Raw genomic sequence first — 57,671 nt, forward strand, 5'->3', positions numbered from 1 at the left:
ATTTTGTGCATTTCTGGAAAAATCCGTCGGACAAAGTATTCTTCGTGTCATAATTGAACCTTTTTGCCCTAAAATATTTTATTAACAACTGGAAAGCAATGATATATATCAGTAGGGCAATACCTCTTGGACAGGCCAACTTAAGAACGGTCCTATAGTTAAATCGAAACTCTGATACGTTAATCTTAAATACAACCAAGTGTATCAACATGATTAAACCCTAAAACATTCTATAAAGGGTAGTAACTATTACCCCTTTGCCATCATTTACCAAATGGGACAACAATTGTTTTTCTTCCAATACCTTAAAATTAAATGGTGGGGCCAACAGGTTTATGCCACTTTGCTTTTTCAACCTAATTCCCTGCCCGGAAATAATATCTTTATTGGGTATAAAGTCCCCAACAGGCAAATGTTCCGTTAAAACAACATATTTATAATTATACAACTTACCCACTACACTTTGTACTTCCGCATTGGACAAATGTTGAAGCACTTGTCTCAAAATTGCACAATCCCCAGAAGGCAAATCATCATGGGCTATATCCAAACATTGGAACTCCAAATTTTCAGCTTTAAATTTTTCTTTATTACGGGCTATTAGCCCCATCACTATATCTATGGCCATATACCTCTTTGTATGCCCAACCAAATCCTTTCCTACATTAAAATCCCCACAACCTAAATCGCAAACGGTCAAGGGTTCTTTAAAGGATTTTAGGAATGATGTTAGCACAGCTATATAGGGATTTACAATTTCAGGAAGATGTGACCCTTCACCGGAATATAAATCGGATTCCTTTCCACCCCAAAGATTCATTTCATAAACCTGTTCCATAGCCGCTTTTGTAGGCCACGGCTTCTTTCTAATTTTATGTGCTGTCTCCCCTTTCTTCACAAACAGTAATATTTATAATACTCACTTAAAGCAAACGTACAACAATAACGAAGACAATAATAATTGGGACTAATAAATTGAAACGTGCTGGCCTGTGGAAAATTAAACCATTTTCTTTATTTTATTTAAAATAAAAAGGGTTGCAACATATAACGTTACAATAGCTAAGGGATAGCCAGAAGTCCTAAATATGGCCCATGAACCAATTAAGATCAAAATGGATATAAACTTTATTGTTCACTACCCCATGCCCGGTAATATTCGAGGTTGCATCTATTTACTTTGATTGATAAAAACAGACCTTACCTTGTGCCTAACAGGATTTTTTTCGAATTTTAATCAGAAAATTATATAAGAATAATCCAATCCCAAAATAATGTACGACCTCCTCATTGGAAATATCAAAGAATTGGTTCCTATTACCGAAGATGAATCCAAGCTGATTCAAAAATCCTTTGAACCAGTATATCTCAAAAAGAAACAATTTCTACTTCAAAGTGGGGAATATTCCAACCATATGCGCTTTATTTCCCAAGGGTGCGTAAAACTTTATAGTATAGATGAATTGGGTGCTGAACATATATTGCAGTTTGGGATAGGTGGATGGTGGATCAACGACCTATATGCCTATCTCACCCAAAAACCCGCCACCTTCTTCATACAGGCCATAACACCTAGTACCGTACTGCAAATACATAGAGATAGATTAAATGAGCTCTTTGACAAAATCCATAGGTTGGATAGATTTTTCCGTATCAAAACACAAAATGGCTATGTTGCCCTTCAGGAAAGAACGATCAACAGTATGAGCCAGTCTGCCGAGCAGCGTTACCTTGATTTTCTTGGACGTTACCGGGACATAGAACAACAGATTCCACAATATATGCTTGCCTCCTATTTAGGGGTAACCCCAGAACATTTGAGCGCAATCCGAAAAAATATAAGGGATTATTAGCGTTCTTAAGATACCTTAATGGAATAATTCCACATGGTTTTAATATTTGCTCCATCAAAATATTAAAACCATGAAAAAGACAAAAGTTTTTATTGCAATCCTGCTCTTTTCCCATTTTCTGACAAAAGGGCAACAACAGGAAGTAGTGGGCCAAAGCCCATGGGGGCCACAAGATCAAATTGGCACACTCAACATGATGACGGAAGCTTCAATGCTTCAGGTACTCTCTAAAATAACCTCTGGAAGGACCTACGACCTTAGTGTAGATTACTTTGTTGGGATGCCCAGTTTTCATTCTTTGGGAGATCCGGGTTATCAGTATTGGCTTACGCATACGCCCCATGGCACCATAGTGGACAATCCCAATGGCCTAGGAGAGGGAATGAATAAAAAAGTAAGCTATACCGGGGATGCCATCTCCATGTACACCCATATGGGTACACATATAGATGCCTTGAACCATTTTGGCCTGGATGGTAAAATATGGAACGGCTTTACCCCAGAAGAATACCTTGGTGACAAGGGCTGGAAGAGGACCGGCGCAGAAACCATTCCTCCAATTATTGCCAGAGGGGTACTCTTGGACGTGGCCGCTGCCAAAGGATCACTTCCAAAAAACTACCGAATTACTTCCCAAGACCTACAGCTCACCCTGAAGAAACAGGGTATAAAGCTAAATAACGGAGATGTTGTTTTAATCAGAACCGGCCAAGCCCAATTCTACGAAGATGCCCCACACTACTTAGATAATTATCCTGGTATTGGCCTTGAGGCCGTTAAGTGGTTGATAGAAGAGCAAGGCATTATGCTCTTGGGTGCAGACAACCTTAGTTTTGAGGCATTCCCTCCAGAGCGGGAAGACAATTGGGTACCGGTCCACACCTATCTACTCGCCGAAAAGGGGGTTATGCTTATAGAACAGCTTTTCTTGGAACAGTTATCCAAGGATGAGGTGTATGAATTTGCATTTATTGCCGCATCCCTGAAATTAAGGGGTGCAAGCGGGTCCCCATTGCGGCCTATTGCCATCCCTTTGAATACAAAAAAGTAAGGTCATGAACAATTCATCACTATTACTGCTCTCGTTTACGGTAGGTATTTTAGTCGTAATCCAAGGGGGAATAAATGCGAGGCTCGGGATATTGCTAAACAACACCTTGTTAGCTACCTCCGCAGCTTTGGTAATGAGTGCCAGTTTTACACTAATCGCAGTTTTTATGACCGTTCGCGAACTTCCAAACATAGACCAATTACAGTCCATTCCCACTTATATGTGGTTTACAGGAGGAGCCCTAAGTTTCTTGGCAGTAACGATCTTTTACTACATCATTCCACGTATTGGGATTTCTACGGCGGTAATTTTTGGACTTAGCGGTCAAATAATTTTTGCAGCGATAGCCGGCCATTTTGGTTGGTTTGGTATGCCCTTGGAACCCATGACCATTAAAAAAGTTATGGGAATGATAGTGATGACCTTAGGCATACTACTTATAAAATATTAAAAATTATGGATTTGATTACAGCAAACATTAACAATCTTACAAGCTTATGGAGCATGGCTGGCATTATGGACGGTCAATTTTTGGATGATGAAAATTTCGCCATCAGCACCGTATCTGAATCGGATTGGCCAAATAAAATATGGTTTCATAGGCCTCCGACCCTAGAACTATTAGAGGAAATCCTTAACAGATATGAAAGGAAGGGTATCACTATTCCCATATGGCAGAACATTGCGCCGGAAGAAGTATTAATATCCCATGGTTTCTCCATAAAAAATGAACTGACCGGCATGTCCATTCAACTAAAGGATAACCACTACCACACTGGTAAGTTATCCTTCCAAAAGGTAAGCGATGCCAACTCAGCCATGCTTTGGTCCAAGCTTTTCCGTAAAGCCTTTGGATACTTTATCAGCCCGAAAACAGTTGAACTCACCATGGATCGTGTAGACTATCTCATTGGGAACCATGGACCATATTCCATTGGAACAGCGGTTATTTATATGGATACCCCTAAGGTTGCCGGTATCCATTCCATTGGGGTGGTCCCCAATCATAGACGAAAGGGATATGCCGCAGACCTACTGAATCATGTGTTGGACCTGGCCAAACAGCAAGGTGCCATCCATGCCACCCTGCAAGCGTCTTCCATGGCCAAAGAACTATATCTAAAAACAGGATTTCAAGAAGATTTCCTTATTCAAAATTTTGTAAAACATTAAAACCGTATAGAATGAATTTAATTGATCACCTTAATTGGCGATATGCCACCAAAATGTTCGACCCAAAAAGAAAGGTAAGCAAGCAGGACAAGGAATTGCTAAAAGAAGCCATTAGGCTTTCCGTATCTTCCTATGGTCTACAACTATATAAAGTATTGATTATTGAAAACAATGAAGTAAAGGCAGCACTGCGAAAAGCTTCTTGGGATCAATCGCAGATTACAGACGCATCCCAGTTGTTCGTTTTTTGTAATTACACCCTTGACTATGATAGGCATGTAGACGATTTTGTAGAGCGAATTATCGCAGCACAGGGCAGTTCTTCAGATGGGATAAAACAATATGGGGAATCCATTAAGGCGAACATTGCCAAGATGTCGGCAGAGGAACGGAAAAGTTGGTCGGAAAAACAGACCTATCTAGCCTTGAACAACCTTCTTATTGCCTGTGCGGAGCTAAAAATAGATGCCTGCCCCATGGAAGGGTTCAACAACCAAGCCTATAACAGCATCCTAGGGCTGGATGAACTAGGACTTAATGCAGCCGTGATAGCCCCAGTAGGTTATAGATCTGCTTTAGACAAAACCCAGAATAGAAAAAAAGTAAGGAAAACCAAGGAAGAATTATTCCAAACTGCCTAACTAAATAGAATTGATAAAAGTATGGCAAGTTCAACATCCATATAACGCATGTTGGACTTGCTTAAAATAATCCAAAGAATAATAGTATGCCACATTTTGTAATTGATTGCTCGCAAAACATATTAAACAAAAAGACTCCAAACGAAATCATTCAGCGAGTTTATGATACCGCTGAAGCAACCGGTCTTTTTGAAGTCGGGGATATTAAGGTAAGGATCAATCCCTTCGCTTATTATACGATAGGCAATACCAAGGACGACTTTATGCACATTTTCGCCAATATTATGGAAGGAAGAAGCATTCACGAAAAAAGTGATTTATCAAAAAGAATAGTTTCTGAATTGACTTCAATGTTTCCCGAAGTTCCCATTATTTCCATAAACATACGGGATTTTGAGAAGGCCACCTACTGCAATAAATCAATGGTTGGGTGAAATTGTACAATATATCCAGGGTATTACCAAAAATATTAACCGCCATCACGCAACTTTACCCATCATTTTCATCTTCGGAAATAGAAGGTACAGGTTAATGAATAAATTATGTGCAAATGTGCGCTTATGAGTAGCAGAAGTCTCCTAAAAATATATTTCTGCCAACTAGGTTTATTTTGAACACGGATTCAAACGTATAATATTGGGATAATAATCTGTAACATTTAGGCAGCATTTAACACCAATACGGGCATTAACTGTAATACTGCCTATACTTAAAAATGAATGCTATAAATGAAAAAATTGGTATCCAGTTATTTTAATACTTTTAATGGCCTTTCCAAGGAAGTATGGTGGCTGGCTTTGATTACATTAATCAATAGGGCCGGTACCATGGTTATACCATTTCTTTCCCTATACCTTACCCAAAGTTTAAACTTTAGTCTTACGGAAGTGGGCTGGGTCATGGCACTCTTTGGCTTGGGATCGGTGATCGGCTCTTGGTTGGGAGGAAAATTAACGGACAGAATAGGCTATTATAAGGTTATGGTAATTAGCCTAATGGCTTCAGGCATTTCTTTTATCTTCTTACAGTACATAACATCATTTGTTGGTTTTTGCATCGGAGTCTTAATCCTAATGGCCATTGCCGATATGTTCCGTCCGGCCATGTTTGTGGCATTAAGTTCCTATAGCAAACCAGAAAACAGAACTCGCTCCATAACGCTGATCAGATTGGCGATTAATTTAGGGTTTTCTGCAGGACCAGCCCTAGGAGGCCTTATAATTTTTACCCTAGGTTACGGGGGATTGTTTTGGATAGATGGCATTACCTGTTTTGTAGCCGGAATTTTATTATTGCAAATTCTTAATCCTAGAAAAGCTAAAGCAATTGAACAATTGAAGGTTATAAATCCCACCAGAGGCTATACCGATAAGGCCTATATGATTCTCTTGGTGGCAATGACATTATTTGGCCTAGCATTTTTTCAATTATTATCTACCCTTCCCATATTTTATAAAGATGTTCACCATTTAACGGAGGCCGAGATTGGTCTACTTCTCGGTTTAAACGGCTTTCTTATATTTATTTTCGAGATGCCTCTGATCAAATGGTTGGAAGGCAGTAAAAATAACATGTCCAAACTCATCCTCATTGGGGTATTATTAACGGCATTGAGCTTCATTGTTATCAATCTTTCCGGATGGATCGGTGCCCTAATTATAGGAATGGTTTTTATGACCTTTGGAGAAATGATCGTATTTCCATTCTCGAATTCCTTGGCCCTAAATAGATCCATAAAAGGAAATCAAGGACAATACATGGCCTATTACTCCATATCCTTTTCCATAGCCCATATTTTTGGACACAGCATAGGTATGAACTTAGTGGCTAATTTGGGATATAAGTACACCTGGTATATTGTTTCCCTTTTGGCCCTATTAAGTGCGGCATTTATGCTATACCTAATGCATTTTTTAAAGAGGGAAAAAGTAGCTGCAACCGGTTCCATGAGAAGTATTGGATAGACTGTCTAACGTCCGTGTGCAATTAATACCTAATTGCTAGCAAATTTTGAACAAATTGGCTGCGGGACAGCTTCCTTCACCACCTGTAAATCTCCGCACTATATCACCACTATACCTTTGGGACAATGCTTTTGAACAAAATCATTGAAAATGCCGATTTTGACTTTACCCTAAAGTATTTCAAACAAAATATTGTTATAATTAATTTCTATTTAAGATTTGGATGGAAGTCGATATCAGAAGATATTTCAATTAAAAGGAAGTATATTCTATCTAAGTACCTCATTTCCAAATAACGATTTTAAAAGGCGCCAATAATTAGGTGCTTCTCCCAAAAGCCTGAAGTCCGTAATCGTTACAAAAAACTATGGTCTTTTACTTGGAACACCTAAACGGTCTAAAAAATAAATCCATTAAAAACCATAGCATATAAGATTTTCCGAAATTATGATAATTAGTATATTTATCAAGTAATCAGTCATATAATCCAGACCTTACGTCTATAAACAATAAAAATATCACATGTGTAAAGATAATTACCTTATGCGGATTTTATTCCTTGGTGCCCTTCTTGTTATTTTTTCTTCCTTTAACCACTCAATAGACCCTTCTGAAAAGGAAGGCAGCCAACCGCAATCATTGGTATTCAATACCGATGGGATGTACAATGCCGAGTTCTTCGATTATATATTTAGAGGCCATTTTGAAAATATTGAATTAAAACGTGAGGACATGCGATTCCTTATGATTTTTGAACAATACCTCAGAGCCTTTGGAAGGCAATGTCCAAGTTACCTGCCAGATAACAAGGTAGAGATTATGGAACAGGTCTGTGCTGTAGAAGAGGTTTCCAAAAATATATATGGAGATGTGCTTAGCAGGGTTTGTGTTGAATATGAATGGGTAGGTACCGGCATTTACGCACGTCCCGATCTTTATAATGCAAAAATTGAGGTTGAAAATATCCAAAGAGCCGACGCTGTACGTACCACAATGGAGATGATCTTGGACCCAAATGCTATGGGCAATTCCGTTGATTTAATGCATCAGGCCAAGGGTCTTCAAAATGATATGCTACAAATTTTTGAGATCAACAACTGTAATAGTCCAGGAGTTCGAAGGTTTGAAGAGAACCTTAAATTGTTTGCCCTGAACAAACCTTCCATTCGTATGGACGGTAGCAGCAAATACGCTGCCATGAAAAAAACTGGAGGACCTGCGGGAGCCCAAAATTACAATAAGTTGATAGATGACCTGGTAGCCAATCAATCGAAAACCTGGTCGTTCAATCGCTATACTCCAGGAAGTATTTCGGCTGTTTCCATACTGTCCAAGGACAGTGAAGGAAGACCTAAGTCGATCAAGGCCAATTATAGTTATTCAGGTTTTGGTAGTGGTAGTCAAGGCTGGGTGCAAATCGACTTTGAGAAAGGGCTACCCAAATGTATTTATTTCTTTGACTTTCCCACTAACTGCAAAACTCCGAACAGTAGTATTGTGGCCTCGTATGCTCAGGGAGGTTACGGAAAATAGTTTTAATCCTAAGCTGTCCAAGATATCCTTACAATGATGAAAATGCGTTATTTTTATTCCACCTTAAGAAGGAGTTCACCGTCGCTTATAGCCAATGGCCCTTAAAACTTTGTCCATTCATGATAAAAAAGAAATTAACCACAAAAGAACAGACCACTTTCCTGGAAGTTTTAAAAGTCCGTTTTCACAAAAACCTGCATCGGCATAAAAGCCTTGATTGGAAGGCCATAGAAAATAAACTCATTGACAACCCAGCTAAACTTTGGGCACTTAACGAAATGGAAAAAACCGGTGGTGAACCAGATGTAGTGGATTTTGATGAAGCAAGTGGTGATTACGTTTTTTTTGATTGCTCAGCTGAAAGTCCAGTAGGAAGAAGAAGTGCCTGCTATGATCAAGAGGCGCAAGAATCCAGAAAAAAATTCAAGCCCGAAGAAAATGCCTGTGACATGGCTTTAGCTATGGGAGTCCAAATAATGACCGAGGAAGACTATAGAAAGCTACAAAAACTTGGGAAATTTGATACAAAAACCTCTAGCTGGATACATACGCCTGCCGATATTAGACAACTTGGAGGAGCACTCTTTGCCGATTATAGGTATGGCCATGTATTTGTTTATCACAATGGAGCCGATTCCTATTATGCTGCCAGGGGATTCCGAGGAAAATTAAGAATCTAGTTGCAAATATTATCGTAAGCATTTTATGAAGAAGACAGCTTCCTAAAACAATGGGTTTAACTATTATAAATAATCTCCTATATATTAAAAAGAGGACATTTTAGTAGATTTTAGAACTCCCGCTTACTCGGATTAACTAAAGATTATTGCTATCTTACTCAACACTAAAACCATAACAGATGCCATCCAACAGACGTAAATTTCTTGGTCAATCCCTTGCTTCGGTAGCGGGAATAGCTGCCACTGCCATGATCCCGAACCACATATTTGGCCACAACTTACATAACACCTCGAGACCGGAAGAAATCATATTGCCAACCAATAATCCTTCCAGCATTAAAGAATCCATTAAATTTTCTGTAATTGGATTAAACCATGGCCATATTTATGGCATGGTAGACGCCTTACTTACTGGTGGCGGAAGTTTGGTGGCCGTTTATGCCAGAGAGCCCGAACTGTTGCAGCAGTTCACCAAACGCTACCCTAAGGTGAAAATCGCAAAAAGCGAAAATGAAATTATTGAGGACAATTCCATTCAGCTAGTGGCCAGCGCCGCCATTCCTGTAGAAAGGGCGCCAATTGGAATTCGTGTTATGAAGTCCGGAAAAGATTTTATGGCAGACAAGCCCGGCATACTTACTTTGGAACAATTTAACGAGGTAAAAAAAGTACAAAAGGAAACGAAACGCATTTATTCCATAATGTATAGTGAACGTTTAGGTAATCCGGCCTCCGTAAAAGCTGGAGAATTGGTGAGCGCCGGAGCCATTGGTAAAGTGGTGCAAACTATAGGACTGGGACCGCACCGAATGCGTCCTGAATCCCGTCCCGACTGGTTTTTCGACCCCAACATGGCAGGCGGCATTCTGTGCGACATAGGCTCGCACCAGTGTGACCAATTTCTATTTTATACCAACTCTAAACAGGCAGATGTAAATTTTTCCCAAATAGGGAATTTTAATAATACCCACAATCCCGAATATCAGGATTTCGGGGATATGAGCGTAAGAAGTCCCCATGCTACCGGCTACATTAGAATCGACTGGTTTACACCAGAGGGACTAGGTACTTGGGGAGACGGGCGTACCTTCATCCTGGGAACTGAAGGCTATATTGAAATGAGAAAATATATAGACATTGCAGGTCGCCAGGGAGGTAATCACCTATTTTTAGTGAATCAAAAGGAAACAAAATATTACGACTGTTCCAATATCTATATGCCCTATGGCGAACAGTTGGTAAACGATGTGGTACATCGTACGGAAACCGCCATGTCCCAAAACCATTGTTTCCTTGCTACGGAATTGGCGCTGACCGGACAAAAAATGGCACATAAGATCAATGTATAAACTACATCAATTATCACATTCAATTGGATTATATGAGTGGAGAAACCAACTTATACAAACTAATAAATGAAATGTCCCCTGTGTTGAATCAAGGGGAATACGTATTTTCTACGGTACAAAACTTGGATTTTATTGAAAGAAAGGATTCCATCTGTGAATTCAAGGAAAATGAAGGGACTACAATAGTAATCGAAAAGAACAAAGCAGACCAATTAAAGCTTCCCTATGAATATGTAGCCGCATGGATTACCTTAAAAATTCATTCCTCATTGGAGGCCGTAGGCCTTACCGCCGTGTTTTCAAATGCCTTGGCAAAAAACAATATAAGCTGTAATGTTATAGCCGGATATTATCACGACCATATTTTTGTAGATACAAAAGATTCGGAAAAGGCTATGCTCGTTTTAACCAACTTATCCAAGACCTTCAAATAACGTGCCCCCTTCCCCACTATTCCACATGTGAATGTCCGGATTCTATTTTTATCAATATTGCATTATTGTCACAATAATGCAATAATATTCATGTAATTAAAAAAATTTAACCGAATATTTATTATTATTGATAACTGTAACCATGGGCAATAGGTTTTCCGAATTATCAAAAGCATTTGGAAATGATAAATCGGAGACCTTTTATTGTTTTAACAATTAATCAACTTTATAAATTTATCCAAATAATGAAAAGAACAGCCATTTTTACATCACTTTTAATATTTGTATTTTCCTCCCTTACACGAGCCCAGGATATAAAGCCGACCGAAGTTAAAAAAGTCATGGAGAAAGTGGCCAATTGGCAGATAGACAATTACCAAGGGCTTTACAGCGGACATGATAAGCCACATCATCCATTGGACTGGACCAATGGTGCCTTGTATGTAGGAATGATAAAATGGGCCGCCATGGCGGAAACCGACAAATATTATGAGTGGCTTAAAGATATTGGACAAAAACATGAATGGCAATTGCACCGTAGAAAATACCATGCCGATGATCATACTGTTGGCCAGCTATATATTGATCTTTACAGGAAGTATCAGGACAAGGAAATGATAGAACCTACCAAGGAGCAGTTTAATTTTATCATGTACCATCCTTCATTAAGCTCTCTACATTGGAAGACTCCCTATCATCAGGATCGTTGGAATTGGTGCGATGCCCTTTTTATGTCTCCTCCGGTCTGGGCAAAGCTGTACAATGTTACCGGTGAAAAAAAATACCTCGATTTCATGATGACCGAATTTAAGGCCACTACCGATTTCCTGTTCGATAAAAAGGAAAACCTATACTATAGGGACGAGAGTTATATGGGCAAATTGGACAACGGTACCAAAATATTTTGGGCAAGGGGCAACGGCTGGGTATTTGCCGGACTCGTTAATGTCATGAACGAATTGGATCCAAAAAGCAAGGAGTACAAATATTTCCTGAATATATACAAAAAAATGGCTGCCAAATTACTAAATATCCAAACTCCCGAAGGGCACTGGGCCATGAGTCTATTGGGGCAGAAATATTATCCCACTCCAGAAACCAGTGGAACCGCTTTTTATGTTTACGGTTTGGCTTGGGGCTTAAACCAAGGAATATTGGATAAGACCACCTATACCCCTGCTGTACAAAAAGGATGGAACACTTTGTTGGGCCATGTTACCAGTGAAGGAATGTTGGGATATGTTCAGCCTATTGGAGCTGCACCTGGAAAGGCCTGGGCGGACAAAACGGAAGTATATGGCACAGGAGCCTTTCTTAGCGCCGGTTCTGAAGTTTATAAGTTGTACGGTGGAAAATAAGGCACCCGTAATTAAATCTTAAAAATTATTTTACCTTAATATTTCAAGTAGTAGAAGCAAAAACTTGTTGATACGGGTCATTGCAATGGCTTTTAATGCTATAAATTTATGTGCTTTACAATGCGATGAAAAGAAGTTTGGTCCAGTTCAGGAATAGCCGGTTACGGGGATTTATAAGAAAACATGAGAAATATGTTCCCATCCTATTTTTCATCGGCGGGTTTATTTTTGACACCCTTACCTTAGGACGCATAGATAGGCTATATGACCTTAGCGTACTGTGCCTGCACATGACCTCCTTAACCATTACACTTTACCTTTATAACCTAGCGGATGATGGCAAATGGAACAACACGTTACTAGAAAGGTTTAGGGAATATTATCCATTGGCCATACAATTTTTCTTCGGCGGACTTTCCAGTGCCTACGTGATCTATTACTCACGTAGCGTATCCATGTCCAAAACTGTTTTCTTCCTGATCATTCTTCTCGTCTTATTATTTGCCAATGAAATTTTAAAAAAAAGAATATCCAATAAGTACTTACAGTTCAGCGTATATTTCTTTATCAGTTTTACCTTTTTCACCTTTATGATTCCCGTGTTGATCAAGGAAATGAGCCCCGATATTTTTATACTCTCGGGTCTAATTAGTTTAATTAGCACCTTGGCACTAATTGCTATTATTTATCGTGCAAGTCCCAGCACAAGGTCCGAAATACATTTGGGCAAACTCATGGGAATAGTGATTTCCATTTACCTAATTATCAACTTATTCTATTTTTTCAGGCTTATCCCACCCGTACCCCTTGCCTTGAGCAACGGTATTGTTGCGCACCAGGTCAAGGTAGAAAACAACAACTACCTTGTTACCTATGAAACCGATGAATGGTACGTATTTTGGAGAAAGCACAGACTAAAATTTATTCAGAAGCCCAATGAAGATGTATATGTTTTTTCGTCCATATTTGCCCCGACCAGTTTAAAGAAATCGGTATTCCATCGCTGGAAATGGTATAATGATGCAACTCAGGAATGGGAAATTATTGAGGATATTGGCTATGACATTACTGGTGGCAGGGATGGCGGTTACCGCGGTTATACCTATAAGAACAATTTAGTTGAAGGCTTGTGGAAAGTGGAGGTACTTACCCAGGAAGAATTGGTTTTGGGCATAATAGATTTTGAGGTAATCACCAGTGTTACCTTGCAACCAAAGAGATTGATACAGAAAATATTCTGACTCTTGTTGTTACTATTTATGGCCGTATTACCAAAGAAAGTGCCCCACAGATAGAATAAATTTCTAGAGAACATTCCTGTAAAGAATATATTTTTTAAGCTTTATAAACCAGCATTTTTTCCACATATTGAAATAATGTGCAAAAAACATACATTTTTTTGTATCCTTTTGGGCAAGATTTGGTCTACTTAATAAACATAAAATCTTTTAACAATGAATAATTGTAAATGTACCCAATGCGAATGTACCAAATGTACGTGTGTAAACTGTTTGGAAAAAAACTGTCCATGCAGCAAATGCGATTGCACTAAATGTGAATGTTGTTAAAAAAAGGTTGGTCTTTTAAGGCCAACCTTGTATATTATATGTATGAAGATTGAAACGGCATACATTTGGAAAAAGCACCATACTGAAATCTACTTTTTTATTTTAAAAAAAGTGAAGGATGAAGAAGCTACAAGGGAAATAATCCAGAATGTCTTCCTAAAGATCCATCAAAATATTGCCTCCCTTAAAGATATTGCCAAAGTTAGGGCTTGGGTGTTTGCTATTGTTAGGAATGAAATAGCCAATCACTATAACTTAGCTTCTACTACTATACCCCTGGCTAATCATGAATTTTCACCCAATAACGATAGCTATCAGGGTTTCTGTTGTTTTGATCGTTTTGTAACCAATTTGCCCGAGCCGTATAAGGAAGTGGTGGAATTGGTGTACTTACAGGGCATGACCCAAATCCAAGTGGCAGAGGTGCTGAACATTAGCCTGGCCAACGTTAAAGCAAGAATTAGACGGGCCAAATCACTTCTTATCCATAATTTTAATACTTGCTGTAAATTTGAAATAAACAAAGATGGCAAGCTCGTTGGGGATTCCAATTGCAGTGTTTGTAATTAGAGCTCCCTATTTTCTATGGTCTCTATTACTGGATGAATGTTCAAGATTTGCTATCTTAGACAAAGCACAGATTTGATTTATAAGCAAATTATTTTGCTGGCTAAGATTACTAAATAATGAAGATCCAAGAACTTACCTTATATACTTCCAACATAGAAGGCCAATCCGAGTTTTACTCTCAAGTTTTGGGATTGAAAATAGTGAAGAAATCTCCGAAAAGTATTTCTGTTCAGGTTGGCAATACCTTACTCCATTTTGAATTTAAAAAAACAGCCACCCCATACCATTTCGCTATCAATATCCCAGCCAACAAAGCGGTAGAAGCATTGAATTGGCTTAAGTCCAGATGTTCTATATTGAAGGACGGCCAAGATGAGATTATCGATTTTAGGTCTTGGAATGCCAAAGCCATCTACTTCTATGATCTGGATCTAAATATTGTAGAATTCATAGCTCGTATAAACCTAAAAAATGATTCCGATAAAAAATTTGGACCGGAGCAATTTCTGGAAATATCCGAAATTGGAGTGCCTACAAGGGATATTGAAAATGTATTTAGTATCTTAAGTGATGTTATGGAAATTGAGATCTATGACGGAGGGTTTGAAAATTTTTGTGCCATTGGCGATGAAACCGGTTTGTTCATCTGCATTGACAGGGACCATAAAAAATGGTACCCTACCAACGATAAAGCCTTTGCATCCAACTTTCAACTAGCATTGCAGGAGAAAGGTAAACAGTACCATGTGGAGTTCAACAATGAAGGTATAAAGGTCGTTGGCCTTAATAATCCAAAAACCCAGAAAATATGATAAGCCAATGCGAAAAATAAACTATCCCCTGCTTTTAATTGTTGCCAGTACCACACTGATCATTGTGAATTTCATCAACTCTTGGGGCAAAATGGACTTTGGCTTTTGGAGCCGAATTATATCATTGATACTGCTGATTCTTGCCATGGTAATTACAATTTGCGAAACCAAAAAGAATCAGAAAAAAAATGGATATAAGAAGTCGGACAAATAAAAAAAGGTCCTAGTATATCATCTTTTTTGAATTCCAAAAAACAACCTGACACCTATTAAACCCTTTGAAAAAAATAATAAATATCCCTAAAGACATATTAAAACAAATTTATGATCATAGACGTACACACTCATATCAACAACTACCATGAAGACAGGGTAGTCTCCTTGGAAGAATGCCTAAACCTACTAACCGAAACCATGCAGGAAAATAAGGTAGATTATTCTTTGGTGCTTTCTTCCTATAAGGTAAACGAACATAGACCCAGTACCAAGAAGGTAGTGGAAGCTATTAGTGGACGGGACAATCTTGGTGTGGTTGCGGGCATCAGCTATTTAAATTACACGCACAGGGACTTAAGGGAAATAAGTGAATTTCTGGATGAGGGCCTAATTAAAGGCCTAAAACTTTACCCAGGCTATGAGCCCTTTTACCCCAATGACAAAAGGCTACAGGTGGTCTATGATATGGCGGTGGAATACGACATTCCCGTGATGTTTCATTCCGGGGACACCTATTCGCCTACGGGAAGGATCAAATACTCCCATCCTATCCACATAGATGATGTAGCCGTAGATTTTCCCGATCTTAAAATCGTCATCTGCCATGTAGGCAATCCTTGGATCAAGGACTGCATGGAAGTAGTGTACAAAAACAAAAATGTCTACAGCGATGTATCTGGCCTGGTACTGGGCAATTTCTCCTATAAGTTTGAAAGATTTATGAAAAATGAATTGGAGGAAATGATTACCTATGCCGGAAATCCGCAGTACCTATTATATGGGACCGACTGGCCCATTTCCAATATGCACTCCTATCTCAACTTTATGGAACAATTGGAACTTCCCGAAGAAAAAAAGGAGCTAATCCTATGGAAGAATGCTGCCGATCTCTTTAAAATCGATGTGTCCAAACTTTAAAGAAGACCCACAGGCATACTGTTCTAAGGTTATCTTAAAATCCAACCTTAACATTTGTAGATAACAAACCAGCACTTTATGGCATACCCATAAAAAATTACAGCGCATCACAAATGTTAAAACCAGACGACCGAATTTGTGCTAAATCAAAAATAAATGAATATCTTATAGGTAGGTAATCGCTTTAAGAGATCGCGCAATCATAAACTGCCAATAATTTTATTCATTTCCCTAAAGTGCAAATGGCATGTTCTAAATTGCTCTGATCTTTAAGGTGTTAAGTCCGTTCATTTCAGCCCTTTTAATAGAAAATAGGTATGGCCAAGAAAACGTTTGGGACCTTTGCTGGAGTCTTTACACCTACCACCCTAACCATATTGGGTGTTATTATGTATATACGTCAACCTTGGGTAGTTGGCAATGCAGGGGTTTTGGGAGCCTTGGGCATAGTTCTATTATCCGTCGCCATCACCTTAACGACGGCTCTTAGTCTATCTTCCATTACCACCAACATTAGAATAGGCAGTGGTGGTGCCTTTAGTTTAATTTCACAGTCCTTGGGACTGGAAATTGGAGGAGCTATAGGAATTCCCTTTTATTTTGCCCAATCCATAGCTGTTGCCATGTATATTTTTGGTTTCAGGGAAGGTTTACAAACATTAACCCCGGACATTAATCCATTAATACTGGATTTGGCCATTTTTGCCGTGGTAATGGGTATTGCCTTTATCAGTACCAGTTTCGCCTTTAAAATTCAATTCGTAATATTGGGCATCATTGTTTTATCCCTAGCTTCGATATACGGTGCCCTATTTGTAAATGAATTGAACTTTAATATTGAATGGATAGGACAATATCCTGGGTCTGTAGAAAATGATTTTAGCGGTTCTTCCTTTTGGATGGTATTTGCTGTCTTTTTCCCTGCGGTTACCGGGGTTATGGCGGGGGCAAACATGTCTGGCGATCTTACCAATCCAAGAAAAAGTATTACTGTAGGAACCATATCCTCCGTAATAATTACCACTTTAATATATATCAGCTTAATTTTTGTTGCAGCTGTAATCGCTTCCCCAGATGAATTGGCCAAAAATTATAATGTTTTTATAGACAAGGCCCTTTTTGGTCCCATTGTCCTAGCAGGACTTTTGGGTGCTACCCTGTCCTCTGCCTTGGGCTCGTTTGTAGGCGCTCCAAGGATATTATTGGCCTTGGGAGAAAAAAACATACTTCCAAAAAGCAAGGAACTCGCCAAAAAGTCGAAAAAAGGAGAGCCTGTAAATGCCATGTTGATTACTGCAGGTTTGGTACTATTTGGTATCTCGCTTCGAAATTTAAATACCATTGCCCCATTGCTTACCATGTTCTTCATGATTACCTATGCCATGGTAAACATAGTGGCACTGGTAGAACAGACTTTGGGATTGCCCAGTTACAGGCCTACCCTAAAAATTCCGATAATTATTCCAGCAATCGGGGCCTTCGGATCTATTGCCATTATGTTTGTATTAAACGTCATAGTAGCCTTATTTTCCTTGATTTTTATAGTGATATTCTATCTCTATCTGGTTAAAATGAACATTAAATCTGCAGCAGGGGACTCCAGGAGCGGTCTGTTTACAGCCTTGGCAGAATGGGCTACCAAAAAGACAAATAACCTAAGGCAGGAACGGGAAGTAAGATCATGGCGGCCCGATTTGTTGATTCCGGTCACCATGCCCAAAGAACTAAGAAGTTCCTTTAAGCTAATCCATTCCATTATTTACCCCAAAGGCTCCGTAAAGATATTGGCCCTTAGAAATGAAAATGAGACAGAACAGAAAAACATGGAAAATTTTCTTATAAACGCTGTAAAGAAATTTAAGGAGAGTGATCTGTCCGTTTCCTATTCCGTAATAGATAACACAGATTTCAATACTACGGTAAATGTAAGTATGCAATCCTTAAATGCTGCATTCTTTAAACCCAACATCATTTTCATAAGTATAGATACCGCCAATTCCAATTTGTCCTATTACAACAAACTAATAGCCGATACAAAAAAGAATAATTTTGGGATGATGATTTACATTCCTTTTGCCACGGCGAGTCTGGCCATTGAAAAAAGTATCAATTTGTGGATGACCAATATTCCGGCGGACTGGAAGGAAACCTTTAATGTAAATAACAACAACCTATCTGCCTTAACCTCCCTTCTCATATGCCGTAACTGGAAAGGCAATATTGATGTGCATATATTAAATAATAATCCTAATTTGATATTTGGTGAGAATGATATTGAAGACTTAAAGACAATGGTACGCTTCCCAAAACGAACCACTATCAAAATACACGAGGGAAATCTACTCGAAAACGTAGCCAAGGAAAAAAATGCGGATGTCAATATTTTTAATATAGAGCCTGGGGTGACCATTGATGACATGGTCAAAATTGTAAATGATTCCAGAATATCGGCCATTTTTTGTTCCGATTCCGATTTTGAAAATGTATTGGTATAGAAAAACCGACCACACTTTTTACAATAAGTCATACAGACATCACGCTCCAAAATGGAACCAAAATTGTTTGCCCTAACGCTGCCAATAGCTGTCACAGTGCTTAAATTGAAACCTTGAATTCTTTCTCATTTCACTAAAAATGAGTATCTTAGAATAGGTAACATTTAATACAACAATTATGGCAACAATTAAATCTTTAAACAAATGGGCCAATGCACATACTTATTATCCCTTGGATTTGTTAAGAGTTGCATTGGGAGTATTTCTTTTTTTGAAAGGAGTGGATTTTATGTCCAATCATCAACAAATGGCAGAAATCATTAAGCCCTTCCAAGATATTCCGGGAGGTATGTTGATTATGCACTATGTTGCGCCGGCACATTTTGTAGGTGGCTTTTTATTGGTAATAGGCTTATTGACCCGCTGGGCAGTAATAGCACAATTACCAATCCTTATTGGCGCAGTAATGGTGAATTTTTTGGGGGAAATGAATAGCAGAAATCTAGTTCTAGCTTCCATTATCTTATTGGCGTGTATATTCTTTATGTTCTATGGGTCTGGAAAACATTCCGCGGATTACTATTTAAAAATGCAGAAATAGGGAATTTAACACCGTATTTAATTTATATTTAATATATAATTGTTTACGGTTAAACCATATTATGCCTTACATCTATACCTCTTTAACAACTTTAAAGTCCGAAGTATATTATTGGATTTTAATACTAACTGTTTTATTATTTTTTTCCTGCCGGGATAGCAACGGTGCGGACTCCCATATGGATGATGTACCATCGGAAGAATTTACTTCTATCTCATTTACGGCTATTGGGGACGTACCTTACAACAACGAACAGCGCGATGGCTTGATCAATATTATATCAAGGCACAATGCCATTGATCCTTCAGAATTTGTTATCCATGTCGGGGACATAAAGCCAGGTGCCGCTGAATGTGATGAAACGGTCTACCAAGATGTTTCGGGCATATTAAAGACCTTCGAAGCGCCGACCTTTGTCGTTTTGGGAGACAATGAATATAATGACTGCACTGATCCTCAGCAAGGATTGGAATACTGGAACAAATACTTCCTTCATTTCAATGAAAATTGGACGTTTGAACCTACTGTCATCTATCAAACCGAGCGTACAGAAAACTTTAGTTGGACAGAGAGGAATGTACTATTTATAGGAGTTAATCTCGTAGGAAGTCAAGTTCATGACCCTGTGGAATGGCAAAACAGATTGACCCAAAATGGCCAATGGATTAAAAGGCTTTTGGAAGAACAAGTAAACAAGGTAGAGGCCACTGTAGTTTTTGGCCATGCCAACATAGTGGAAGCAGGTCCTGATAAATTTGAAACCTTTACGGATTTGTTTCGCGCTGCGGCCCTATCATTTGGGAAACCCATTCTACTGGTTCAGGGAGATGGGCATTTTTGGATCAAAAATAAACCCTGGCCAGAACAAAACATTACCAGGCTACAAATAGACGGAGGGGACTCGGCCGTAAAAATAACCGTAGATACCTCACTGGACTATCCCTTTTCCTTTGATAGAGACTTTTTGGACTAAACCAATCTAAACAAAAAATCATCCAGAATAGGGATTATTTTGGTATTTGATTTCCAAAACACTGTCCCTATCAAGGATGACCTATAACCTAATAATCCATCTACAGACTATTGGTGGTTACAAAAGTTCGATTTCTTTGGGTTAAATTTCCTCGGCCAACCAAGCCTTCATCATCCAGACGGTTTTTTCCTGTTCGGTAATGAACTCGCTCATCATTGCATTGGTACCCTCATCAGAGGCTTCGTCCGAAGCGTCCAAAATAGCCCTTTCTATTACCAACAACCGGCTAAGCGACTCTACTATTAAACGAATAGCGTCTTCATCCTTGGTAATATTTTTACCAACTGGCACCTTAGCATTCTCTATATAATCTTCAAAAGTGTGTAAAGGTACTCCACCCAAGGTTAAGATCCGCTCCGCTATTTCATCTACCTTTAAATTGGCATCGGTATATAATTCCTCAAATTTCACATGAAGGTCAAAAAATCTTTTCCCTTTTATATTCCAATGAATTCCTCTGAGATTTTGATAGTAGCGTTGAAAATTTGCCAATAATAGATTCAAATCCTTACTTAACGATTTTGATTTGGTAACATCCAAACCTATACTGTTTAATTGCATAATGTGTCTTTTTAGTTATACCTCTAAATTACGGTAATCTTAACCATTATAAAACATTACCATATTGATAGATTTTATGAATGTATAGTATAATACGATTGAAAAAAAGTAAGGTGTATCAATGGTATGATTCTTGATAATAATATTAATAATTTAACATAAATTTTTAAATAATATCCAAAAAACAACCCTTTTATAAAATTCTTTATGATTTATTAAGAAAACAATAACAAAATATTCTGTTGAATATTGAGGTACTAGCTTAAATTTGATTTACTCCCCCGTTAACTAAACCACCTAGTAATGAATAAAAAAAAACTACTCCTATTTGGCATCCCCATTGTTCTCATTCTTGTGGGTTACACCTTGTTCGGCAACACCGCCGATGAAGATGTAGCCATAACCACCAAAGTGGTAAAGGGCGATTTTGTAAATGAAGTAATTATTTCGGGAGAAGCCCAATCCACCAGTCTAAAAAAAATTAACGGTCCCGATGACATCCGAAAATTTAAATTACGCGATGTAAAAATCCAAGATCTTATTCCTGAAGGTTCCCTGGTTAAGGAAGGCGACTATGTAGGGCGATTGGATCCTTCGGAGGTGAACGAGCAGATTTTGGACGCACAATTAAACCTGGAAACAGCACAATCCAAATACACCCAAGAACAGCTGGACACTACCCTCACCTTAAAACAGGAACGGACTGCCATAAAGGATCTATTATTTGATATCCAAGAAAATAAGTTGGAACTCAAACAGTCCATCTATGAACCTCCCGCCACAATTAAAAAGTTGGAGATAAATATTGAGCGTCTGGAGCGCGATCTAAAAGAAAAGACCGAGGATTATAAAATTAAGGAACAAAAAGCCATGGCCAAGATGGTGGAGGTAGGTACCGAAGTGTCCAAAATTAGCAAAATGTTGGAGGAACTAAGAAATCTTCAAAAATCCTTCACCATCCATTCAGACGCCAATGGCATGGTAACTTACGCCAAAAACTGGGATGGCTCCAAAAGAAAAGTGGGGTCATCGATTAGTATGTGGGACCCCGCAATTGCAACCTTGCCCGACTTAACCAAAATGGAATCCAAGACCTATGCCAATGAGGTAGACATTAGAAAAATAAAAAAAGACCTTCCGGTTATTATTGGTTTTGACGCATTTCCAGATGTAACCGTAAAAGGAACCATCACCAACGTAGCCAATGTAGGGGAAGAAAAAAGAGGGTCCGATATTAAACTATTTCAGGTACTGGTAAACTTTGATGAAAACAATGAAAATGTTAGGCCTGGAATGACCACCTCCAACAGAATACTTATCCATAAGGAAGAGGAGGTCCTCATGGTGCCCTTGGAAGCTATATTCTCCCAAGATTCCATAAGTTTTGTCTACGCCAAATCCGGCCTATCCATTGATAAAAAAGAAATTGAGATGGGCGAATCCAACCTGGATGTAGTAATTATTAAAAAAGGTTTAAATGAGAATGATGTTGTTTATCTGAGTAAACCCGATGGACTGGAAGAAAAAGATATTCTGTCTATAAACTAGATTCATGATAGACAAAATACTTTTAGAACAGATTGTCTCCAATTTCAGGGAAGCTATACGCGTAGTGACAATCAACAAGGTTAGAACTTTTCTAACGGCATTGGGAATCATATTTGGCGTTGCTGCCGTAATAACCATGCTGTCTATAGGGAATGGAGCCGAAAAGGAAATATTGGCGCAACTGGAGTTGGTAGGGGTTAACAATATTGTCGTCACACCCATACCCGACGAGGAAGATGAAAACACCAGTGAAGAAGAGGAAGGTGCACAGGAAACTACCCGATTTTCAAAGGGATTGGATCTCTTGGATGTAGCTAGTATAACCAATAATATTCCCACTATTAAGGCTATTAGTCCGGAAATTATCCTAGAAACTTATGTGATCAATAAAGGAAGGCAAAATTCGGTGAAGTTAATAGGGGTTACCAATTCCTTTTTTGAGACTTCCAATATACATATTGGTAAAGGCAGTAATTTCTCCGAAGAACATATTACAAATGCCGCTTCGGTCTGTATTATTGGTGAGAAAGTGGAAAAGAAATTGTTTCCAGGTGAAAGCGCCATTGGCAAACAAATTAAGGTAAAGGACGTTTGGCTCAAGGTAATTGGAATTATAGAGGAAAAACTTATTTCGGAAAAAGCTCAGGAAAACCTTGGTATTAGGGATTTGAATCAAGATATATATGTTCCCGTAAAGACCTTTTTGGTCAGATACAAGGACAGAAAGATCATTTCGGACGAACCTCTCGATTTTAGCGGAGGAGGTATGATCATTATTGGTGGTGCCAATAATGGGCCCAAAAAGAGAATACCTAGGGGCAATTACCATCAATTGGATAAATTAACGGTCCAGGTAAACAATTCCAATGAGCTAAAATCAACCGCAGAAGTATTGAGCAAACTTCTTAAACGAAAACACAATGATGTGTTGGATTTTGAAATAACCATTCCTATACAATTGCTAAAACAGCAGCAAAAAACGAAACAGATATTCAATATTGTACTTAGTGTTATTGCAGGGATATCCCTTCTTATAGGGGGGATCGGCATCATGAATATTATGTTGGCCTCCGTTTTGGAACGCACCAAGGAAATAGGTATCATGAGAGCCATTGGCGCCACCAAACAAGATGTTATTTTGCAGTTTTTGTCCGAGTCCGTCCTTATAAGTCTGGGAGGAGGTATCATAGGTATAGTCTTGGGAGTTGTTGCATCCTACGGATTGGAAATGGCAACGGGCATAGAAACCATCCTCTCCTTAAACTCCATAATTCTATCGTTTTTTGTAGCCACTTTTATAGGGCTTGCATTTGGAGTACTACCGGCCAAATCTGCCGCCAACAAAAATCCAATTGAAGCCATAAGACGTGAATAGAAATGTTTTTAAAATAGCACCTATAACAATTGCCCTCCCCCATATTATCAATCAAAATAGTCCAAAATGAAAAAATGTATTTTGTTGTTATTCCTATGTTCAAATCTTTTTGTCCTGGGCCAGTCCAAAAAGCTAACACTAAGCGAGGCCATAGAAATGGCGAAGAAAAACTCCCCGGAATACCAAGCTGTCCTTAACCAATCCCAAGCCAGCTATTGGAGATACAGGACCTATATGGCCGAATTTTTGCCCCAATTTAGGTTAATTGCCACAGTTCCGGATTACTCCAATTCCATTCAAAGGATTACCAACGACGAGGGCCAGGATATTTTCGTAAATCAAAATCAGTCTAGAATTGATGGGCAACTTGCAATTACCCAGCAAGTACCGTTTACAGGTGGCGACTTTTCCCTAATTTCCCGATTACAACGAGTGGATCGTTATGGCGACATTGAATCCAGTAATTACTCACTAACACCATTCTCCATAAACTACTATCAGAATTCCCTGTTCTTCAATCCGTACAAATGGGACAGGCAAATAGAACCATTAAAATTTGAGGAATCAAAACGTGAATTCATAGAACGAATGGAAGATATTTCCTTAAGCAGTTGCCAGCGTTATTTTAGCCTTTTAACCGCGCAAATGAGATTAAGAAATTCCCAAAATAATTTGGCTACACAAGATACCTTATTGCAGATTGCCAAGGGAAGGTTTGAAATTGGAAAAATAGCGGAGAACGAATTGCTGCAAATGGAACTGGGACATCTAAATTCACAAAATGAAGTTACTACCAATACCATCTCCCTTAAAAGAACTTCCCAAAATTTGGCACGCTATCTGGAACTGGAGACAGAGGATATAGAACTTTTTATACCGGAGAAATTGGTAGACTTCGAGGTTAGCGTAGAAACCGCCCTGGATGAGGCTACCACTAACCGCAAATCCGTAATAGAGTTTAGACGGAGACGTTTGGAAGCAGAAAGAAACCTGGCCCAAATAAAGGGAACCAATAGATTGGAAATTAATGTGAATGCCAATTTTGGACTAAACAAACGAGCAGATGAATATGACGATCTGTTCCAAGATTTTGATAGACAACAAAATGTATCCGTATCCCTGGGCATACCAATTTTTGATTGGGGCGTATCCAAATCCAAAAGAAAAATGGGCGAGGCCGATCTTGGTCTGGTGGAAACAAATATTGAGCAAGAACAACAAGCCTTTGAACAGGAAATTTATCTGCACATATTAAACTGGTCCAGCAAGAGGGATTTTCTGGCCACTTCGGAAAAAGCAAAAGAGATTGCCATAAAGCGCTATCAAATTACTAAAGAAAGATATATACTGGGAAAAATCACTATTACGGACCTAAATCTGGCGCAGCAGGAAAAAGACAAGGCAGAACTGGAATACCTCAATTCCTTGCAAAATTTTTGGACGGATTACTATACCTTGAGAAAACTCACACTTTACGATTTTATCAACAACAAAAAAATTGAAGCCGAGAACATTATTATAGATTGAAAGCCAACGATATAAAGTTACAGACCCTACATTCACAATCCGGAATAATGGGCCGGTAAAAAGATTTTACAAGTAAGGGTAGATCTGCTTAGGTTTTGTTTATAGTTTTCCTAATTTTATGACTTTAAATAATACTTCATGACCATTACACAATTGCAATATGTACTAGCCGTTGCCGAGTACCAAAATTTTACCTTAGCGGCCGAAAAGAGCTTTGTTACCCAACCTACTTTGAGTATGCAGGTCCAAAAATTGGAAGACGAACTGGACATATTAATTTTCGACAGAGGCAAAAAGCCCATTACCATAACAGAAGTGGGAGCCAAAATAGTGGCCCAGGCAAAAAATATTGTCAATGAGGCCAACCGCATTAAGGATATAGTGGATCAGGAAAAGGGGTTTATAGGCGGTGAGTTTACTCTAGGCATTATCCCTACCATTATGCCCACCTTATTACCCATGTTCCTAAGGACCTTCATAAAAAAATACCCAAAGGTAAACCTGATCATTAAGGAGCAAAACACGGAAAATCTGATCCGTAATCTGCAAGACGGGCATATAGACGCCGCTATTGCCGCAACGCCATTGGAAATAGAATTTATTAAGGAACGTCCGCTATATTACGAACCATTTGTGGGGTATGTACCTCCCAATCATAGACTAGGACAAACATCTGAATTGGTTCCCGAAGATTTGGAAATTTCGGATGTGCTGCTATTACGGGACGGACATTGTTTTAGGGATGGCGTAATAAACTTGTGCAACGCCTCAAAAAACTATCAGGAAGAGCACTTTCAACTACAGAGCGGTAGCTTTGAAACATTGATCAACCTGTCCAATGAAGGATTGGGTATGACCCTCCTACCTTTCCTGAACACTATTGAACTGGATGATAAAAAGAAACAGAACCTTAAATTCTTTAAAAATCCGTCTCCTGCACGGGAAGTAAGTCTTATTTACCACAAAAGCGAGCTCAAAATACAAATTACAGAGGCATTATATGACGTTATTGCCAGTGTGGTCAGAGGCGCCATTGCTTTTCAGGATGTAAAAATTATTAGTCCGTTGAACAAATAATTATTCCATTTTTCGATATTTATAGGAACACTCCTCTATACAGCCAACATTGGATAGAATAAGTTGCCCTTCAGAAAAAGTCATATTAAAATGGGTCTCTATGGCATTATTTTCACAATGATATCGTAAAGTCAGTACACTTTCATTTGTACTGTAAATTCCGTTTACAATCCCACCACAAGCCTTTTCATTGTGGGTATAGGAACCATTGGCCTTAAATTCAAATATTGGTCCGTTCATTACGGTGGTCCAATTTTCAACAATATCGCCAGGGCTGATTTTGGTGGCTTCCAATTGCCATTTTCCTAAAAGTTCATTGGTAATTAAGGGTAAAGTATCCTCATCCTTTCCACAACTTAGAAGGAATAGGAAACAAAGGCAGGTAAATTGCTTCATAATATATAATATTGGGGGTCCGCCATTATATACGGTTGAATTAACCTAAAAAGTTGTCCTTAAAGTAAAAGCAGTTTTAACACAAAGTTCCCCAAATACAAATAAGCAAAAAAAACCACCTTGTATATAAAGGTGGCTTATATCTATGCTTTCAAATAAAGAAGGCTTTGTTGTAGTTCTGGTTTGTCATTAATAAATTGTTTTAACCAGAGTTTTAATTCTTCTATTTCAAATGGTAATAGTCTAGTCACTGCCTTTTCTAGTTCTTTGCAAAATAACTTTGTATCAAAACTAACCTTTTGCAGTACGGTTTTGGTGTACTCTAACATAGCTCTTGCCATATTTCAAAATAATTTTAGGTTGCTTGGACTAAGATAACCAATAAAAGGTATATATTATTGCCGTCTTTCAGTTAAATAATAGATAAAATGATGTTAAAGTCGATGAACGTACATTTTCAACAACTTTTTTTGATTAAAAAAAGGACTCTTGGACAACTGATTTTAGTTGGGACAGCAATAAGTCTAATAGGATGCAAAACTCTGAATAACAGTAAACTAAATAAGAAAATAGATCAACAGATAAGCTCTCCAACAACCAATAATTACTTTCAGGGTATATTAATTTATGATCCTGTAAAAAAGGATACCGTGTATAGCCATAATAGCCAAAAATATTTTACTCCGGCAAGCAATACCAAGATAATTACCTTGTATACTTCCCTTAAAACCCTGCCAGAAAAGATCCCTTCCCTAAAATATATTGTTAAAAATGATACTCTGTTTATGGAAGGTACTGGCGACCCGACTTTATTGCATCCTTATTTTCGTGACAGTACCGCAATAAAATTTGCCCAGAACTACAAGAACGTATCCATTTATATAAATAATTTTGAGGAAAGTAGGTATGGTCCTGGTTGGGCGTGGGAGGATTATGACCTGTATTTTAGTCCTGAAAGAAATGGTATTCCTTTATACGGAAATGTTGTAACCATTACCAATAATGATAGTTTGATAGTTAGCCCTACCCATTTTAAAAACCAAGTAGTGCCGATTAGTTATGGGGTAAATAGGGAATTGTACAGCAACACCTTTTATTATGACCCTCAGAAAAGGGATACTTTGGAGAGTCCTTTTATGATAGACAGCACCCTGACAAAAAGCCTATTGGAAGAAGCCCTCCATAAAAAGGTAACTATTGTACAGAAGATGCCGAATGCGGAAAAGCAAATATTGTACAGTGTTTCTTCAGATTCCCTATATAAAAGAATGATGGAAGTGAGTGATAATTTTCTCGCGGAACAATTATTAATTTTAAGCTCCTCTACCCTTTCGGATACCCTGAACAGTGCTAAGGCCAGAAACCATATATTGGATAATTATCTACAGGAACTTCAGCAACCACCAAGATGGGTTGACGGTTCCGGACTTTCCCGCTACAATTTGTTTACCCCTGGTACTATGGTCTATGTATTAAAAGAAATGTACCGGGAAATACCAAGGGAACGCTTGTTCAACTTTTTCCCGGTTGGAGGTCTCAGCGGGACTTTAAAGGGAAGGTTTAATGGTGATGACCGCCCCTATATATACGCCAAAACCGGATCACTTGGCAATAATTACTGCCTTAGTGGATATCTAATAACGCGGTCTGGAAAAACTTTAATATTTAGTTTTATGAACAACCATTTTACCAAAAGCAATAGTGAAGTAAAACAGCACATGGAATCTATTTTTGAATTGATCAGGGACAATTATTGATCCAAGACCTTAACATGATCTACCTGGTCCGCAAATTTCAACAATAACAACTTAAGCTTGGGGGCAATATGTGTTGTGCAAAAAGGCTTGTATGGATTTTTGAAGTAATAATTTTGAAATGCCTTATCGGAAATTCTAAATTCTTTGAACGGTAGGACTTTAGTTATCAAAGGACTTTCAAAAATCTCCTGAAATTTTTGTAGTGCCAAGGCGCACCTTTCATCATCCACAGTTTCAAAAGTATAAATGGCAGAGCGATATTTTTTCCGCATGCTATGATTGGAGGTCGATTTATGGGTATAAAGGTGTATCAAAATTAGATCTTCCAGACTTATGTTAATAGGGTCATAACGAACAATTACAGCTTCGGAAAAAGAAGACTCCTCCCCCTCGGAAGCTACAAAACCCTGTTCCACACTTATTATTCCCTTTAAAGAGTTATAGACGGCTTCGGTACACCAATGGCAGCCTCCACCGAAGCCAATTCTATGAATAGTTTCCATAATGGGTTGGTCGTTTTAGTTGATGGAAAATAACCCATTAATTTTAGCGTATTGCAGTAACATAATGGTCTTGGCATCCTTTATTTCACCAGTATGTATCATTTCCATAGCTTTTTCAAAGTCCAACTCCAAAACTTCAATATTTTCTGTCTCCTCCTCGGCACCTCCCCCCTCGCCTATCTTCATTTTTTCTTCATATGACCCAATAAAGAAATAAAGGATCTCGGTTACGGAGCCTGGCGACATATAGGACTCAAAAACTTTCTCTACTTTTTCCAATTTATAACCGGTCTCTTCCTCGGTTTCTTTTTTTATGCAATCTTCAGGATGGTCTCCATCCAGGAGTCCAGCGCAAACCTCGATCATCATCCCGGAGTCATTGCCATTTATATAGGTAGGCATCCGAAACTGTCGGGTAAGTATAACCGTTTTGTTCTTTTTGTTGTACAGTAAAATGGCAGCACCGTTTCCCCGATCATAGGCCTCTCGGGATTGGGTTTCCCAGCTACCGTCATCCCTCTGATATTCAAAGGTTAACTTTTCAAGTTTATACCAGTTATCGGACAACAACTCTTTTTTTATGTTTCTTACTTTTTTATTGTTCATATATGGGAAGTTCATGTTTTCATACAAATCTAGGGATTTTTAGACCCTTGGGAACGGTAAAAAATTAAGATTGATGGCGCCAATAGAAGTTATTTTTACTTGAGGTAAGATATAACCCTTCCTTAAACCGTAACGGCCTTATTCAAATACCTCCTAAAGGGGAGCATTTCCATATAAACTGAGAGTATTTTCTCCTTAAAATCGTCTTTTAATATTTCCTTATGTGCAAGGGGATGCATAACGGCGAAGGTTTTATGCCGTAACAATTCCACATGTGGATGATCTTTAGAAAATCCTTTGGGAGCATTCTTTAGTGTCCCATCCACAACCAATTCCCCAAAAGTGTGCTTAAAGGATTTTTTATTCAGAATCTTTTTAAACTCTTCTCCGTCGTAATCAATGGATTCGCGTATACTGCGCAAGGTTTTGGGATCTGGTCTCCAAAATCCGCCCGCCAACATGGATTGGCCAAGGCCTATCTCAATATAAAAATCGGCCGTATTGGGTGCCTTGTCCAAACCTGCCCCAAAATGGTCCTTATAAATGGGTTTATTGGGGTGGAACATCAGATTATTATTAATTCTATTTATTCCTATCTTCCCCGGTGTACTGTAATATTCGTTGTCTACAGCCCCAAGTGCCAGGTCCAATTCATCCAACCATGCTATATAATCATCCCTTACCTCCTTGTACCATTTTCGGTTTCCATCCATCCATTCCTTGGAATTGTTTTGGTTAAGCTCGGTTAGAAATTGAAAAAGGGAATTAAAATTCATTAGTGGGTTTAGGTGATCAAAAGTAAATATTAAGAGTTCTTGGTTACACTAAAATCGGTTATCCCCGTCCAATAGGTCGCCCAAACCGCCTAAAATACTTCCTTCACCCCTGTCCTTTCCTCCTCTTGGAATGGATGCCAATACCCTACCCGCCAATCTACTAAAGGGTAGTGACTGAATATATGCGGTACCGGGACCACGAAGGGTGGCATAAAAAAGCCCTTCTCCCCCAAAAATGGTGTTTTTGATTCCCCCTATAAATTCAATATCATAGTCCACATCCTTGGTAAATCCTATGATACAGCCTGTATCCACTTTTAAGGTTTCACCGGGACCTAGTACCTTTTTCGCCGTAGTTCCGCCCGCATGCACAAAGGCCATTCCGTCTCCCTCCAATTTTTGCATAATAAATCCTTCACCTCCAAATAGTCCTCTGCCCAATCTCTTGGAAAATTCAATTCCCACGGAAACGCCTTTTGCCGCACATAAAAAAGCATCCTTCTGACAAATAAATTTCCCCTGAAACTCACTAAGGTCTATCGGAATAATCTTTCCAGGGTATGGCGAGGCAAAGCTTACCTGCTTTTTACCATATCCTATGTTTAAAAATGCCGTCATAAAGAGACTTTCGCCCGTTAGCAATCGTTTTCCTGCCGAGAATAATTTTCCAAGGACTCCCGTATCCTGATTGGAACCATCACCAAAAATGGTATCCATTTTAATATCGGAATCCATCATCATAAAACTTCCTGCTTCGGCTACAACAGCTTCTTGTGGATCCAATTCTATTTCCACATATTGCATTTCCTCCCCGTAAATTACATAGTCTATTTCGTGTGCGTTCATACTATAACTTTAATATTTTGATTTATTTTCAGACCATAAGTACCAAAAACCATCATTTTGTTACAACGTTCCAAAGGTATATTGGCAAAAAACCTAATTGGCAAATTGATCCATTAGTTCATTGATTCATTAGTATATTGATTCATTAGTATATGGATTCATTGGTAAGTTAGCACATTAAATCATGAAGCCTTAACCTTAAGGGTCCATTCAAAATTGAAGGTGGAAACTACAATACCTTCCTCGTTTACACCCACCGATTTCATCCATATGGTCTGACCCTCGCCCGTTTCAATGGTTTTTTTTATGGCATCCGCTATAAGATGACCCTCCTCACAGGTAAAGGTAATTTTACCTGTCGCTTTTTTTGAAAAATTAGCATTGTTATTGGCCACTAGCATAGAAATATTCTTTCCGCTCTTTCTAATCTGATTCATGACCATAGCACCTGTGGTAAGCTCAGCGGCCATCCCCTGAACGGCCCAAAACAAGGATTTGAACGGATTTTGATTGATCCACCGGTGCCTTACGGTTACTATGGCCTTATTGTCATCAATATATCTTAAACGCACTCCTGTCCACCATACAGCAGGGAGCTTGAAAAAGCTGAACATGTTAATTTTACTTGCATCGGAAGCCATAACGATTGTTTAATGTCTATCAAAAGTATATAAAATGTATGAATCGACAATTGTTAATATATTGTTAAATTGCAGTACTTTGTTTTGCATAGTACCTTCTTTTAGATATATATTTGCATAAGAAGTTATTAGGCTTAATAAGATCAAACCTTAAAAATGACTTCCATTAACCCTTTAAAAGAGTTTTGGATACAAACACAAACTTTAGATCCTAAACCTAAATTAAAACTAACAGAGTATTTATTATGGACACTAATCATACAACAATGGCCGAAACACTAAGCAAACACGAAAAAAATTTGGCGGCCATTATACATGCCTCCACCTTTTCCAAGTATTTTATACCTTTTGGGAATTTCCTTCTTCCATTAATCCTTTGGACAGCCAATAAAAAAGACCATAGCTTCGTAGACAAAAATGGCAAACGCGCCCTAAATTTTCAAATCAGTCTATTATTATATTCTATTGTCTTAGGAATATTCACTGTTCCTTTTATGATAGGGATTATACCGGAAATTTTTCACTTGGCAGATTTTAACTTCGCCAATTTTAACGAATTCAACGGTATAAATTTAGATTTTCACTCCTTTCATCCCGGTAGATTGCTTTGGCCATTGGGAATAGTAGGAGCCGCACATCTGGGGCTATTCCTGGTAAATATAGTCTATACCATATTGGCCACCATTCGAACTAGTGAAGGACTGGATTTTCAGTACCCCATTAGCATACCATTTATTAGATAAAATTTAATCACAATTAGTACTCATCACACTAATTCGAGAGTTTATTCATCAATTAAAATCAAAATGCTGCAACGCGATCATCAAAAAACGAACAGTAAAATTATTATAATCATGTAATTATGAACATTGAAAACACAAAAGCACAAATGCGCAAGGGCGTTTTGGAGTATTGCATACTCTCCATTCTCAACGGAGACGACAAGTATACCTCCGAAATCCTGGACACCTTAAAGGATGCTAAAATGCTAGTAGTAGAAGGTACCATTTATCCTTTGCTTACAAGACTAAAAAATGCAGGTTTGCTCAACTATCGTTGGGAAGAATCCACTTCAGGTCCCCCAAGAAAGTATTACACATTAACAGAGACTGGGAAACTGTTCCTAAAGGAATTGGATACCACCTGGGACGAACTAAGAAATGCAACAAACCTTGTTACCAAAACAAAAAACAGCTAAAAAATGAACAAGACAATAAATATAAATCTGGCCAATTTATTCTTTCACATAGATGAACAAGCCTACAATAAACTACAACGTTATTTAGAGGCCATAAAACGTTCCTTTGCGAATACCAGTGGTAGCGAAGAGATCATAGCCGATATTGAGGCCAGAATAGCCGAACTGTTCCATGAAAAAATGGAAAATGAAAGACAGGTAATTACAGAGAAGGAAGTGGACGAGGTTATAGGGATCATGGGACAACCCGAAGATTACATGGTAGACGAGGATATTTTTGAAGATCAACCACAGACACAAAAAAAACCGCGTAGGGTTAGAAAATTATACAGGGACATAGACAATAAATATATTGGGGGTGTTTCTGCAGGTCTGGGACATTATTTTGGAATAGATGCCCTTTGGGTTAGACTTATTTGGATTCTTCTGACCATATTTAGTTGGGGAGGATTTGTATTCATTTATATCCTCTTATGGATTTTAATTCCGGAGGCCGTAACTACGGCCCAGAAGCTGGATATGCGCGGTGAGGCCGTTAACATTAGCAATATTGAAAAAAAAGTAAAGGAAAGTTTTGACGATGTAGCGGAAAAGGTCAAAAATGTGGACTATGAAAAAGTTGGAAATAAGGTAAAGGACGGTAGCCGCGGTTTCTTCAATGCCATTGCCGATATTATTATGTTCTTTTTTAAGATTATTGGCAAATTCATAGGAATAATCCTTATAATTATAGGGGCTGCAGGAATAGTAGCCCTATTGGTAGGCCTTTTTACGGTAGGTATATTGGATATAATTCACTTACCTGGAGTGGATTTTTATAATCTTGTCAATTCCACCAATACTCCGGTATGGGTGGTTTCAATTCTGGCATTTTTCGCCATTGGAATTCCCTTTTTCTTTCTAATGTACCTAGGTCTAAAGATTTTGGTGAACAATTTAAAATCCATCGGCAATGTTGTAAAATTTACGCTGCTGGGTTTGTGGCTGATCTCTATAATATTATTGACCGTTTTTGGCATACACCAAGCCGCTGCCCATGCCTACTCTGGTAATGTGGCCATTGAAAAGGAATTGGTTTTTGCAAAACCTTCGGAACCGGTTAAAATAAATTTACGATCAACTGACAGGGACAAACAGGAAAACAATATGCGAATTAATGGGATTGTATTGGATTATACCGAAAATGGGGAAGAAATTCTTATTTCACGGGATTTTCGTTTGTACTTAAAAATGTCCCACGATTCCATAGCCCGAATCGAAGTGAGGAAAAACGCCAATGGGAATTCCTTTAAAAATGCAACAGAGACAGCAGGCAAGATCAACTACAGTTACTTGGTGCAAGGCAACACTATTCTATTGGATGACTATTTATCAACCGGTAGGGAAAATAAATTTAGAGATCAAGATGTAAGGGTATATCTCTACCTCCCTATGGGGACCAAAGTAGAATTCGGGAGTTCTCCAGAAAACTGTTGGATAATCAGAGCCAATAATGACCGGAATATGGACGGTTGTGAAATAAGTCAATTTTCTTGGATTATGGATAAGGGCGGTGAAATGAAATGTGAAAACTGTCCTGAAATTGAAGAAGTCGACGACGACAAGAATGGTAAAATTATAATTAATGAGGATGGGGTGGATATTGACATAAAGGGCAACGGTGATAATTTTAAACTTAAGATAGACGACAAGGGGGTACAGATAAAAACCAACGAAACCAATCGCACCTATTTAAAAGAGGATACCGTTCAGTAGGCTCTTTTAACAACTCGGTAAACGATATTATGGCCAAAGCAACCTAATTGATAATTTTAAACAAACCATTAAACAGTAACATTAATCAATCCTTGAAATACTCTGTCCCCCGAGAGATCATTACAAGACTCAAAAACAACAATCATGACAACACTAGCAAGAATTACCATCACACTAATCTTGGCAATCCTATTTTCTTCATGCGGTTTTGATATCAACATCGGACCTGGCAAGAAAGGAAATGGAATTGTGGAAGAAGACAACCGAAGGGTGACTTCGGATTTTACCGCTATTTCAGTATCCGAAGGCTTGGACGCCTACGTTACCCAAGGCGATGATTTCGAAATTATAGTGGAGGCCGATGAAAATATCATAGACCTAATTGGAACCGATATCAAAAATGGAACCTTACGGATCCATGCCATTGAAAATATTGGTAGGGCTACCAAGAATATCCATGTAACCCTACCTGTAATTACAGCCTTGGAAACTTCCAGTGGTGCCGCCCTGGCTACTAAAAACACTATAGAGGCCGAGAACATTGAATTAAACTCCAGTAGTGGTTCCAATCTTCAAATTGAGGCGCTCAAGGCTTACCATGTAATAGCGGAATCCAGCAGCGGTGCCCAAATTAGGGTGGCTGGAGAAACAGAAACACTCAATAGCAGTGCCAGTAGTGGCTCTGGAATAAAGGCCGAAAATTTGAGTTCCGAAAAATGTAGCGCCAATGCCAGTAGTGGTGCCGGTATTAGGGTAAACGCATCCGAATCCTTAATTGCCAAGGCCAGTAGTGGCGGAGATATCCGCTATACCGGAAGTGCAAAAGTAGAGCAAAAAAAATCGAGCTCCGGAAGTGTCAGCGCATTATAAATGTCAGACCCTTTATTATTTAAGATTTCATTGATCTAAAATATTCAAAACCCATTGAGATTTCAATGGGTTTTCATTTTCCAATACATCATCTTTCTTTATATTCGTTCAATAAATTATGTTATGAAAATAAAGATCAAAAAATATGTACTTCCGCTAAAGCACACTTTCAGTATTTCCAGGGAATCCCATGATTTTCAAGATTCTATGATCGTTTCACTGGAACTGGATGGTAAAACGGGCTACGGTGAAGCAACATCCAACCCCTACTATAAAATAACTTTTGAAACCATGAAGGCGGAGATTGAAAATGTCAGGGAAGAAATAGAGGGTTTTAACTTTAAGGATCCGGAGGCCTTCCATGCGTTTTTGGTTTCCAAGAAATTGAGCAATTTCGCTATCTGCGCACTAGATCTTGCCGCCAACGATTTGTACGGAAAAATTCTGGGCAAACCATTGTATGAAATATGGAATACGGACAACAGTAGTTATCCCATAACCAACTATACTATTGGTTTGGATTCCATTGAAAAAATGGTGGATAAGATGAAAGAGATGCCTTGGCCCATATATAAAATTAAGCTAGGCACCGATAAAGATGTGGAGATAGTAAGGGAACTTCGCAAACATACCGATGCTATTTTCAGAGTAGATGCCAATTGTGCATGGACGGCAGAGGAAACCATTGCCAACGCCCCCTTATTAAAGGATTTGGGAGTTGAGTTTTTGGAACAACCCCTTAAAGCGGATGATTGGACAGGAATGGAAGCCGTAATGCACCAAAGCGTTCTTCCTGTAATTGCGGATGAAAGCTGTATAGTGGAAAGCGATGTTGAGAAATGCGCGCTTCACTTTAACGGAATCAACATAAAATTGACAAAATGTGGCGGCCTCACCCCAGCACGGAGAATGATCAAAAGGGCCAAGGAATTAAATCTACAAGTAATGGTGGGCTGTATGACCGAATCCACTGTTGGTATATCGGCCATTGCCCAACTAATTCCACAATTGGATTATGTGGATATGGACGGTGCCATGTTGTTAAAGGAAGATATTGCCGACGGGGTGATTATTGAGGATAATGGCAAGGTAATCTTCCCTACCTCTGGTGGAAGCGGAATAAGTTTGCGTTGATGACTATTTATACCGATGGGTTCCCAGGGAGGGAACTGGAGTTTGAGCACAGGAAATTTTTATATTTTGGCGGTACTTCCTATCTGGGGCTGCAAACGGACGAAACTTTTCAGGAAATTTTTATTTCCAATATCAGGAAATACGGAACCAATTACGGAGCCTCCAGAAAATCGAATATAAGGATTACCATTTTTGAAAAAGCAGAACAGTTCCTATCCCAATTGGTGGGGTGTGAGTCTAGCGCCATATTGTCCTCCGGTTATTTGGCTGGACAATTGGTGAGGCAAACTATGGATACCAAAGAACATAGACTGTTCTATGCCCCCAATACCCATTCTGCACTTTATTCCCCTACTTCATCAACAAAGCTGAAACCATACATTACTTTCACTGCTTTGAACATAGCTATTAGGGCACATATGGAAACTAATCCAACAACAACTCCAGTGGTTTTTTTGGATGCCATTGATTTTTCAGGGGCCAATTATCCGGATTTTGAGGGATTAAGAACATTACCATTGGAAAAGATTATCCTAGTGGTAGATGATTCACATGGAATTGGCATTGTAGGTGAAGATGGTGGTGGTACTTTTAGAAGGTTGATAGAATTAAATCCTAAAGAACTTATTGTTTGCTGTTCATTGGGAAAAGGGTTTGGGATTCAAGCGGGGTCCATTTTTGGAACTAAAAGGAGAATTGAGCAGTTTACCGACACTCCTTTCTTTGGAGGGGCAAGTCCGGCCTCACCTGCAGCAATGGCCTGTTTAATTGATGGCAAGACCCTCTTTTCTGAAAAAAGGGATTTACTAATTAAGAATATGGAGTTATTCAAGTCCAATATCAAAACTTTGAATAGATTTAAATATATGGAGGCCCATCCTGCCTATAGCTTTACTGATGAAAAGCTTGTAGATTATCTAGAACGGCAAAATGTTTTAGTGACGAGCTTTCGTTATCCCGATGAGGATTCCCCTCTAATGAGCAGAATTGTTATAAGTGCCCATCACAACAGGGAGGATATCCTTTTACTATGCAATATTATTAATTCCTATTAGTAAAACGAAACGGCCATCCGTTGTGGATGGCCGCTCTTATTAACATTTACATACCATTAATTATCCCACCACACTGGGGTAACCGGGGATTGTTGATTTGCCAAAACATTGGCCTCATTTCTACTCAACTCGGTTGAAGGATAAATGGCCCTCCTAAACCATTGTCCAGCAAACTCACTGTCATCACTAGCATCCTCCAATCTTATTTGTAAACCTGTGAAGACATCATCGGAAAAATCATATCTTCTATAATCCACAAAAGTCTCTGGATTCAAAAAGTTATTGATATATTTTTCCTTCATAATATGATGTAACATTAGCCCTGCTTCACCAACAGCTATGGCCCCATCGGCCAAATAATCAGAACCATCCACATCATACATATCCATACTAGCCTGAATCCCTTCCAAATAAGCGGTATACGCCTCTGCACTAGACCCAGTACTTATGGTGTTTCCTCCGTTGGCCAAAAAAGCAGCCTCTGCCTCTATAAATTTAGCTTCGGCATAACTGATCAACAATAAAGGAGAATCTACACTGGTATAATATCCATCGGTCTTAAAACGGGTATTGGCATCACTACCGTCCGGAGCTATACCGGCACCTCCACTTACAAAACCTTTCCATTCCGTCTCGTCCCCATTTTCAGCAAACAAGGGCAGCCTTGGATCTATGGTAAGTGCACCACTTTCAAACGGATAATAATCCCCATTCATAGAACTCACCAGCTGACTAGCTATGTCATTACTAAGGTTACCAGTAGCTCTTGCCAAAATTTCTGCAGAATACCAAGGGTTGATATTTTTCTCATTGTAATACATCTCAAAGTTATCGTCATTTGAAGTAAAACCATTGGCAATGGACGCTAAAACATCATTTGCAGTAACAGTACCTTTGTTTACCAAATGCAACTGATATCTTGCTTTTATAGTATAGGCCGCTCTTAACCATTGATCGGAATCTCCCCCATAGATAAGGTCAGAACTTCCCAAATTGAAGCCAGAGTTGTCTGGACCTTCCAATGCTGTGATAGCCGAATTTAAAAGTGTAAAGATTTCACTGTAAATTAATTCCTGGGTATCAAAAGTTGGAAAATTGTTATCTGGGCCATCCGTTGCATCTGAATAAGGTATATTATCCCAAGTATCCGTCGCAATTCCAAGATTTATGGCAACAAGAATATCCGATATAGCACCAATATGAGTGGCATTGGCTTCCGCAGCCTTCTCTTTTACAGCCTTAAGATTGGGCAAAATATAAAGATATATCTGACTCCACAGACCACTTGCCTCTGTTTGTCCGGCAGCTCCGCCCCCAGTAGATACAAAATTCTGTACATAATTACCAAAAGCCAATTCGGCAGATCGCTGGCCTTCCATAGTGCTATGAATTACCGGTGCCATTAAATCTTGCATTCTCAGCTCCTCCAAAGTTGCTGTGTTGGAAGGAGTATTTACATCAAAATAATCATCACTACACGAAATTTGCGCAACTAATAGAAGTGATAAAATTCCTGTTTTTATAATATTGTTTTTCATGTTTATCATATTTAGAATGAAATATTTAGACCAAAAGAGTAGCTTTGGCTCAACGGTACACTAAGTCCTGTAAAACCGTAAACATTGCTACCAGCACTATACTGGTTTCCTTCTGGGTCATAACCATCGAATGGGGTCCATACAAGAATATTGGATGCACTTACAGAAAGGCTCAACTTTTCCATTTTAAGGTCCCGGGTAAATTTGTTATCCATATCATAAGATAAACTAACATTGCGCAATTTAACCCATGATGCATCCTGCACCAATACTTCTGCTGCCCTATTATATACATTTGAATTTCTGTAATAATTCTCATCTATCAAAGCGGGTGTAGTGTTAGTGGTAAACCCCCCACTTCCATTGTCCATTACCCCTTCCAAAACCACTTCCTCATCTCTGACCAATGTACTCAAAGGATTACCATTTCTAATGGAATTTCTAAGACCTGAATCATAAAGATCGCCACCTTTCTTATATTCCAACAAGAAATTGAATCCTATACCCTTCCATTTGAAATTACTACCCAAGGAAGAGATGAAGTCAGGAAAGGCATTACCTACTTTTACCCTTTCATCCAATACAATTTCTGGATAGCCGTTCTCGTCCAAATAGCGTTCACCATCCTCGTACCTCCATTTATATCCGTACAGATTCCCCATTTTATCACCAGCCCTAATTTCCGAAGTAATTCCGGCAAAACCAGAATCTGCAAAAATAATGGACTCAATATCATCAGGGATTTCCAATACTTTTCCTTCACTGGTAGACCAGTTAAGAATCAACTCCCATCTAAAATCATTGCTTCTTATAATGTCTGCACTAACCAATAATTCATGTCCAAAAACTTCGTAATCCCCTGCATTCCTGGTAATTCCTGAAAGCCCGGAAGAGTATGCCGTACCCACGGTAAATATTTGATCCTTAACGCGTGTTTTGTAATAGGCATAATCCAATCTGATCCTATCTTTCATAAATCTAAGATCTGCACCAAATTCTGTGGATTGATTGCGTTCCGGAACTATATCCAAATCTCCCAATAAAGTACTTCTTCTATATCCACCAGCACCACCGAATGGGAAATCGCCATCCACAACAAAATACTGGCCAACATCCCCAAAACCGGGTCCTTTACCTACCTCAGCCCAGGAAGCCCTAAGTTTACCAAAAGTAAATACGTCATTATCTCCGAATACATCGGAAACATCATAAGCCAAACTAGCCGATGGATAAAAGAATGATCTATTTTCTTTGGGCAAGGTGGACAGCCAGTCATTTCTACCGGTTAGGGTCAAGAACAACTTGTCTTTATAACCCAATTTTAATTCTCCAAAGGCACCAACGTTTCGCAGTTGTGTTACACTATTGTTCAGAAAATAATTAATGGTGTTTCCAATTTCGTTAATTCCAGGAACGTTTAGGCCTTCTCCCCTAGCCTCGTCATAATCCCTTTTGGTGTCGGAAATCTGATGTCCCAATGTAAGATCTGTAGTAAAATCATCCGACCAATCCTTGGTGAATGCAACCAAAAGATTGGATTCTAGACCAGTAAAATTGATATTCTGATTTAGCACAAATCCACCAACCTGGGAGCCGCCATCCAAATCTGGGCCAACATATCGATTTCTTTGATCAGAATAATTATCTATTTGGGCTGCGTAAGTAACATTAACCCATTCCTTGGGACTCCAATTCAGGGTGGCATTACCTATCCATCTATTTACATCATCAATGAGGCTACTTGTTTCCATCAAATACCTGGGGTTATCAATTATCCCAAAAGAATAATCCCTTTCGGTGCCATCAGCATTCATATAATCATTTATTGGAAAGGTCCCTGAGTAATAGGAAAGAGCACTCATAACGGATTTATCCCCTCCATTGGCCCTACGCCCGCCAGATTTAGTATAGGCAATAGAAGAATTCAATGTCAATTGATCAGAAATCTTATAACCTGCTTTTAACCTAAAATTATTCTTCGCGTAATCCGTGTTTGGCAGAACGCCATCTTCTTGGTCTTTTCCCATGGAAAAGAAATAATCCAATTTTTCATTGGCTCCACTAATACTTACGTTTACTTGGGAATTGAATCCGGTCCTAAAAATGTCGTATGGACTGTAAAAACGATCACCTGTTAAATCAACCACCGTACCGTTGGACAAGGTATAGGAATCATCGGTATATCTAGGTCCCCAGCTATAAAAAGAGGTAGCATTTTGAACCCTATTAAAGCCAGTTTCCGAGTCCGGATCGTAAAGTGTCCTAGGTGCCCCACTAAACCCTTCCCTATAGGTAGTTTGTAAGGATGGTGTTGTTTGTATGTCCCTAAAGGTTGTTGAGGCCGTTAAATTAATTTTAGCCTTCCCTTTTTTACCTTTTTTGGTAGTAATTATAATAGCTCCATTGGAGGCCCTTACGCCGTATAAAGCCGTTGCAGCGGCTCCCTTAAGTACGTTGAAACTTTCAATGTCCTCAGGGTTGATATCCCCGGCTCTGTTGGAAAACGCAAACTGTTCGGAACTACTTGCCGAATTAGACCCTGCACTTGGCCTTACTTCACCGGAAAAGGTATCGTTGTTCAATGCAATCCCATCAACAACTATTAAAGGTTGATTGCTCCTACTGGGGTTAACGGAAGTAATACCCCTTATCAAAATATCCACTCCACCACCTGAGGATCCAGAAGTTCTATTGATTTGAACCCCCGCAACTCTACCTTGCAAACTTTCCATGGGATTTGATTGCCCAGCTAAATTAAGGTCTTCAGTATTAACTTGGGTAACAGAATATCCTAGGGATTTTTGTTTCTTCTCAACACCAAAGGCTGTGACCACAACCTCATCCAACGCACTTGCATCTTCCGAAAGAACAATACTTAATTCCGTATTTGATGTAATCGTAACATCCTGCGATTTCATTCCCAAATACGAAAATCGTACAATGTCGCCCTGCTTGGCCGCGATTGCAAAATTACCATCAAAATCGGTAGTGGCTCCCGTATTGGACCCAACAATTAAAACAGTAACCCCAGGAAGTGGCATGCCACTTTCATCTTTAACGTTACCGGTAACATTTTGCGCAAAGCCATGCCAAGTTAGCATGAAGGTGCACAACAACAATAGTTTTTGTATCATATTAGTTTGTTTTTATTAATCTAAGTTAAAAATCATAAAAAAATCATAAAAATCAAACATTGAGGGGGCGAAATGTGATTTATACAATAATAGCGCTAGTTGTCAAAGTTTTTATCACAAAATACAGGCTATAAACTGCTATTATTTAATTCTTTTTGACAAGGTTATTTTAACATATTCCCAGTTTCATATGTTAATATTCTAAAAAAGTCGTAACTTATAAGTATCTAAACTCATAAATGAAATCGCCATGAAAAAAATACTTGGAATAGTTTTATTAATGTTGTTTTTGGTATCCGCGACCGAAAATACATCTTCTAAAATTCAAAACCCCAACACCTTGGAAGGTACTTGGGAATTGGTAAGCTTTAACAATTACGATGGCAACGATGTTGTAAAAACCATACCTCCAACAGATGGTTACCGTCAGATTAAAATGTTTTATAATGGAAAGGTAATGTGGACCCGATATGTACCCACAGATTCCATTGAATGGTTTGGTTATGGCTCTTATAAAGCTACGGACAGTACCTTGACAGAAAAATTGGAATATATGTCCGCTTCCATGAGGAAAGTTGCCAATGAAAACATGGAATGGCATATGGAGCTAAAATTGGAGGGGGACAAATACAGCCAAATCTTTATTGATGCGGATGGGAACCGAATTAATTCTGAAAACTACAAACGTCTAAACTAGAATAAGATTCAAGTTCGACTTTCCAGTGGGATATAACAAATTTACACTCCATGACTAAAAAAAACGATCTGTACCCGGAACATAGGTTCCTCGTACAGATCGTTTCCAACTGCCCTTAATTCATGTATTATACATTTTGGGCATTACTAGTAAAATGCCGTTTAAGACGAAACTTCTTGATGGCTTTCAATGGTTGCCAAATATCGCTCCGCATCCAATGCTGCCATACAGCCAGTTCCGGCAGCCGTAACCGCCTGTCTATATTCCTTATCCTGGACATCCCCACTCGCAAAAACCCCAGGCTTACTAGTTTTGGTAGTTTTACCATGGGTAATTATATACCCTGTCTCATCCATTTCCAGTTGTCCCTTAAAAATATCGGTATTGGGTTTATGACCAATGGCAATGAACAATCCTGTAATGGCAATGTCCTCTTTTTCTCCGGTAACATTGTTCACCATTCGTAAACCTTCCACTACCTGATCGCCCAAAACCGTATCTACTTCCGTATTGTAACGAATTTCAATATTGTCCAAGCTATTTACCCTATGTTGCATGGCCTTTGAAGCACGCATTTCGTCCCTTCTCACCAACATAGTAACTTTTTTACAAATATTGGCCAAATAAGAAGCTTCCTCAGCTGCAGTGTCACCTGCCCCTACAATTGCAACCTCCTGTCCTTTATAAAAGAAGCCATCACATACTGCACATGCCGATACTCCACCTCCACGAAGCTTTTGTTCGCTTGGGATACCTAGATATTTAGCAGTAGCTCCAGTTGAAATAATTACGGTTTCCGCTTCTATAATCTTGCTGTCGTCTACGGTAACCTTGTGTATCCCACCTACTTCATCACTAAAATTTACGGCCGTAATCATACCAATACGTACCTCGGTACCAAATCGTTCAGCCTGTTTTTGTAATTGAACCATCATTGTTGGCCCATCAACTCCTTCTGGATATCCAGGGAAGTTATCCACCTCTGTTGTAGTGGTCAATTGTCCACCAGGTTCCATTCCAGTATATAGTACAGGCTTTAAATCTGCCCTAGATGCATATATAGCTGCAGTATAACCTGCAGGTCCCGAACCAATAATCAACGTTTTTAAACGCTCTACTTTATCTGCCATAATAAAAACCTTCTATTATTCTTGTTAGAAAACAAAAGTAGGATTTTCACTAAAAAACTTACGTCAAAAGTTATAAAAAGTTATTATAAAACTAGTTGCTCAAACTATGGTTGTCACCACATTTAACGTTAACGCTCCTTTTTGTTGTAAAATTGGAAATACTAAACGGAAAGTTTAATGTCAATAGATATATTTATTCAAAATTAAACGGTTTCATCAGTAAAGGGAAATATAAATGCTTATCTGTAGATTATAACATGGCTATCCCAACAATTGATAAGGTAAAACCATAAAAGGTATATTTGAATGAAAACCAATTTGATTTATTACCGGTTTTAAAAAAAGATTCTCCAAAAAACTGTGCTTGTTCTTTACCATAACCAACATTTGATGATTCAGTTCTACTTGAATACTATTGATAGCCTCAATGATTCCCTGATCCGGTAATTCATGAAACTTATGTTTAGTTTCCGCCAATAAATGATCCAATTTGTTTTTGTTCTTTTTCTGTTCTTCACTGAGTTCGTAACCGGAACGTACGTGCATAATATCCAATGTTGATTTATGCGCCTTAGCTATAAACAATACCTGCTTTATCAATGCAAAATTGTACTCTATTTCATAGTCGGTTGGAAATAGGATTTTTATGGGCATCTCAATATTAAAATCAAAAGGGATGGCCAATACAGGGCATTTTGCCCTTTTTATGGTATGCACCGTACTACTGCCCAAAAATATTTCCTTTGCCCCCGTGGCTCCTTGGGTCCCCATAATTATGAGATCTATTTTTTTACTTTCTACGAGTTCATCAATGGCATCCATCAGAACACTGAAGGCACTATAGGTTTTAAAAATATGCTGAGGGTTATTGAACTGTGAAATTACCTTTTGTTTTAGTTCTTCCAATTTTGTTTCGGAATCTGTGCGGTAAATATCCCCTAACCCCAATTGCCCCGGACTGTGCAATAGATACTCGGACTGATAAATAGCTGGAGTATAGGTGTGTAACAAATGAAAGGTACAATTTTCATCTCTAAGCAAACGAACGGCATAGAAAATGGCCTTATAGGCATTATCCGAAAAATCCGTGGGTATCAAAATATTTTTCATATCAATATTTTTTTTGTTGACCAATAGTGAACTGGTACCGAAATTTAATAGAACTGTATTAATAAGTACTGCTTGAATAGAATAATCATTATCTCAATCAAGGTAAAATTCGATTACATTTTTTTAAAGGTTACACCGAAATTTAGTGAAATAAAACCGATCGGTTCATGATATTAATCAGTTGGATCCACGACTGATTTGAATAATTTTGCGGAAGTTATATTTAACCCAGAAATATTTTATGAACCAGGGTTGATATATATTCAATTATAATAATCGCTAATTGATGTTTCAAAAATCGAATAAGTATAAAGCATAAATAACTTCGAGGTGAAATTTATAGACTACTACAAAATCTTGGGATTGGACAAAAGCGCCAGTCAGAGTGAAATAAAAAAGGCTTATCGGAAATTGGCTAGAAAACATCATCCGGATGTTAATCCCAATGACAAGGAAGCTGAAAAAAAGTTTAAGGAAATCAATGAAGCCAATGAGGTACTCAGCGATCCCGAAAAACGTAAAAAATACGATAAATACGGAAAGGATTGGGAGCATGCAGAAGAGTTCGAAAAGGCTAGGGCGTCCCAACAATCGGCATACGGAAGGGGCGGGCAAAGTTATTCCCAAAGTTATGGGGAACATGATTTCTCAGATTTTTTCGAATCCATGTTTGGAGGATCTGGTGGGTTTTCAGGAAGATCCAAGGCCCGTTATAGAGGCCAGGACCTAAACGCGGAGTTAAAATTGCACCTTAGGGATGTATTTAAGACACATAAGCAAACACTGAATGTGAACGGTAAAAACATCAGGATTACGGTCCCTGCCGGAATAGAAAATGGCCAAACCATAAAAATTAACGGTCATGGCGGGCCGGGCCATCAGGGGGGTCCCAATGGCGATCTATATATTACCTTTGGCATCCTAAACGATACGGCCTTCAAAAGGGATGGCAACAACCTTTACACTACGGTAAACTTGGACTTATATACTGCCCTTTTGGGCGGTGAAATAATGGTGAACACCTTTGACGGACAAGTAAAATTGAAGGTTAAACCGGAAACCCAGAACGGTACCAAAATAAAATTAAAAGGCAAAGGCTTCCCTGCTTATAAACAACCGGACGTTTATGGAGACCTATTTATTACATACAATCTTGTGACCCCTACCAATCTAACCGCTAAAGAAAAAGAACTTTTTAAGGAATTGGCCAAACTTCGATAATAATTTTATCTATGAAAAGAGAAAGCAATACTAGGAAGTTCAACCAACACATTCGTAAAATTTAGTCCAAATGGAACAGGAATATATACTTATAACGGACTTTTGTACAAGTCATAATATAGAAACACATTTTGTGATGGAGCTCTACGATTACGGACTGGTAGATATAGTAGTTAAAGAAGATACACACTATCTACCTGTTCAGCAATTACCAAAAGCGGAAAAAATACTTAGACTTCATTCCGATCTTGACATCAACTTGGAGGGTATAGCTGTCATAACGCGACTTTTAAATAGAATGGAGAAAATGCAAAATGAAATTACCCAACTCAATAATAAATTGGATCTCTACAGATAGGGTTAATAGTGAGCATTCCCCCTTCTATGGGACAGTTTTTATATTAAATTAAGTTCCGGTTCATATTGATTTAAGCTGCTTTTTGTTGTTTTGTCCGGTATCTCGCCGAAGGAATGTCATTGTCGATTCCCTGATGCCTTCGTTGGGTATTGTACCTGGTAAAATAATCATCCAATTGTCCATAAAGGTCTATTCCGGACTCCGGAGGATTCAGGTAGATACTTTCGTATTTGACACTTCTCCAAAGGCGTTCTATGAATACATTGTCGATGGCCCTTCCTTTTCCATCCATGCTTAGCTTTATACCATTTGACAGAACAAAGCTGGTAAATACCTCTGAGGTGAATGGGCTTCCTTGGTCCGTATTGATGATCTCGGGTTTTCCTTGGATTGTGATGGCCTCTTCCAAAGTATCCTTGCACCACTGGGCATCCATGGTATTGGATACCGACCAATTGACCACATACCTGCTGTGAAGGTCTATGATGGCCGTTAAATACATAAATCCCTTTTGCATCGGGATATAAGTGATATCGGTCGCCCATACCTGGTCGGGCCTCTCAACGGTCAGATTCCGTAGCAGATATGGATATATCTTATGGGCCTTGTTTCGCTTGGAAGTATGCCTTCCGGGCATCACGGCCCTTAGTCCCATTAATCGATAATAGAGGCGGTCTATTCGCTTTTGGTTGACCCTGTACCCTTTGTCCATAGTAAGCCAAGTATGCATGCCCTTGGCGCCTTTGAAGGAATGGTCCGAATAATGCTCGTCCATCAAACGCATAAGGTCCAGGTTCAGGCTGCTCTCTGCCCTAGGTGTATAGTACAGCCCAGAGCGGTGGATCTGTAGTAGCTGGCTCTGTTTAACAAGACTTAAGTTGGAATGATCCCTACTTATCATTGTGCGTCGTTCTTTGACGGTTTTTAACGCAAGGCGTCCTTTAAAAAATCAAGCTCCACTTTTTGCTGACCAATAACCTTGAGCAGATGTTCCTCTTTTTGCTCGGCTTCCGTTTTCTTCGATTTGGAACCCGTATCGAAAACTGCCTCTGCCCGGGTGAGAAACTCCCTTTTCCAAAGATTGATCTGCTGGGGACGGGTCGGGTATTCCCTACAACCCCAACACTCCCTTTGATCTCCATTGTACAAGTTCCCCCTGGGGATTATCATAATTCCCAAATGTTAGAATTTAATTCCTCTATCCCAGGTTACTATAGTGAACATTGGATAACGACTTCATTGTTACTGCTGCCTGTTCTGCCGTGATATCGCGTTGTGGATTGGCAAACATTTCGTAACCTACCATAAACTTTTTTACTGTAGCCGATCGCAATAAGGGTGGGTAAAATAACATATGAAAATGCCATTCCGGATGTTCCTTACCGTCTGTTGGTGCCTGATGTATCCCTGCCGAATACGGAAAAGAGGTATTGAATATATTATCATACCTAATGGTAAGTTGTTTAAGGATTTGGGCATAAGCCAACTTCTCGGACTCCGAAAGTAAACCAATATGTGCTAATTTTCTTTTGGGAAGGATCATAGCCTCATAAGGCCACACTGCCCAATAAGGAGTAAGCGCTACAAAATGTTCATTTTCAACTATTATACGCTCGTCCAACTGTAATTCCTGTTCTACATAATCCTCCAAAATACTTCTTCCATGCTTCTCCCAATAAGCCTTCTGATTTCCAATTTTCTTATGAACTTCCTGTGGAATTTTATTCTGAGCCCAAATTTGTCCATGCGGGTGAGGGTTGCTGCACCCCATGATATCCCCTTTATTTTCAAAAATCTGAACGTGATTAATGCCATCTATCGCACCTAATTCCTTATATTCCTTTTGCCAAAGTGAGATTACGTCAACAATGTCCGGTACGGACATTAATGGTAATGTAAGGGAGTGGTTAGGTGAAAAACACACTACCTTACAGATACCTGATTCGGATTCGGCATATAAAAGGCCATTTTTATAGGACTCTTCCTGTACATTGGGCAATAGGGCTGAAAAATCGTTGACAAAGGAATATGGCTTGTCATAGCTGGGATTGAACTCCCCTCCCATTCTTTCATTAGTGGGGCAGAGATAACATGAAGGTTCATATTCCGGTAAGTCTGTGGTAGCACTTTTTTCGGTTTTTCCCTGCCATGGTCTTTTGGTCCTATGGGGAGAAACCAAAATCCATTCTCCCGTTAAAATATTTAATCTTCTATGCGGATTATCATTAAAACTATTTGTCATTACGCCTAATTTTGTATGTAAGTACCAGCACTAGGTTGTACCTCAAACGCCTCCAATTCTATGTTGAAAGCCTCCTTATATGCCTTAGTGGCTTCCTCCACAAAAGCGTTAACCTTGTCTTTATGTACAATGTTCAAGGTACAGCCTCCAAAGCCACCACCGGTTTGTCTTGCCCCCAACACAGCACTGTACTGTTTGGAAAAATCGACCAAGAAATCGGACTCCGGACAGCTCACCTCATACAATTTGCTTATTCCTTCGTGTGCTTCGTAAAGTAAGCTTCCAAAGAGTTTTAAATCATTAGCCTTTAGAGCCTTTGCCGTTTTTAACACCCTTTCATTTTCACTTACAATAAAACTACATCTTTTAAAAAGTGTGGTGTCAATGGTCTCCACAAATTCCTGAATCATGGTAGCTGTAACATCCCTTAACGACATTACCTCTGGATATTTTTTCTTTATGATAGCTACTCCTTCCTCACATTCCCGCTTCCTAGTGTTATACTCACTGGACGCCAAGTTATGCGACACCTTTGTATTTAACATTATCATTTTGTACGGGGCTATATGGATGGGGATTTGCTGATGCTCAAGAGACTTGCAATCCAACAAAATAACATGTCCCTTTTCGCTCATTACGGAAGCAAATTGGTCCATGATTCCACATTGGGTTCCCACAAAGGTATGCTCCGCCTTTTGCGAAAGCTGCACTATATCCATTTTGGAAAGTCCCAGATCAAACAGTTCATTGAGCCCAAAAGCCAGTCCACATTCCAAGGCCGCTGATGAACTAAGCCCAGAACCCATTGGCAATTTACTTTCAATAGTACAGTTGAACCCCCTTAACTTATCCGTTCTCAGCAAAATTTCATTTAAAACACCAAGAATATAGTTTTCCCATTCCACATTACTCCTGGCTATTTTATCCAATTGAAGGGTGAACCCGGTATTATACCCCAAACTATAAAGGTTACATTCCTTTTCTGTTTGGTTTCTTTTGAATTTAAAAGTGATTTTCTTCTCTATGGCCGTGGGCAATACATATCCAAGATTATAATCTGTGTGTTCCCCGATCAAATTGATCCTTCCTGGGGATTCAACAACTAGTTCAGGGGTGAAATTTTCCGGAAACGACATATACTTTAAAGTGTATTAGGCGGCAAATATAAAAAAAATATCTTTTATAAATGTAAAATTTACATTTATAGCAATTATGTACAAGTCAGAATAAATTATTTAAATCGCAATCAAAAAAAAATCCCCCTTGGCAAGCCAAAGGGGAACTGATAAATATAATGTAAAAAGTATAATTAATTCGCTGTAAGCATATCCACAGTAGCTACCGTCCTGAATCCCAAATGCTCCAAGGAAGAATCCAAGCTGGAAGCCATTCTGGAGGAGATCCTATAACTGGCGCAATAGGAAGCATTACATAAAAAGGATCCACCCCTCATTACCTTCTCCTTGGCATAGGGCATATTCGGATTATACGGAGTGGACGCTCCTTGGGGATTTACCACCGGACCATTCACAGCTCCCAATTCGTTGTAATAATTGGTATTGTACCAATCACTGGTCCATTCCCATACATTACCGGCCATATCGTAGAGGCCAAAATCATTGGGAGGATAGGATTTAACTTTGGCGCGCTGTTCATAACCATCAGCTTTGTTATTGGTAACCGGAAACTCACCTTCCCAAGTATTTGCCTTTTGTGACAAAATGGAATCGTCATCGCCCCAAAAATAGATACTTTCGGATTTATTGCCTCTGGCGGCCCTTTCCCACTCCGCCTCTGTTGGCAACCTTCTGCCGGCCCATTCACAATAAGCTAGGGCATCCTCATAGGCCACTTGAACCACAGGTTCATTGTCTTTTCCCTTAATGGTGCTTCCAGGTCCGTTGGGTTGTTTCCAATTGGCCCCGATGGTCCAATTCCACCACTGTGAAAAGTCGTACAGGTTGGGCACAGAAGTTTTTGTCTTTTTAAAGGTCAAAGAGCCAGGTTGCAAAATGGAATCATGGGGCTTGGGTGTACCTTCCGGGACTTGGGTTTTCATTTCCTCCCAATCTATTGCCCGCTCGGCTACGGTAACATAGCCCGTTTCCTTAACAAATTTTGCAAATTGGGCATTGGTCACCTCGGTAACATCCATAAAAAAACCGTCCACTTTTACCTTATGTGCAGGTTTCTCATGGTCCATGGCCATCTTGTCCTGGGGTACGGCACCTTGGATAAATTCGCCACCAGGAATCCATACCATACCGTCCGGTACTTTTATATTTTCCGGCTTTTCTATTATAATTGGAGTTGTGTCTACTACTGATTCGGTAACCTCCGTTATTGGGGCATTACTTTCAACTTTATTCACCGACTTCTTATCCCCCTTGCATTGAACCATCAACCCCAATACAAGAAGGGCACCTAAAACATTAATTTTTTGCATTCTATAGTTTTTAATCCTTACAAATGTAAAGAACCAAAACGATTCTATTCCCCTTGTGGAATAAATTTCATGTCATAAGACGATGACGCCACTTTCATAATAGCATTGAATATATACTGGCAAACCTGTTTTTGTCCCTCAAAGTTGATCAGCTCCACCGTATCCTCAGGAGTATGATATTGCGGATGTCCGCCAGTATGGATCCCAAGAACTGAAATATTCTTTTTATAAAAGGAAACATGATCCGAACCTCCTACAGATCCAGCATGTACTACTGGAGATAAGCCCAATGGTGGCCCTAATTCCTTCATCAAATCCACACCACCGGGAAAGGTTCCTGCTCCTCCCATATACACCTGCTTGGCATCGTTTAACCTGCCAACCATATCCATATTTATCATTAATTTAATCTGTGATAATGGAACAACAGGATTGTCCACAAAATATTTACTGCCCAAAAGCCCTTGTTCCTCAGCCCCAAATGCGACCAACAAAACACTTCTTTTTAACTCGGTCCTGCGGGCCATTAGCATCTCCCCTATTTCCAATAATGCAGAGGTACCACTTGCATTATCATCCGCACCATGGTGTATTCCAATTTTATCGGATTTTGATGATGGTCCGCCCCCCATGCCTAAATGATCGTAATGGGCGCCTAATACAATATATTCATTCTTCAATAGCGGGTCATTGCCGTCTATAAAGCCTATAACGTTCCAAGTCTCCACAGCGTTTTTTGGCATCTCTCCTTTCTTCACTCTTAATTGGGCCAGAAATGGTTGCTTATAGGTTTTCAAGAAGGGTGGTATTCCGGACTTTTTAAAATCCTTCCTAATATACGTAACAATCCTATTGTTAATTTTACCACCAGGGTATCTACCCAAATTTTTGTTTGATGTTAAATAAGTAATATGTCCCTTAAGTTCATTGGTAGTAATATCTTCTTGTGCTTGACATATATTTAGCAGCCCACACAACAAAAAATAGCTAACGCATATTTTCATAAAAGTGTTTCTGTTATCATTTTTCATCAAAATCCTGTTTCTCAAATTTCTTTGGCAATACAATTCCATTCATTTTCCATTTTTCCAATAAATAGCTAAGATTGGATCTAAAAACAGTGTAATCCCTTCTTTTCAAGGAAGACCAACCCACCTCTGCGTAGGCCGCTAACCTAGGAAAAACCATTCTGTCCATATCCATTACCTCTGGGATCCATTCCCCCCACATTTGGCAACCGCTACCAATAACCTTATTGTGAAAGCTGTCTTCCAATCCTTCGGGAATGGGATCGAAACTATAGGCCTTTTCCAAAGGTATGTATTTATAGGAATAGTCCAAATAGGTATATTCATGATAGGAATTAACAATTTCATATCCCTCTCGAACAGCTTTTGATACCAAATCCAAATTTCCTTTCCAAAAATGGACCAAGGTGTTCTGCGCCAAATTCTCTTTTACCTCCATATCCATATCCTCCTGCCATTCATGTACATTTTCTCCCAAAATTTCATTCCAGCCCATCATTCTATGGCCATTGCTGTTTAAAAAATTTGATATTTTGTTGGTAAAGAAAATATGCATGTCCCCAGGTGTCGCCAAGTCGTTCTGCTTCATAAAATCCTGAATTTCAGTTGAAGTTTTCCATGCATCAAATTTTACTTCATCCCCACCAATATGAATAATATTGCTGGGAAACAAGTCCATTACTTCCGTAAGTACGTTTTCAAGAAATTCATATACCCTAGGATCAGATACATTATAGGAGTCTGGCAACTTTCCAAACACCGTGGGAACCTCCTTGAGCTCCCCAATGGTACCCAACCAAGGATATGACGCAATTGCTGCGGATGCATGTCCTGGCATTTCAATTTCGGGAATAATGGTGATTTGTCTTTCACTGGCATAGGCAATTATTTCCTTCACCTCTTCCTGTGTATAATATCCGGAATGGGAAACCTTAGATCGCTCCGGACTATCCCAACCACCAATTTGGGAATCGGACCTAGTGGATCCCACTTGCGTTAATTTAGGATACTTTTTAATCTCCAATCTCCAACCTTGATCATCGGTCAGGTGCCAATGGAAAATATTCATTTTTAAAAGTGACATCTCATCCAAAAGCTTTTTCACCTGTTCCTTTCCTTTAAAATACCTTCCTTCATCCAGCATAAAAGCCCTCCAAGCAAAACGAGGGCGATCTTCAATTTCCATTCCAGAGATAACTATATTTCTACCCTTGGAATTGCCAGTATCCATTAATTGCTGAAGGGACTGTATGCCATAGAAAACACCCGTAGTTGTGCCGGCCATAATGCTTATGGATTTGTCCCCAACATTCAGGGTATACCCTTCTTCACCCAAGCTCGCTGTCAATTGGGGGTTTGTACCTAGTATAATTCCTTTATCCCCTTTTCCCTTTACAGGAAGATCTTTATGAAGTTTATCCTTCAGTATTTTCTGAAGAAAACTTGCATTTCCATGATTGGTATCGTCTGCTATAATTGGTGTCTTTTCCGTAATGCTAAACGCCTCCTTCTTCATTACAACCTTCAATGGTTGGGGAATAATTCCAGCATTTTGCCCAATACCAAGGAAGGGCAGTAGAAAAATTAAGGCCAAAGCTGCTTTAACATTATTCATTCTTTAAAAATATGTTTTTGACCAATATTGCATATTCAACACCAAGCGTTACTTGGTAAAGCTATATTAATTGGGCAACATTCAACTTATTGTCCTTTAAAGACCCTCTCTCAGGACCGGAATCCTAAATTTTTCAATGATTGGCTCCCTGTGTTGACTCTCTAAAATCTTAGCCGCTTTTTCTAGTATCTCAGGGTGCTGATCCGCGACGTTTGTAGTTTCCGTTAAATCAGTCCTAAGATTGTACAATTCCAATGTAGGCTCATTTTTTTTATCCTTAAGGTGGGTTTTCACCACTTTCCAATCGCCCATTCTTATGGCCAACTGTCCCCCATATTCAGGGAACTCCCAATATAGAAAATCGTGTTCCTTTTGATTTTCTTGAGAAAGCAAGGTCGGTAAAAAACTAAGTCCATCCGTATAGCTAGGTTTTTCATAACCCGCAATATCTGCCAGCGTAGCCATGACATCATAATGTGCAGAAATATGATCCGTTTTGCTGCCTGCCTTTATTTGTCCAGGCCAGGTGGCAATCATAGGTACTCTAATACCCCCTTCATAAACAAAGCCTTTTCCTCTACCATATTCACTTTTAAAAGGTTTAGCACTATCAAACCAAGGCGAATCGGTTCCTCCATTAAAAGTTGGGCCATTGTCCGAGGTAAATATAATCAGTGTGTTTTCGTAAAGTCCGTCCTCCTTCAACTTGGCAACCAGTTTGCCAATGTTCTCGTCCAGATAAGAAACCATGGCTGCGTAACCGGCCCGAGGGTTTTGATGTGGAAAATAACCTCTTTCCCCTAAATAAGGTTCTTCCTCCCCGAACTTATTCTTATAATACTCCACCCATTTTTGTGGAGCTTGTATGGCGGCATGGGGTATGGGCGTAGCCCAATAAATAAAAAATGGGTTCTCCTTATTTCTATCCACAAAACCTTTTAGCTCATTAAACATAAGATCTGGGGCATAGTCGTTTAATGTATAGGCTGCATAACTCTCGGGATCGTTGATATCTGCTCCTTTGGTCAATTTGGTATTCGGGGCAATGGTATCATTATTCAAATGAACCCTATTTTCATTCTTGTACAAATGCAATGGATAATAGGTGTGGGCCTGTCGCTGACAATTATATCCGAAAAAGAAATCGAAACCCATTTTTGTAGGAATGGAATTGGTATGTGGAGCCCCCAATCCCCACTTACCGAACATGGCCGTACCATATCCCACTTCCTTTAATTTTTTGGCTATGGTAATGGTGCTGTCCGGCATAGGACGTTGTCCCTCTAAAACGGAATCTTTGGCCATGGCCCTATAATTCCATACCTCCCCACGTTCTCCCCATTCCTCATTTCCACGGATATGCGCATGCCCGGAATGGGTCCCGGTCAATAACATATAGCGTGCAGGAGCACATACAGGTGCACTGGTATAATGTTGGGTAAACAACATCCCAGCCTTTGCCAAGTCATCAATATTAGGGGTCTCAATTTTTTCCTGACCATAGGCACCCACTTCGGCATAGCCTAGATCATCGGCCAATATGTAGATAATATTAGGTTTTTGGGATTCCTTGGAAAGGACATCATTTTTGCTTTCATCCTTACAGGACAATAGTGCTAATGGAATTAGGATTAAATAGCTTATTTTTTTCATACTTAGATTATTCTGGTTTTTGGTTTCTGGTTTATGGTTTCTGGTTTCTGGTTTCTGGTTTCTGGTTTCTATGTTATCAATTCTAATCGGGACAACCAACTTCTTAGATTCTTTTTAATCGGTCACTTCTGAAATATTTCCAATTAACACATTTCCAAATTATATAATATCTATTGCACTGGTTTTTCCAATAATGAAAAATCTATAACAGGAGGTACTCCGTTGGCCGTTCTTTCATGAAAAGTGTCTATGGTAGTCATTTCATTAAAAAAACCGCAATTCTTCATAAAAAATTTATTTCCAATGGCCCCGCCGGAATAATCTTCCCTAGAACCCTTCCTAGCTGTAGCATCCGCAGTGAATTTAGCCTTGGTAAGTTCATGCCACTGCCCTTTGGTGTCCATTATCCATTGGTTGGTATATTCCCCCATTCTGGAAATATGGCCCACCTCTGTCCTAAAGTTTTCTAAAAAGGAATGTGGTCTTTTTAAATAGGTAGACGTATGCGGTCTTCTAAAACTGGCTATTAAATTCCATTTTTTAGATTCCACATCATAAAAATAGGCCGTATAATCAGTAGAATTATTTACAGAAGGCTCTCCCTTTAATAAAAATTTATAGGTATTGCCAGCTTTCCAATTGAACACCTTATAGCTTTGTCCTCCAGATCCTTCATTACCAAATTCGCCAGTGGTTACCCCTTTTCCTTTACCCAACAAAATTATTCTGTATTCTTCCGGAATACTTTTGGGGTCCTGGGTTTCAAACGGACTCCAAACCGAAAACAGGATCCTTCTTTCCGTTTCAGAATTGACCTGCATTCCAAAATAGCCCTCTCCGAAGCCATTCGCCATATAATAAGATCCGATAACATCCTCTTTTTCGGGGACCGTTATTTCATTATAAAACCAAAGAATGTCCGTGTTTTCGGGCGTGGTATAGCTTAAATGTACAGATGGCCCCCTTCTGCCCCAATAAAAATCTTCCTTTACATAAGTAAGTTTCCCATTGGCTGCCTGACCTCCTATGAGCACCTCATTGACATCTGCAAAATTATTGGCCGATTTTTCCATTCCCTGTAGTTCCACATAGTGATAACCAGGTGTGGCAAGTTTAAACACGCCTACGTCCACGGTTTCAAAATCCTGGTTGGAGACTTGGATTTCCTTGGTGGTTCCATCCAAGGAAACCCTGAGTTTGGAAGTACCATCGCTCACTTTAAGATTCAAACCCAGGTTTAATTGTCCCGCTAGATCCGTTTTAAAATAGGTCCTAATGATTGTATTTTTATCATTCCAATCCCGAATCCCTTTGTCCGAAATTATATGGCGATTGTCCTTTACCTCGTTTACCACCCAACTATTGCCTCCGGGCTTAATACTATCTGTCAGGCTCAATTTTTCCAAGGGCATCCCTTCTGTTTTGTCCTGCTTGGATAAGGTTGTACAAGAGCCAAGAACTAATAGTAACCCCAGTCCCAAAATATTTTTGTATCCCATACCCTTTGGCACAGTCCTATTAGTAGCCGTTTTAGCAAACTTGGCTTCAGCATTGGTTTTTATCATCATGTTGATTATTGAAATATTACAGTTACTCTTGAATGTTTTTTCTTGTTCCCTTTAATT

At 39.1% G+C, this 57,671-nt stretch carries 57 protein-coding genes and 1 pseudogene (2 of these 58 cut by a window edge); 34 read left to right on the forward strand and 24 right to left on the reverse strand.

The features are described 5' to 3' along the window. Together B9Y87_RS04885 and B9Y87_RS04890 are read right to left on the reverse strand one after the other, a co-directional pair. Positions 1–51 carry the start of a universal stress protein gene (locus B9Y87_RS04885; RefSeq protein WP_085496791.1) on the reverse strand. 786 nt of this gene lie to the left of the window's left edge, so the window shows 51 of its 837 coding nt (coding positions 1–51); the start codon lies at positions 49–51; its stop codon lies beyond the left edge, outside the window. Positions 52–220: 169 nt separating this feature from the next. Then, a complete protein-coding gene (locus B9Y87_RS04890; protein WP_139827179.1) occupies positions 221–838 on the reverse strand; it encodes a class I SAM-dependent methyltransferase in 618 nt (205 codons plus the stop codon). 436 nt (positions 839–1,274) lie between these two features. Here B9Y87_RS04890 and B9Y87_RS04895 point away from each other — a divergent pair, with 436 nt between their 5' ends. From B9Y87_RS04895 to B9Y87_RS04990, 20 genes are all read left to right on the forward strand, one after another. Beyond that, positions 1,275–1,853 (forward strand): Crp/Fnr family transcriptional regulator, encoded by a 579-nt coding sequence (locus B9Y87_RS04895; RefSeq protein WP_085496794.1) that lies wholly within the window; start codon positions 1,275–1,277, stop codon positions 1,851–1,853. Between the two features lie 70 nt (positions 1,854–1,923). Next, entirely contained in the window at positions 1,924–2,904 is a 981-nt protein-coding gene (locus B9Y87_RS04900) for a cyclase family protein (protein WP_085496796.1), read from the forward strand. A 4-nt stretch (positions 2,905–2,908) separates the two neighbouring features. Further along, complete coding sequence (locus B9Y87_RS04905; protein ID WP_085496797.1) at positions 2,909–3,355, forward strand: DMT family transporter; 447 nt, start codon at positions 2,909–2,911, stop codon at positions 3,353–3,355. A 5-nt stretch (positions 3,356–3,360) separates the two neighbouring features. Then, positions 3,361–4,077, forward strand: a complete 717-nt coding sequence (locus B9Y87_RS04910) for a GNAT family N-acetyltransferase (RefSeq protein WP_085496799.1) — start codon at positions 3,361–3,363, stop codon at positions 4,075–4,077. A gap of 11 nt (positions 4,078–4,088) precedes the next feature. Further along, on the forward strand, positions 4,089–4,718 hold the full coding sequence (locus B9Y87_RS04915) for an NAD(P)H-dependent oxidoreductase (protein WP_085496801.1): 630 nt from the start codon (positions 4,089–4,091) through the stop codon (positions 4,716–4,718). Positions 4,719–4,804: 86 nt separating this feature from the next. Beyond that, on the forward strand, positions 4,805–5,152 hold the full coding sequence (locus B9Y87_RS04920) for a 5-carboxymethyl-2-hydroxymuconate Delta-isomerase (protein ID WP_085496802.1): 348 nt from the start codon (positions 4,805–4,807) through the stop codon (positions 5,150–5,152). 294 nt (positions 5,153–5,446) lie between these two features. Next, on the forward strand, positions 5,447–6,682 hold the full coding sequence (locus tag B9Y87_RS04925) for an MDR family MFS transporter (RefSeq protein WP_085496804.1): 1,236 nt from the start codon (positions 5,447–5,449) through the stop codon (positions 6,680–6,682). Positions 6,683–7,225: 543 nt separating this feature from the next. After that, entirely contained in the window at positions 7,226–8,215 is a 990-nt protein-coding gene (locus B9Y87_RS04930) for a hypothetical protein (RefSeq protein WP_139827166.1), read from the forward strand. A gap of 119 nt (positions 8,216–8,334) precedes the next feature. Further along, the gene (locus tag B9Y87_RS04935) at positions 8,335–8,895 is read left to right on the forward strand and encodes a DUF4256 domain-containing protein (RefSeq protein WP_085496807.1); all 561 of its coding nucleotides are present in this window, start codon (positions 8,335–8,337) and stop codon (positions 8,893–8,895) included. 179 nt (positions 8,896–9,074) lie between these two features. Then, a complete protein-coding gene (locus B9Y87_RS04940) occupies positions 9,075–10,244 on the forward strand; it encodes a Gfo/Idh/MocA family protein (RefSeq protein WP_085496809.1) in 1,170 nt (389 codons plus the stop codon). A gap of 32 nt (positions 10,245–10,276) precedes the next feature. Next, positions 10,277–10,678, forward strand: coding sequence for an ACT domain-containing protein (locus tag B9Y87_RS04945; RefSeq protein WP_085496811.1), 402 nt, complete (start codon positions 10,277–10,279; stop codon positions 10,676–10,678). A gap of 245 nt (positions 10,679–10,923) precedes the next feature. After that, a complete protein-coding gene (locus tag B9Y87_RS04950) occupies positions 10,924–12,036 on the forward strand; it encodes a glycoside hydrolase family 88/105 protein (protein ID WP_085497521.1) in 1,113 nt (370 codons plus the stop codon). Between the two features lie 125 nt (positions 12,037–12,161). After that, the gene (locus tag B9Y87_RS04955; RefSeq protein ID WP_085496813.1) at positions 12,162–13,277 is read left to right on the forward strand and encodes a DUF2914 domain-containing protein; all 1,116 of its coding nucleotides are present in this window, start codon (positions 12,162–12,164) and stop codon (positions 13,275–13,277) included. A gap of 369 nt (positions 13,278–13,646) precedes the next feature. After that, positions 13,647–14,174 (forward strand): sigma-70 family RNA polymerase sigma factor, encoded by a 528-nt coding sequence (locus B9Y87_RS04960; RefSeq protein ID WP_317045112.1) that lies wholly within the window; start codon positions 13,647–13,649, stop codon positions 14,172–14,174. Positions 14,175–14,290: 116 nt separating this feature from the next. Further along, positions 14,291–14,986, forward strand: a complete 696-nt coding sequence (locus B9Y87_RS04965) for a VOC family protein (RefSeq protein ID WP_085496814.1) — start codon at positions 14,291–14,293, stop codon at positions 14,984–14,986. Positions 14,987–14,993: 7 nt separating this feature from the next. Beyond that, on the forward strand, positions 14,994–15,200 hold the full coding sequence (locus tag B9Y87_RS04970; RefSeq protein WP_085496816.1) for a hypothetical protein: 207 nt from the start codon (positions 14,994–14,996) through the stop codon (positions 15,198–15,200). A 110-nt stretch (positions 15,201–15,310) separates the two neighbouring features. Beyond that, positions 15,311–16,120, forward strand: a complete 810-nt coding sequence (locus B9Y87_RS04975) for an amidohydrolase family protein (protein WP_085496818.1) — start codon at positions 15,311–15,313, stop codon at positions 16,118–16,120. Positions 16,121–16,437: 317 nt separating this feature from the next. Beyond that, on the forward strand, positions 16,438–18,615 hold the full coding sequence (locus B9Y87_RS04980; RefSeq protein ID WP_085496820.1) for an amino acid permease: 2,178 nt from the start codon (positions 16,438–16,440) through the stop codon (positions 18,613–18,615). 178 nt (positions 18,616–18,793) lie between these two features. Then, positions 18,794–19,216 carry a DoxX family protein gene (locus B9Y87_RS04985; RefSeq protein ID WP_085496822.1) on the forward strand — a complete coding sequence of 141 codons (423 nt, stop codon included), beginning with the start codon at positions 18,794–18,796 and terminating at the stop codon, positions 19,214–19,216. Between the two features lie 61 nt (positions 19,217–19,277). Then, a complete protein-coding gene (locus B9Y87_RS04990; RefSeq protein ID WP_085496823.1) occupies positions 19,278–20,189 on the forward strand; it encodes a metallophosphoesterase in 912 nt (303 codons plus the stop codon). Between the two features lie 141 nt (positions 20,190–20,330). On the opposite strand, the gene B9Y87_RS04995 is transcribed toward B9Y87_RS04990, so the two are convergent. After that, positions 20,331–20,810, reverse strand: coding sequence for a Dps family protein (locus tag B9Y87_RS04995; protein ID WP_085496825.1), 480 nt, complete (start codon positions 20,808–20,810; stop codon positions 20,331–20,333). Positions 20,811–21,113: 303 nt separating this feature from the next. Here B9Y87_RS04995 and B9Y87_RS05000 point away from each other — a divergent pair, with 303 nt between their 5' ends. The 4 genes from B9Y87_RS05000 (at position 21,114) to B9Y87_RS05015 (ending at position 26,337) form a co-directional block, all read left to right on the forward strand. Further along, a complete protein-coding gene (locus B9Y87_RS05000) occupies positions 21,114–22,358 on the forward strand; it encodes an efflux RND transporter periplasmic adaptor subunit (protein ID WP_085496827.1) in 1,245 nt (414 codons plus the stop codon). 4 nt (positions 22,359–22,362) lie between these two features. Continuing rightward, positions 22,363–23,733, forward strand: a complete 1,371-nt coding sequence (locus tag B9Y87_RS05005; RefSeq protein ID WP_085496829.1) for an ABC transporter permease — start codon at positions 22,363–22,365, stop codon at positions 23,731–23,733. A gap of 66 nt (positions 23,734–23,799) precedes the next feature. Next, positions 23,800–25,260 (forward strand): TolC family protein, encoded by a 1,461-nt coding sequence (locus tag B9Y87_RS05010; RefSeq protein WP_085496831.1) that lies wholly within the window; start codon positions 23,800–23,802, stop codon positions 25,258–25,260. Between the two features lie 138 nt (positions 25,261–25,398). Beyond that, positions 25,399–26,337 carry a LysR substrate-binding domain-containing protein gene (locus tag B9Y87_RS05015; RefSeq protein ID WP_072861823.1) on the forward strand — a complete coding sequence of 313 codons (939 nt, stop codon included), beginning with the start codon at positions 25,399–25,401 and terminating at the stop codon, positions 26,335–26,337. Here B9Y87_RS05015 and B9Y87_RS05020 read toward each other — a convergent pair whose 3' ends face one another. Together B9Y87_RS05020 and B9Y87_RS05025 are read right to left on the reverse strand one after the other, a co-directional pair. Continuing rightward, a complete protein-coding gene (locus B9Y87_RS05020) occupies positions 26,338–26,733 on the reverse strand; it encodes a lipocalin family protein (RefSeq protein WP_085496833.1) in 396 nt (131 codons plus the stop codon). A gap of 143 nt (positions 26,734–26,876) precedes the next feature. Continuing rightward, positions 26,877–27,074, reverse strand: a complete 198-nt coding sequence (locus B9Y87_RS05025; protein ID WP_031443636.1) for a hypothetical protein — start codon at positions 27,072–27,074, stop codon at positions 26,877–26,879. Positions 27,075–27,161: 87 nt separating this feature from the next. Between B9Y87_RS05025 and B9Y87_RS05030 the strand changes: the two genes are divergently transcribed. Then, entirely contained in the window at positions 27,162–28,490 is a 1,329-nt protein-coding gene (locus tag B9Y87_RS05030; RefSeq protein WP_245808650.1) for a D-alanyl-D-alanine carboxypeptidase/D-alanyl-D-alanine-endopeptidase, read from the forward strand. Here B9Y87_RS05030 and B9Y87_RS05035 read toward each other — a convergent pair. The 5 genes from B9Y87_RS05035 to B9Y87_RS05055 form a co-directional block, all read right to left on the reverse strand. Further along, complete coding sequence (locus B9Y87_RS05035; protein WP_085496835.1) at positions 28,484–28,993, reverse strand: peptide-methionine (S)-S-oxide reductase; 510 nt, start codon at positions 28,991–28,993, stop codon at positions 28,484–28,486. The two genes, B9Y87_RS05030 and B9Y87_RS05035, sit on opposite strands and share 7 nt — an antisense overlap. A gap of 15 nt (positions 28,994–29,008) precedes the next feature. Beyond that, a complete protein-coding gene (gene nudK, locus B9Y87_RS05040; RefSeq protein WP_085496837.1) occupies positions 29,009–29,599 on the reverse strand; it encodes a GDP-mannose pyrophosphatase NudK in 591 nt (196 codons plus the stop codon). Positions 29,600–29,721: 122 nt separating this feature from the next. Then, positions 29,722–30,375, reverse strand: a complete 654-nt coding sequence (locus tag B9Y87_RS05045; RefSeq protein WP_085496838.1) for a DUF2461 domain-containing protein — start codon at positions 30,373–30,375, stop codon at positions 29,722–29,724. Positions 30,376–30,423: 48 nt separating this feature from the next. Further along, complete coding sequence (locus B9Y87_RS05050) at positions 30,424–31,221, reverse strand: TIGR00266 family protein (RefSeq protein WP_085496840.1); 798 nt, start codon at positions 31,219–31,221, stop codon at positions 30,424–30,426. Positions 31,222–31,403: 182 nt separating this feature from the next. After that, positions 31,404–31,862: a DUF4442 domain-containing protein gene (locus tag B9Y87_RS05055; protein ID WP_085496842.1), complete on the reverse strand. Its 459-nt coding sequence runs from the start codon at positions 31,860–31,862 to the stop codon at positions 31,404–31,406. Between the two features lie 266 nt (positions 31,863–32,128). Between B9Y87_RS05055 and B9Y87_RS05060 the strand changes: the two genes are divergently transcribed. The 6 genes from B9Y87_RS05060 to B9Y87_RS05085 all read left to right on the forward strand — a co-directional run bounded on the left by B9Y87_RS05060 (position 32,129) and on the right by B9Y87_RS05085 (position 37,874). Beyond that, positions 32,129–32,605 carry a DUF4870 domain-containing protein gene (locus B9Y87_RS05060; RefSeq protein ID WP_085496844.1) on the forward strand — a complete coding sequence of 159 codons (477 nt, stop codon included), beginning with the start codon at positions 32,129–32,131 and terminating at the stop codon, positions 32,603–32,605. A 119-nt stretch (positions 32,606–32,724) separates the two neighbouring features. Beyond that, positions 32,725–33,060 carry a PadR family transcriptional regulator gene (locus tag B9Y87_RS05065; protein WP_085496845.1) on the forward strand — a complete coding sequence of 112 codons (336 nt, stop codon included), beginning with the start codon at positions 32,725–32,727 and terminating at the stop codon, positions 33,058–33,060. A 3-nt stretch (positions 33,061–33,063) separates the two neighbouring features. Next, positions 33,064–34,815 (forward strand): PspC domain-containing protein, encoded by a 1,752-nt coding sequence (locus B9Y87_RS05070; protein ID WP_085496847.1) that lies wholly within the window; start codon positions 33,064–33,066, stop codon positions 34,813–34,815. Between the two features lie 144 nt (positions 34,816–34,959). Beyond that, positions 34,960–35,685, forward strand: a complete 726-nt coding sequence (locus B9Y87_RS05075; RefSeq protein WP_085496849.1) for a head GIN domain-containing protein — start codon at positions 34,960–34,962, stop codon at positions 35,683–35,685. A gap of 123 nt (positions 35,686–35,808) precedes the next feature. Next, positions 35,809–36,819, forward strand: a complete 1,011-nt coding sequence (locus B9Y87_RS05080; protein WP_085496852.1) for a dipeptide epimerase — start codon at positions 35,809–35,811, stop codon at positions 36,817–36,819. Beyond that, complete coding sequence (locus tag B9Y87_RS05085; RefSeq protein ID WP_085496854.1) at positions 36,819–37,874, forward strand: 8-amino-7-oxononanoate synthase; 1,056 nt, start codon at positions 36,819–36,821, stop codon at positions 37,872–37,874. Before B9Y87_RS05080 ends, B9Y87_RS05085 begins: the two co-directional genes overlap by 1 nt. Positions 37,875–37,930: 56 nt before the next feature. Here the strand turns inward: B9Y87_RS05085 and B9Y87_RS05090 are convergent, their stop codons facing one another. After that, positions 37,931–39,412 (reverse strand): SusD/RagB family nutrient-binding outer membrane lipoprotein, encoded by a 1,482-nt coding sequence (locus B9Y87_RS05090; RefSeq protein WP_085497525.1) that lies wholly within the window; start codon positions 39,410–39,412, stop codon positions 37,931–37,933. Positions 39,413–39,423: 11 nt separating this feature from the next. After that, entirely contained in the window at positions 39,424–42,546 is a 3,123-nt protein-coding gene (locus B9Y87_RS05095) for a SusC/RagA family TonB-linked outer membrane protein (protein WP_085496855.1), read from the reverse strand. Between the two features lie 250 nt (positions 42,547–42,796). Here B9Y87_RS05095 and B9Y87_RS05100 point away from each other — a divergent pair, with 250 nt between their 5' ends. After that, entirely contained in the window at positions 42,797–43,243 is a 447-nt protein-coding gene (locus B9Y87_RS05100) for a hypothetical protein (RefSeq protein ID WP_085496857.1), read from the forward strand. A 161-nt stretch (positions 43,244–43,404) separates the two neighbouring features. On the opposite strand, the gene trxB is transcribed toward B9Y87_RS05100, so the two are convergent. Beyond that, a complete protein-coding gene (trxB, locus tag B9Y87_RS05105; protein WP_085496858.1) occupies positions 43,405–44,373 on the reverse strand; it encodes a thioredoxin-disulfide reductase in 969 nt (322 codons plus the stop codon). A gap of 261 nt (positions 44,374–44,634) precedes the next feature. Next, positions 44,635–45,483: a universal stress protein gene (locus B9Y87_RS05110; RefSeq protein ID WP_085496860.1), complete on the reverse strand. Its 849-nt coding sequence runs from the start codon at positions 45,481–45,483 to the stop codon at positions 44,635–44,637. A 330-nt stretch (positions 45,484–45,813) separates the two neighbouring features. Here B9Y87_RS05110 and B9Y87_RS05115 point away from each other — a divergent pair, with 330 nt between their 5' ends. Further along, a complete protein-coding gene (locus tag B9Y87_RS05115; protein WP_085496861.1) occupies positions 45,814–46,704 on the forward strand; it encodes a DnaJ C-terminal domain-containing protein in 891 nt (296 codons plus the stop codon). Positions 46,705–46,774: 70 nt separating this feature from the next. Next, positions 46,775–47,062, forward strand: a complete 288-nt coding sequence (locus tag B9Y87_RS05120; protein ID WP_085496863.1) for a chaperone modulator CbpM — start codon at positions 46,775–46,777, stop codon at positions 47,060–47,062. Between the two features lie 70 nt (positions 47,063–47,132). Here the strand turns inward: B9Y87_RS05120 and B9Y87_RS05125 are convergent. The 10 genes and pseudogenes from B9Y87_RS05125 to B9Y87_RS05170 form a co-directional block, all read right to left on the reverse strand. Continuing rightward, positions 47,133–47,975 (reverse strand): annotated as a pseudogene (locus B9Y87_RS05125) (IS3 family transposase); the annotation flags it as partial. Positions 47,976–47,986: 11 nt separating this feature from the next. After that, positions 47,987–48,232 carry a helix-turn-helix domain-containing protein gene (locus B9Y87_RS05130; protein WP_245808651.1) on the reverse strand — a complete coding sequence of 82 codons (246 nt, stop codon included), beginning with the start codon at positions 48,230–48,232 and terminating at the stop codon, positions 47,987–47,989. A gap of 28 nt (positions 48,233–48,260) precedes the next feature. Then, the gene (locus tag B9Y87_RS05135; protein ID WP_085496867.1) at positions 48,261–49,304 is read right to left on the reverse strand and encodes a UDP-glucose--hexose-1-phosphate uridylyltransferase; all 1,044 of its coding nucleotides are present in this window, start codon (positions 49,302–49,304) and stop codon (positions 48,261–48,263) included. A 5-nt stretch (positions 49,305–49,309) separates the two neighbouring features. Next, positions 49,310–50,440 carry a galactokinase gene (gene galK / locus B9Y87_RS05140; protein WP_085496868.1) on the reverse strand — a complete coding sequence of 377 codons (1,131 nt, stop codon included), beginning with the start codon at positions 50,438–50,440 and terminating at the stop codon, positions 49,310–49,312. A 173-nt stretch (positions 50,441–50,613) separates the two neighbouring features. Further along, complete coding sequence (locus tag B9Y87_RS05145) at positions 50,614–51,750, reverse strand: formylglycine-generating enzyme family protein (protein ID WP_085496870.1); 1,137 nt, start codon at positions 51,748–51,750, stop codon at positions 50,614–50,616. A gap of 44 nt (positions 51,751–51,794) precedes the next feature. Next, entirely contained in the window at positions 51,795–52,781 is a 987-nt protein-coding gene (locus B9Y87_RS05150; protein WP_245808652.1) for a M28 family metallopeptidase, read from the reverse strand. Beyond that, on the reverse strand, positions 52,771–54,393 hold the full coding sequence (locus B9Y87_RS05155) for a beta-N-acetylhexosaminidase (RefSeq protein ID WP_085496872.1): 1,623 nt from the start codon (positions 54,391–54,393) through the stop codon (positions 52,771–52,773). The genes B9Y87_RS05150 and B9Y87_RS05155 overlap by 11 nt, the downstream gene beginning before the upstream one ends. Positions 54,394–54,489: 96 nt before the next feature. Then, positions 54,490–56,046, reverse strand: coding sequence for an arylsulfatase (locus B9Y87_RS05160; protein WP_085497532.1), 1,557 nt, complete (start codon positions 56,044–56,046; stop codon positions 54,490–54,492). A gap of 170 nt (positions 56,047–56,216) precedes the next feature. Then, positions 56,217–57,614: a DUF3472 domain-containing protein gene (locus B9Y87_RS05165; protein WP_245808653.1), complete on the reverse strand. Its 1,398-nt coding sequence runs from the start codon at positions 57,612–57,614 to the stop codon at positions 56,217–56,219. 22 nt (positions 57,615–57,636) lie between these two features. Next, positions 57,637–57,671: the end of an ATP-binding protein gene (locus B9Y87_RS05170; protein ID WP_139827167.1), read on the reverse strand. 4,081 nt of this gene lie beyond the right edge of the window; only the last 35 of its 4,116 coding nucleotides appear in the window; its start codon lies off the right edge, out of view — the gene reads right to left on this strand; it ends in the stop codon at positions 57,637–57,639.

Origin of the sequence: Arenibacter troitsensis, from assembly GCF_900177645.1 — a bacterium.
In the GTDB taxonomy this organism is placed as follows: domain Bacteria; phylum Bacteroidota; class Bacteroidia; order Flavobacteriales; family Flavobacteriaceae; genus Arenibacter; species Arenibacter troitsensis.

Bases quoted from the DNA above. Each gene is read 5' to 3' on its own strand.
- galK (WP_085496868.1), bottom strand. From the start codon at position 50,440: ATGTCGTTTCCGGAAAATTTCACCCCTGAACTAGTTGTTGAATCCCCA.
- B9Y87_RS04915 (WP_085496801.1), top strand. From the start codon at position 4,089: ATGAATTTAATTGATCACCTTAATTGGCGATATGCCACCAAAATGTTC.
- B9Y87_RS05145 (WP_085496870.1), bottom strand. From the start codon at position 51,750: ATGCAAAAAATTAATGTTTTAGGTGCCCTTCTTGTATTGGGGTTGATG.
- B9Y87_RS04950 (WP_085497521.1), top strand. From the start codon at position 10,924: ATGAAAAGAACAGCCATTTTTACATCACTTTTAATATTTGTATTTTCC.
- B9Y87_RS04930 (WP_139827166.1), top strand. From the start codon at position 7,226: ATGCGGATTTTATTCCTTGGTGCCCTTCTTGTTATTTTTTCTTCCTTT.
- B9Y87_RS04980 (WP_085496820.1), top strand. From the start codon at position 16,438: ATGGCCAAGAAAACGTTTGGGACCTTTGCTGGAGTCTTTACACCTACC.
- B9Y87_RS05085 (WP_085496854.1), top strand. From the start codon at position 36,819: ATGACTATTTATACCGATGGGTTCCCAGGGAGGGAACTGGAGTTTGAG.
- B9Y87_RS04955 (WP_085496813.1), top strand. From the start codon at position 12,162: ATGAAAAGAAGTTTGGTCCAGTTCAGGAATAGCCGGTTACGGGGATTT.
- B9Y87_RS05030 (WP_245808650.1), top strand. From the start codon at position 27,162: ATGATGTTAAAGTCGATGAACGTACATTTTCAACAACTTTTTTTGATT.
- B9Y87_RS04970 (WP_085496816.1), top strand. From the start codon at position 14,994: ATGCGAAAAATAAACTATCCCCTGCTTTTAATTGTTGCCAGTACCACA.
- B9Y87_RS05070 (WP_085496847.1), top strand. From the start codon at position 33,064: ATGAACAAGACAATAAATATAAATCTGGCCAATTTATTCTTTCACATA.
- B9Y87_RS04910 (WP_085496799.1), top strand. From the start codon at position 3,361: ATGGATTTGATTACAGCAAACATTAACAATCTTACAAGCTTATGGAGC.
- B9Y87_RS04890 (WP_139827179.1), bottom strand. From the start codon at position 838: ATGGAACAGGTTTATGAAATGAATCTTTGGGGTGGAAAGGAATCCGAT.
- B9Y87_RS05135 (WP_085496867.1), bottom strand. From the start codon at position 49,304: ATGACAAATAGTTTTAATGATAATCCGCATAGAAGATTAAATATTTTA.
- B9Y87_RS04935 (WP_085496807.1), top strand. From the start codon at position 8,335: ATGATAAAAAAGAAATTAACCACAAAAGAACAGACCACTTTCCTGGAA.
- B9Y87_RS05045 (WP_085496838.1), bottom strand. From the start codon at position 30,375: ATGAATTTTAATTCCCTTTTTCAATTTCTAACCGAGCTTAACCAAAAC.
- B9Y87_RS04985 (WP_085496822.1), top strand. From the start codon at position 18,794: ATGGCAACAATTAAATCTTTAAACAAATGGGCCAATGCACATACTTAT.
- B9Y87_RS05060 (WP_085496844.1), top strand. From the start codon at position 32,129: ATGGCCGAAACACTAAGCAAACACGAAAAAAATTTGGCGGCCATTATA.
- B9Y87_RS05075 (WP_085496849.1), top strand. From the start codon at position 34,960: ATGACAACACTAGCAAGAATTACCATCACACTAATCTTGGCAATCCTA.
- B9Y87_RS05015 (WP_072861823.1), top strand. From the start codon at position 25,399: ATGACCATTACACAATTGCAATATGTACTAGCCGTTGCCGAGTACCAA.
- B9Y87_RS04995 (WP_085496825.1), bottom strand. From the start codon at position 20,810: ATGCAATTAAACAGTATAGGTTTGGATGTTACCAAATCAAAATCGTTA.
- B9Y87_RS04940 (WP_085496809.1), top strand. From the start codon at position 9,075: ATGCCATCCAACAGACGTAAATTTCTTGGTCAATCCCTTGCTTCGGTA.
- B9Y87_RS05080 (WP_085496852.1), top strand. From the start codon at position 35,809: ATGAAAATAAAGATCAAAAAATATGTACTTCCGCTAAAGCACACTTTC.
- B9Y87_RS04895 (WP_085496794.1), top strand. From the start codon at position 1,275: ATGTACGACCTCCTCATTGGAAATATCAAAGAATTGGTTCCTATTACC.
- B9Y87_RS05020 (WP_085496833.1), bottom strand. From the start codon at position 26,733: ATGAAGCAATTTACCTGCCTTTGTTTCCTATTCCTTCTAAGTTGTGGA.
- B9Y87_RS04900 (WP_085496796.1), top strand. From the start codon at position 1,924: ATGAAAAAGACAAAAGTTTTTATTGCAATCCTGCTCTTTTCCCATTTT.
- B9Y87_RS05165 (WP_245808653.1), bottom strand. From the start codon at position 57,614: ATGATGATAAAAACCAATGCTGAAGCCAAGTTTGCTAAAACGGCTACT.
- B9Y87_RS05160 (WP_085497532.1), bottom strand. From the start codon at position 56,046: ATGAAAAAAATAAGCTATTTAATCCTAATTCCATTAGCACTATTGTCC.
- B9Y87_RS05065 (WP_085496845.1), top strand. From the start codon at position 32,725: ATGAACATTGAAAACACAAAAGCACAAATGCGCAAGGGCGTTTTGGAG.
- B9Y87_RS04905 (WP_085496797.1), top strand. From the start codon at position 2,909: ATGAACAATTCATCACTATTACTGCTCTCGTTTACGGTAGGTATTTTA.
- B9Y87_RS04965 (WP_085496814.1), top strand. From the start codon at position 14,291: ATGAAGATCCAAGAACTTACCTTATATACTTCCAACATAGAAGGCCAA.
- B9Y87_RS04990 (WP_085496823.1), top strand. From the start codon at position 19,278: ATGCCTTACATCTATACCTCTTTAACAACTTTAAAGTCCGAAGTATAT.
- B9Y87_RS04960 (WP_317045112.1), top strand. From the start codon at position 13,647: ATGAAGATTGAAACGGCATACATTTGGAAAAAGCACCATACTGAAATC.
- B9Y87_RS05130 (WP_245808651.1), bottom strand. From the start codon at position 48,232: ATGATAATCCCCAGGGGGAACTTGTACAATGGAGATCAAAGGGAGTGT.
- B9Y87_RS05110 (WP_085496860.1), bottom strand. From the start codon at position 45,483: ATGAAAAATATTTTGATACCCACGGATTTTTCGGATAATGCCTATAAG.
- B9Y87_RS05090 (WP_085497525.1), bottom strand. From the start codon at position 39,412: ATGAAAAACAATATTATAAAAACAGGAATTTTATCACTTCTATTAGTT.
- B9Y87_RS05095 (WP_085496855.1), bottom strand. From the start codon at position 42,546: ATGATACAAAAACTATTGTTGTTGTGCACCTTCATGCTAACTTGGCAT.
- B9Y87_RS05150 (WP_245808652.1), bottom strand. From the start codon at position 52,781: ATGAAAAATGATAACAGAAACACTTTTATGAAAATATGCGTTAGCTAT.
- B9Y87_RS05050 (WP_085496840.1), bottom strand. From the start codon at position 31,221: ATGAACGCACACGAAATAGACTATGTAATTTACGGGGAGGAAATGCAA.
- B9Y87_RS05100 (WP_085496857.1), top strand. From the start codon at position 42,797: ATGAAAAAAATACTTGGAATAGTTTTATTAATGTTGTTTTTGGTATCC.
- B9Y87_RS05120 (WP_085496863.1), top strand. From the start codon at position 46,775: ATGGAACAGGAATATATACTTATAACGGACTTTTGTACAAGTCATAAT.
- B9Y87_RS05000 (WP_085496827.1), top strand. From the start codon at position 21,114: ATGAATAAAAAAAAACTACTCCTATTTGGCATCCCCATTGTTCTCATT.
- B9Y87_RS05005 (WP_085496829.1), top strand. From the start codon at position 22,363: ATGATAGACAAAATACTTTTAGAACAGATTGTCTCCAATTTCAGGGAA.
- B9Y87_RS05010 (WP_085496831.1), top strand. From the start codon at position 23,800: ATGAAAAAATGTATTTTGTTGTTATTCCTATGTTCAAATCTTTTTGTC.
- B9Y87_RS05035 (WP_085496835.1), bottom strand. From the start codon at position 28,993: ATGGAAACTATTCATAGAATTGGCTTCGGTGGAGGCTGCCATTGGTGT.
- B9Y87_RS04925 (WP_085496804.1), top strand. From the start codon at position 5,447: ATGAAAAAATTGGTATCCAGTTATTTTAATACTTTTAATGGCCTTTCC.
- B9Y87_RS04975 (WP_085496818.1), top strand. From the start codon at position 15,311: ATGATCATAGACGTACACACTCATATCAACAACTACCATGAAGACAGG.
- B9Y87_RS05025 (WP_031443636.1), bottom strand. From the start codon at position 27,074: ATGGCAAGAGCTATGTTAGAGTACACCAAAACCGTACTGCAAAAGGTT.
- trxB (WP_085496858.1), bottom strand. From the start codon at position 44,373: ATGGCAGATAAAGTAGAGCGTTTAAAAACGTTGATTATTGGTTCGGGA.
- B9Y87_RS05055 (WP_085496842.1), bottom strand. From the start codon at position 31,862: ATGGCTTCCGATGCAAGTAAAATTAACATGTTCAGCTTTTTCAAGCTC.
- B9Y87_RS04920 (WP_085496802.1), top strand. From the start codon at position 4,805: ATGCCACATTTTGTAATTGATTGCTCGCAAAACATATTAAACAAAAAG.
- B9Y87_RS04945 (WP_085496811.1), top strand. From the start codon at position 10,277: ATGAGTGGAGAAACCAACTTATACAAACTAATAAATGAAATGTCCCCT.
- B9Y87_RS05155 (WP_085496872.1), bottom strand. From the start codon at position 54,393: ATGAATAATGTTAAAGCAGCTTTGGCCTTAATTTTTCTACTGCCCTTC.
- nudK (WP_085496837.1), bottom strand. From the start codon at position 29,599: ATGAACAATAAAAAAGTAAGAAACATAAAAAAAGAGTTGTTGTCCGAT.